The 54,985-nt window shown below is 62.5% G+C and carries 54 protein-coding genes, 2 tRNA genes, 3 rRNA genes and 1 other RNA gene (2 of these 60 running past the window's edge); 32 read left to right on the top strand and 28 right to left on the bottom strand.

Annotation, left to right across the window (positions count from 1 at the left end; genetic code table 11):
- The 3 genes from groL to ACVCMJ_RS08935 all read right to left on the bottom strand — a co-directional run.
- A protein-coding gene (gene groL, locus ACVCMJ_RS08945; protein ID WP_447081067.1) for a chaperonin GroEL crosses the window boundary here: on the bottom strand, positions 1-264 show its start. It extends 1,383 nt beyond the left edge of the window; the window shows 264 of its 1,647 coding nt (coding positions 1-264); it begins with the start codon at positions 262-264; its stop codon lies beyond the left edge, outside the window.
- 33 nt (positions 265-297) lie between these two features.
- Entirely contained in the window at positions 298-585 is a 288-nt protein-coding gene (locus ACVCMJ_RS08940; RefSeq protein ID WP_447081066.1) for a co-chaperone GroES, read from the bottom strand.
- A 170-nt stretch (positions 586-755) separates the two neighbouring features.
- The gene (locus ACVCMJ_RS08935; RefSeq protein WP_447081065.1) at positions 756-1,250 is read right to left on the bottom strand and encodes a nucleoside 2-deoxyribosyltransferase; all 495 of its coding nucleotides are present in this window, start codon (positions 1,248-1,250) and stop codon (positions 756-758) included.
- 261 nt (positions 1,251-1,511) lie between these two features.
- Between ACVCMJ_RS08935 and ACVCMJ_RS08930 the strand changes: the two genes are divergently transcribed.
- The 8 genes from ACVCMJ_RS08930 (at position 1,512) to ACVCMJ_RS08895 (ending at position 9,131) form a co-directional block, all read left to right on the top strand.
- Entirely contained in the window at positions 1,512-2,585 is a 1,074-nt protein-coding gene (locus ACVCMJ_RS08930; protein WP_447081064.1) for a TauD/TfdA family dioxygenase, read from the top strand.
- Between the two features lie 164 nt (positions 2,586-2,749).
- Positions 2,750-3,586 carry an ABC transporter substrate-binding protein gene (locus ACVCMJ_RS08925; RefSeq protein WP_447081063.1) on the top strand — a complete coding sequence of 279 codons (837 nt, stop codon included), beginning with the start codon at positions 2,750-2,752 and terminating at the stop codon, positions 3,584-3,586.
- 36 nt (positions 3,587-3,622) lie between these two features.
- Positions 3,623-4,714: an amino acid ABC transporter permease gene (locus tag ACVCMJ_RS08920; RefSeq protein WP_447081062.1), complete on the top strand. Its 1,092-nt coding sequence runs from the start codon at positions 3,623-3,625 to the stop codon at positions 4,712-4,714.
- A gap of 4 nt (positions 4,715-4,718) precedes the next feature.
- On the top strand, positions 4,719-5,468 hold the full coding sequence (locus ACVCMJ_RS08915) for an amino acid ABC transporter ATP-binding protein (RefSeq protein WP_447081061.1): 750 nt from the start codon (positions 4,719-4,721) through the stop codon (positions 5,466-5,468).
- Positions 5,469-5,595: 127 nt separating this feature from the next.
- The gene (gene ygiD, locus ACVCMJ_RS08910) at positions 5,596-6,447 is read left to right on the top strand and encodes a 4,5-DOPA-extradiol-dioxygenase (protein WP_447081060.1); all 852 of its coding nucleotides are present in this window, start codon (positions 5,596-5,598) and stop codon (positions 6,445-6,447) included.
- 45 nt (positions 6,448-6,492) lie between these two features.
- On the top strand, positions 6,493-7,761 hold the full coding sequence (locus tag ACVCMJ_RS08905; RefSeq protein ID WP_447081059.1) for a M20 family metallopeptidase: 1,269 nt from the start codon (positions 6,493-6,495) through the stop codon (positions 7,759-7,761).
- A gap of 72 nt (positions 7,762-7,833) precedes the next feature.
- Positions 7,834-8,463, top strand: coding sequence for a trimeric intracellular cation channel family protein (locus tag ACVCMJ_RS08900; protein WP_447082761.1), 630 nt, complete (start codon positions 7,834-7,836; stop codon positions 8,461-8,463).
- Positions 8,464-8,570: 107 nt separating this feature from the next.
- A complete protein-coding gene (locus ACVCMJ_RS08895; RefSeq protein ID WP_447081057.1) occupies positions 8,571-9,131 on the top strand; it encodes an NADPH-dependent FMN reductase in 561 nt (186 codons plus the stop codon).
- Positions 9,132-9,368: 237 nt separating this feature from the next.
- Here the strand turns inward: ACVCMJ_RS08895 and ACVCMJ_RS08890 are convergent, their stop codons facing one another.
- The 7 genes from ACVCMJ_RS08890 to ACVCMJ_RS08860 form a co-directional block, all read right to left on the bottom strand.
- A complete protein-coding gene (locus ACVCMJ_RS08890; protein ID WP_447081056.1) occupies positions 9,369-10,382 on the bottom strand; it encodes a BON domain-containing protein in 1,014 nt (337 codons plus the stop codon).
- Between the two features lie 172 nt (positions 10,383-10,554).
- The gene (locus tag ACVCMJ_RS08885; RefSeq protein WP_447081055.1) at positions 10,555-11,781 is read right to left on the bottom strand and encodes an MFS transporter; all 1,227 of its coding nucleotides are present in this window, start codon (positions 11,779-11,781) and stop codon (positions 10,555-10,557) included.
- A complete protein-coding gene (locus tag ACVCMJ_RS08880) occupies positions 11,778-12,248 on the bottom strand; it encodes a MarR family winged helix-turn-helix transcriptional regulator (RefSeq protein ID WP_447081054.1) in 471 nt (156 codons plus the stop codon). Before ACVCMJ_RS08880 ends, ACVCMJ_RS08885 begins: the two co-directional genes overlap by 4 nt.
- Positions 12,249-12,686: 438 nt before the next feature.
- A complete protein-coding gene (locus ACVCMJ_RS08875) occupies positions 12,687-13,712 on the bottom strand; it encodes an IS110 family transposase (RefSeq protein WP_447079836.1) in 1,026 nt (341 codons plus the stop codon).
- A gap of 125 nt (positions 13,713-13,837) precedes the next feature.
- Positions 13,838-15,541, bottom strand: coding sequence for a TRAP transporter large permease (locus ACVCMJ_RS08870; RefSeq protein ID WP_447081053.1), 1,704 nt, complete (start codon positions 15,539-15,541; stop codon positions 13,838-13,840).
- A gap of 4 nt (positions 15,542-15,545) precedes the next feature.
- Complete coding sequence (locus ACVCMJ_RS08865) at positions 15,546-16,157, bottom strand: TRAP transporter small permease subunit (protein ID WP_447081052.1); 612 nt, start codon at positions 16,155-16,157, stop codon at positions 15,546-15,548.
- Positions 16,158-16,300: 143 nt separating this feature from the next.
- Positions 16,301-17,389 carry a TRAP transporter substrate-binding protein gene (locus ACVCMJ_RS08860; RefSeq protein WP_447081051.1) on the bottom strand — a complete coding sequence of 363 codons (1,089 nt, stop codon included), beginning with the start codon at positions 17,387-17,389 and terminating at the stop codon, positions 16,301-16,303.
- A 348-nt stretch (positions 17,390-17,737) separates the two neighbouring features.
- Between ACVCMJ_RS08860 and ACVCMJ_RS08855 the strand changes: the two genes are divergently transcribed.
- Complete coding sequence (locus ACVCMJ_RS08855) at positions 17,738-18,025, top strand: ArsR/SmtB family transcription factor (RefSeq protein WP_447081050.1); 288 nt, start codon at positions 17,738-17,740, stop codon at positions 18,023-18,025.
- Positions 18,026-18,162: 137 nt separating this feature from the next.
- On the opposite strand, the gene ACVCMJ_RS08850 is transcribed toward ACVCMJ_RS08855, so the two are convergent.
- Genes ACVCMJ_RS08850 through ACVCMJ_RS08835 form a run of 4 tightly spaced genes read right to left on the bottom strand, consistent with a single transcriptional unit; the run spans position 18,163 to position 21,962 of the window.
- Positions 18,163-19,326: an ABC transporter substrate-binding protein gene (locus ACVCMJ_RS08850; RefSeq protein WP_447081049.1), complete on the bottom strand. Its 1,164-nt coding sequence runs from the start codon at positions 19,324-19,326 to the stop codon at positions 18,163-18,165.
- Between the two features lie 27 nt (positions 19,327-19,353).
- On the bottom strand, positions 19,354-20,526 hold the full coding sequence (gene pobA / locus ACVCMJ_RS08845; RefSeq protein ID WP_447081047.1) for a 4-hydroxybenzoate 3-monooxygenase: 1,173 nt from the start codon (positions 20,524-20,526) through the stop codon (positions 19,354-19,356).
- Positions 20,527-20,577: 51 nt separating this feature from the next.
- Positions 20,578-21,414 carry a class III extradiol dioxygenase family protein gene (locus tag ACVCMJ_RS08840; RefSeq protein WP_447081046.1) on the bottom strand — a complete coding sequence of 279 codons (837 nt, stop codon included), beginning with the start codon at positions 21,412-21,414 and terminating at the stop codon, positions 20,578-20,580.
- Between the two features lie 2 nt (positions 21,415-21,416).
- On the bottom strand, positions 21,417-21,962 hold the full coding sequence (locus ACVCMJ_RS08835) for a hypothetical protein (RefSeq protein ID WP_447081045.1): 546 nt from the start codon (positions 21,960-21,962) through the stop codon (positions 21,417-21,419).
- Positions 21,963-22,055: 93 nt separating this feature from the next.
- Between ACVCMJ_RS08835 and ahpC the strand changes: the two genes are divergently transcribed.
- The 7 genes from ahpC to ACVCMJ_RS08800 all read left to right on the top strand — a co-directional run bounded on the left by ahpC (position 22,056) and on the right by ACVCMJ_RS08800 (position 29,954).
- On the top strand, positions 22,056-22,619 hold the full coding sequence (ahpC, locus tag ACVCMJ_RS08830; RefSeq protein ID WP_447081044.1) for an alkyl hydroperoxide reductase subunit C: 564 nt from the start codon (positions 22,056-22,058) through the stop codon (positions 22,617-22,619).
- A gap of 143 nt (positions 22,620-22,762) precedes the next feature.
- Complete coding sequence (gene ahpF / locus ACVCMJ_RS08825) at positions 22,763-24,337, top strand: alkyl hydroperoxide reductase subunit F (protein ID WP_447081043.1); 1,575 nt, start codon at positions 22,763-22,765, stop codon at positions 24,335-24,337.
- A 54-nt stretch (positions 24,338-24,391) separates the two neighbouring features.
- Positions 24,392-25,054: a leucine efflux protein LeuE gene (leuE, locus tag ACVCMJ_RS08820; protein WP_447081042.1), complete on the top strand. Its 663-nt coding sequence runs from the start codon at positions 24,392-24,394 to the stop codon at positions 25,052-25,054.
- Positions 25,055-25,143: 89 nt separating this feature from the next.
- Entirely contained in the window at positions 25,144-26,739 is a 1,596-nt protein-coding gene (locus ACVCMJ_RS08815; RefSeq protein WP_447081041.1) for an ABC transporter ATP-binding protein, read from the top strand.
- A gap of 25 nt (positions 26,740-26,764) precedes the next feature.
- On the top strand, positions 26,765-27,811 hold the full coding sequence (locus ACVCMJ_RS08810) for an ABC transporter permease (protein ID WP_447082714.1): 1,047 nt from the start codon (positions 26,765-26,767) through the stop codon (positions 27,809-27,811).
- Between the two features lies 1 nt (position 27,812).
- The gene (locus tag ACVCMJ_RS08805; RefSeq protein WP_447081040.1) at positions 27,813-28,739 is read left to right on the top strand and encodes an ABC transporter permease; all 927 of its coding nucleotides are present in this window, start codon (positions 27,813-27,815) and stop codon (positions 28,737-28,739) included.
- Positions 28,740-28,850: 111 nt separating this feature from the next.
- Positions 28,851-29,954 carry a BMP family ABC transporter substrate-binding protein gene (locus tag ACVCMJ_RS08800; RefSeq protein WP_447081039.1) on the top strand — a complete coding sequence of 368 codons (1,104 nt, stop codon included), beginning with the start codon at positions 28,851-28,853 and terminating at the stop codon, positions 29,952-29,954.
- 22 nt (positions 29,955-29,976) lie between these two features.
- Here the strand turns inward: ACVCMJ_RS08800 and ACVCMJ_RS08795 are convergent, their stop codons facing one another.
- Positions 29,977-30,441: a PaaI family thioesterase gene (locus ACVCMJ_RS08795; RefSeq protein ID WP_447081038.1), complete on the bottom strand. Its 465-nt coding sequence runs from the start codon at positions 30,439-30,441 to the stop codon at positions 29,977-29,979.
- A gap of 95 nt (positions 30,442-30,536) precedes the next feature.
- On the opposite strand from ACVCMJ_RS08795, the gene ACVCMJ_RS08790 reads away from it, so the two are divergent.
- Positions 30,537-31,073, top strand: coding sequence for a copper chaperone PCu(A)C (locus ACVCMJ_RS08790; protein ID WP_447081037.1), 537 nt, complete (start codon positions 30,537-30,539; stop codon positions 31,071-31,073).
- Positions 31,074-31,102: 29 nt separating this feature from the next.
- Here ACVCMJ_RS08790 and ACVCMJ_RS08785 read toward each other — a convergent pair whose 3' ends face one another.
- The 9 genes from ACVCMJ_RS08785 to ACVCMJ_RS08745 all read right to left on the bottom strand — a co-directional run bounded on the left by ACVCMJ_RS08785 (position 31,103) and on the right by ACVCMJ_RS08745 (position 39,122).
- The gene (locus tag ACVCMJ_RS08785) at positions 31,103-31,936 is read right to left on the bottom strand and encodes an alpha/beta fold hydrolase (RefSeq protein WP_447081036.1); all 834 of its coding nucleotides are present in this window, start codon (positions 31,934-31,936) and stop codon (positions 31,103-31,105) included.
- The gene (ybgF, locus tag ACVCMJ_RS08780; protein ID WP_447081035.1) at positions 31,936-32,637 is read right to left on the bottom strand and encodes a tol-pal system protein YbgF; all 702 of its coding nucleotides are present in this window, start codon (positions 32,635-32,637) and stop codon (positions 31,936-31,938) included. The genes ACVCMJ_RS08785 and ybgF overlap by 1 nt, the downstream gene beginning before the upstream one ends.
- Positions 32,638-32,705: 68 nt before the next feature.
- Positions 32,706-33,200 (bottom strand): peptidoglycan-associated lipoprotein Pal, encoded by a 495-nt coding sequence (pal, locus tag ACVCMJ_RS08775; protein WP_447081034.1) that lies wholly within the window; start codon positions 33,198-33,200, stop codon positions 32,706-32,708.
- A 37-nt stretch (positions 33,201-33,237) separates the two neighbouring features.
- Complete coding sequence (gene tolB / locus ACVCMJ_RS08770) at positions 33,238-34,545, bottom strand: Tol-Pal system beta propeller repeat protein TolB (protein ID WP_447081032.1); 1,308 nt, start codon at positions 34,543-34,545, stop codon at positions 33,238-33,240.
- A 12-nt stretch (positions 34,546-34,557) separates the two neighbouring features.
- Complete coding sequence (gene tolA / locus ACVCMJ_RS08765) at positions 34,558-35,754, bottom strand: cell envelope integrity protein TolA (RefSeq protein WP_447081031.1); 1,197 nt, start codon at positions 35,752-35,754, stop codon at positions 34,558-34,560.
- Between the two features lie 27 nt (positions 35,755-35,781).
- On the bottom strand, positions 35,782-36,216 hold the full coding sequence (tolR, locus tag ACVCMJ_RS08760; protein ID WP_447081030.1) for a protein TolR: 435 nt from the start codon (positions 36,214-36,216) through the stop codon (positions 35,782-35,784).
- Position 36,217: 1 nt separating this feature from the next.
- Complete coding sequence (gene tolQ / locus ACVCMJ_RS08755) at positions 36,218-36,892, bottom strand: protein TolQ (protein ID WP_447081029.1); 675 nt, start codon at positions 36,890-36,892, stop codon at positions 36,218-36,220.
- A 2-nt stretch (positions 36,893-36,894) separates the two neighbouring features.
- On the bottom strand, positions 36,895-37,320 hold the full coding sequence (gene ybgC / locus ACVCMJ_RS08750; protein WP_447081028.1) for a tol-pal system-associated acyl-CoA thioesterase: 426 nt from the start codon (positions 37,318-37,320) through the stop codon (positions 36,895-36,897).
- 68 nt (positions 37,321-37,388) lie between these two features.
- The gene (locus tag ACVCMJ_RS08745) at positions 37,389-39,122 is read right to left on the bottom strand and encodes a proline--tRNA ligase (RefSeq protein ID WP_447081027.1); all 1,734 of its coding nucleotides are present in this window, start codon (positions 39,120-39,122) and stop codon (positions 37,389-37,391) included.
- A 66-nt stretch (positions 39,123-39,188) separates the two neighbouring features.
- Here ACVCMJ_RS08745 and ACVCMJ_RS08740 point away from each other — a divergent pair, with 66 nt between their 5' ends.
- The 5 genes from ACVCMJ_RS08740 (at position 39,189) to ACVCMJ_RS08720 (ending at position 41,604) form a co-directional block, all read left to right on the top strand.
- Positions 39,189-39,785 (top strand): RNA pyrophosphohydrolase, encoded by a 597-nt coding sequence (locus ACVCMJ_RS08740; RefSeq protein ID WP_447081026.1) that lies wholly within the window; start codon positions 39,189-39,191, stop codon positions 39,783-39,785.
- Positions 39,786-39,848: 63 nt separating this feature from the next.
- Entirely contained in the window at positions 39,849-40,250 is a 402-nt protein-coding gene (locus ACVCMJ_RS08735; RefSeq protein ID WP_447081025.1) for a hypothetical protein, read from the top strand.
- Positions 40,251-40,252: 2 nt separating this feature from the next.
- Positions 40,253-40,555, top strand: a complete 303-nt coding sequence (locus tag ACVCMJ_RS08730; protein ID WP_447081024.1) for a cell division protein ZapA — start codon at positions 40,253-40,255, stop codon at positions 40,553-40,555.
- A 34-nt stretch (positions 40,556-40,589) separates the two neighbouring features.
- Positions 40,590-40,769: non-coding RNA, 6S RNA (ssrS, locus tag ACVCMJ_RS08725), on the top strand.
- A 118-nt stretch (positions 40,770-40,887) separates the two neighbouring features.
- Complete coding sequence (locus tag ACVCMJ_RS08720; protein ID WP_447081023.1) at positions 40,888-41,604, top strand: SIMPL domain-containing protein; 717 nt, start codon at positions 40,888-40,890, stop codon at positions 41,602-41,604.
- On the opposite strand, the gene lgt is transcribed toward ACVCMJ_RS08720, so the two are convergent.
- The gene (lgt, locus tag ACVCMJ_RS08715) at positions 41,561-42,358 is read right to left on the bottom strand and encodes a prolipoprotein diacylglyceryl transferase (protein ID WP_447081022.1); all 798 of its coding nucleotides are present in this window, start codon (positions 42,356-42,358) and stop codon (positions 41,561-41,563) included. The two genes, ACVCMJ_RS08720 and lgt, sit on opposite strands and share 44 nt — an antisense overlap.
- 182 nt (positions 42,359-42,540) lie before the next feature.
- Between lgt and ACVCMJ_RS08710 the strand changes: the two genes are divergently transcribed.
- Positions 42,541-42,855: a c-type cytochrome gene (locus tag ACVCMJ_RS08710; protein WP_447082713.1), complete on the top strand. Its 315-nt coding sequence runs from the start codon at positions 42,541-42,543 to the stop codon at positions 42,853-42,855.
- A gap of 121 nt (positions 42,856-42,976) precedes the next feature.
- Entirely contained in the window at positions 42,977-43,507 is a 531-nt protein-coding gene (gene msrA / locus ACVCMJ_RS08705) for a peptide-methionine (S)-S-oxide reductase MsrA (protein WP_447081021.1), read from the top strand.
- 84 nt (positions 43,508-43,591) lie between these two features.
- On the opposite strand, the gene ACVCMJ_RS08700 is transcribed toward msrA, so the two are convergent.
- Positions 43,592-44,548 (bottom strand): nucleoside recognition domain-containing protein, encoded by a 957-nt coding sequence (locus tag ACVCMJ_RS08700; protein WP_447081020.1) that lies wholly within the window; start codon positions 44,546-44,548, stop codon positions 43,592-43,594.
- Positions 44,549-44,706: 158 nt separating this feature from the next.
- Here ACVCMJ_RS08700 and ACVCMJ_RS08695 point away from each other — a divergent pair, with 158 nt between their 5' ends.
- The 7 genes from ACVCMJ_RS08695 (at position 44,707) to ACVCMJ_RS08665 (ending at position 51,667) form a co-directional block, all read left to right on the top strand.
- Positions 44,707-45,207, top strand: a complete 501-nt coding sequence (locus tag ACVCMJ_RS08695; protein ID WP_447082712.1) for an Lrp/AsnC family transcriptional regulator — start codon at positions 44,707-44,709, stop codon at positions 45,205-45,207.
- A gap of 565 nt (positions 45,208-45,772) precedes the next feature.
- Positions 45,773-47,311 (top strand): 16S ribosomal RNA (locus tag ACVCMJ_RS08690).
- 125 nt (positions 47,312-47,436) lie between these two features.
- Positions 47,437-47,513, top strand: a tRNA-Ile gene (locus ACVCMJ_RS08685).
- Positions 47,514-47,604: 91 nt separating this feature from the next.
- Positions 47,605-47,680: transfer RNA gene (locus ACVCMJ_RS08680), tRNA-Ala, on the top strand.
- A 346-nt stretch (positions 47,681-48,026) separates the two neighbouring features.
- A 23S ribosomal RNA gene (locus tag ACVCMJ_RS08675) occupies positions 48,027-50,914 on the top strand.
- Between the two features lie 197 nt (positions 50,915-51,111).
- Positions 51,112-51,224: ribosomal RNA gene (gene rrf, locus ACVCMJ_RS08670) — 5S ribosomal RNA — on the top strand.
- The 16S, 23S and 5S rRNA genes sit together here with 2 tRNA genes alongside, the layout of an rRNA operon.
- A gap of 74 nt (positions 51,225-51,298) precedes the next feature.
- Entirely contained in the window at positions 51,299-51,667 is a 369-nt protein-coding gene (locus ACVCMJ_RS08665) for a DUF4870 family protein (RefSeq protein ID WP_447081019.1), read from the top strand.
- Between the two features lie 96 nt (positions 51,668-51,763).
- Here ACVCMJ_RS08665 and ACVCMJ_RS08660 read toward each other — a convergent pair whose 3' ends face one another.
- Positions 51,764-52,036, bottom strand: a complete 273-nt coding sequence (locus ACVCMJ_RS08660; protein WP_447081018.1) for an SWIB/MDM2 domain-containing protein — start codon at positions 52,034-52,036, stop codon at positions 51,764-51,766.
- Positions 52,037-52,182: 146 nt separating this feature from the next.
- On the opposite strand from ACVCMJ_RS08660, the gene pyrC reads away from it, so the two are divergent.
- A complete protein-coding gene (gene pyrC / locus ACVCMJ_RS08655; RefSeq protein ID WP_447082711.1) occupies positions 52,183-53,289 on the top strand; it encodes a dihydroorotase in 1,107 nt (368 codons plus the stop codon).
- 44 nt (positions 53,290-53,333) lie between these two features.
- On the opposite strand, the gene ACVCMJ_RS08650 is transcribed toward pyrC, so the two are convergent.
- Positions 53,334-54,985: the 3' portion of an ATP-binding cassette domain-containing protein gene (locus ACVCMJ_RS08650; protein ID WP_447081017.1), read on the bottom strand. It continues 181 nt past the right edge of the window; the window shows 1,652 of its 1,833 coding nt (coding positions 182-1,833); the start codon falls outside the window, past its right edge; the stop codon is at positions 53,334-53,336.

Raw genomic sequence — 54,985 nt, 5'->3', positions numbered from 1 at the left:
ACCGTCGCCGGCGTTATCGGAGGTCTTGGAGGCGACTTCCTTCACCAGTTGGGCACCGATGTTTTCGAACTTGTCTTTCAGTTCGATTTCCTTGGCGACGGATACACCGTCCTTGGTCACCGTCGGGGCGCCGAAGGAGCGGTCCAGCACCACGTTCCGACCCTTCGGGCCCATGGTGGTCTTGACGGCGTTCGCCAGGATGTTGACACCGCGCACGATGCGGGCGCGGGCGTCGTCACCAAAATAGACTTGCTTTGCAGCCATGTTGAAATTCCTTGGTTTAAGCGGTTCAGAGGATTACTGGATCACGGCGAAGACTTCTTCTTCGCGGATGACCAGGACTTCGTCGCCATCGACCTTCACGGACTGGCCGGCGTACTTGCCGAACAGAACCTTGTCGCCGACTTTCAGATCCATCGGGATCAGCTTGCCGTCTTCGGTCTTCTTGCCCGGGCCGACGGCCAGGACCTCGCCTTGATCGGGCTTCTCGGCCGCGCTGTCGGGGATCACGATACCCGAGGCGGTGGTGCGCTCGTTGTCCAGACGCTTGATGATCACGCGATCATGCAAAGGACGCAGTGCCATGGAGGAACTCCTGTACTTGAATAATGGGATGGACACGAGGGTTGAGCCGCTGTTAGCACTCAACCCTATCGAGTGCTAATTATAAGGATGATCCACGGGATTTCAAGGGGGGCCGGGGGGGCTTCCGCATTGCGGGGCGCCCCAGGCGGAAGGCTGGCTGTCGTTGGCCGTCAGTTGGCGCCCGATATCTCGGCCAGACACGCGTCCGGGCCGCCCGGCACGACCCGGATGCTGCAGGCGAGCATGAGATTCAGCGGAAGGCCGAAGTCCTCCACCTGGAGGCCTTGTTCGTCGACCAGCCGCCCGTCTGGATTCACCCGGTGGGTCACTCGATCGACGATTGCGCGGGCGTCCTCCAGGTAGCCCCACACGGGTTTGCCCAAGGCCGCAGCGTAGCCTACTTCGAATACCGTACCCGAATCCGGCTCCGCGCCGCGAAAGGGGTTGAGATTGGCCATGACAATATCCGCGCGGCGGATAAGCGCGAGGTTGGCCTGGCAGATCCAGGCGGCAGCTTGTGGCTTGGACAGCCCGGGAGGCAAGGCATTGTCCAGGGGATACAGGCCTTCGAGGCCAAACCGTCTGCAGGCGGCCTTGAGGGATTCGCCATAGGGAATAGCATCGGGACGGAAGACGTCCGGGCCGGCAAGATAGACGGATGTCATGATTTCTCCTCAGGGGGTACGACATGGCCCTGCGCTCGCTGGCGCGGACCGGCTGGCGGCTGCAGGGGCAGCAACAGGCGCTGATGGCCGTTCTTTTAGCACCCGTCAGGCCGCAAGCCCTATAAAATAAAGCGGTGCCGATCTCTTGGTCGCGCACCGCGGCCAAGTGGCCCCGCGCCTGGCCCAACGCAAGGGCGCAGCGTAGCTGTCGATGCGTCCTGGCATGGGCGCAATTCATGGATTCTCCCACTGGAGTGCAGTATGTCTGAAGTAGGTGCTCAATTGCTCAGCGGTCGTTGTGTCTGGGATGCGGCTGAGATCGTCCGGCGGACGAGCTGGCGGAAAGCCATGCCGGTGCAGCTTCTTGACCAGATCGACGCGGCGGTCAAGGCGTGGCGCCTGCCCGACTGGAGGCAGGTGAACCGCCAGAATTTCCCCCTGGAGGGCAGTGAGCCTTTCTTCAACGAGGTGCGGGAGGAGCTCGAGAATGGCACTGGCATGGTGCAGATCACGGGCCTGGACGTGTCCCGATACCGCATGGACCAGTTGCGGTGCATCTGGTATGCCTTGGGCTGCTACCTGGGCACACCCATGTATCAGAACCGGCGCGGCGAGGCCATGCGTGACATTGAGGACGAGGGCAAGGTCGGAGTCAGCCTCTATGGGGAGACAGTGGACACCAAGGGCCAGAAATTCCTGTCTTCCGGGGCGCGGACGCTGTCTCCGGGCAAGCTGAGATTCCATACCGACCGTTGCGACGTCGTCGGGCTGCTGTGCATCCGGCAAGCGGCGGAGGGCGGCGTCAGCAAGCTGGCCAGCAGCGCGACGGTCTATAACGACATCCTGGTCAACCACCCGGATCTCCACGCGTTGTTGTGCGAACCGATCCCTCGAAGCCGCTTCGGCGAGGAAGCGGGCGGGGAATTCATCAGCTACGATCTGCCCGTTTTCGGCGTCAGGGACGGGAAGCTGACGAGCCATTTTTCCTTGACCTATATCGAAAACGCACAGCTGATGGACGGCGTCCGCAAACTCAGCGCCCAGGAGTTCGACGCCATCCGGCTTCTCCTGGAAACCGCGGACAAGCACAGCTTCTCGATGACATTCAGGCCCGGTGACATCCAGCTGCTCAACAATCATGTGATCTATCACGCCAGGACCGAGTTCCGGGATGATGCGGAGGCGGGGAAGAAGAGGCTGCTGATGCGTCTTTGGCTGTCAATGCCGAATTCCCGGGCGCTGCCGGCCACCCACGCTGTCTTGTGGGGAAATGTCGAATCGGGCCAACCGCGCGGCGGAATTGCCCAGCCCTCGGTCGTGGCCTCGGTCGCCTGAACCCCGGTGGGGCGGAAGCCCGCCTGCTTGTGAAAGAACCTGCAGTGCAGTTACGATCGATGCTCGTGCCTCACTTGGCGGTCTGCCGGGTGAGTCCTTACGAGCCCGCCAGCAGGCCACGATACTGAACGGAGATAGGTATGGCGATGAAAAACCTCAGAACAATGACAACGGTGCTTTTGGCGGCCGGCATGCTGGCGTTGGGCAGCGGTCCCGCTACGGCGGCCGGCTTTGGAAACTGCGAGATCTCGGGGCCGGATCATGTGGCCACCTTGAAGACGCTCTCGCCTGACACGCTGACGGTACGTCCCTACCTGCCGTCGCCCGGTTTCTGGAATGGGAATTCGCCGGATTCGATCAAGGACGGATTCGAATACTGCCTGGCCGCCAACATTGCGCACCGGGCCGGCCTGCACAATCTCAAGCTGGTCTCGGTGTCCTTTGCCCAGGTCGTAGCCGGTCAAACAGACGCCTTTGACATTGCCTTGAGTCAGATCACCATTACGGACGAGCGCAAGAAGGTCGTCGATTTCACGATTCCATACTATGACGTGCTGACGGCCGCAATGGTGCGCAAGGGAACCAAGGTAACGGCTGATTCGATCAAGAACGACCTGCGCATCGGGGTCGAGCGCGGCACCACCATGTTCGATTTCGTCAGGGACACCATCAAGCCTCAGAAAGACATCAAAGTCTTCTCCGACACGGCGGGGATGTATTCCGCGCTGGCGGCGCGCCAGGTCGATGTGGCTCTGTTTGACGCTGCCACCCTCTTGAGCGTTGCTGCCGGTTCCGACGGCCGATTCACCGTGGCGGGGGTCTACCCGGATAGCGAAATGGGCATCGGTGGACTGGTCGGAAAAAAGTCCTCCAATCTGGGCGCTTTCGACAAAATACTTTCCAGCCTCAAATCGGACGGCACCCTCGCCCAGCTTGAAAAGAAGTATCTGTCCCCGGCGATGGGCGGCAAGCTGCCCTCCGAACTCCCCGTCATCAAGTGACGTGAGCGGCCTTCATAGACACGCGACAGGATCCGCATGAGGGAGGTAGTGCGGCTGGATTTTTCGATCCGGGGCGGAACCCCTGTCATGCTTCTGTCGGGGGCCTTTCTGCTTGCCGCGGCCGCTGCCGTCAGCAGCTGGTACGCCTTGCTGGAGATCGATCGCTGGGTGCGCGCAGCTTTTCCGGACAAGGCCTCGTGGGCTGACAGCATCTTGATCGCCTTGGCCGTCGGTAGTGGGGCCTTGTTCTGGCCCTGCCTGCGGGCGTTTGCCGGTTGTGTGGCAGCGCGCGGGGCCCGCTTGGCGGGGCAGCGGGTGGTTGCCAGAGAAAAGCTGGCCGACGTCCGGGTAAGTTGCTGGGTCACGATCGGTTATTCCGTGGCCGTACTTCTGATCGTGCTGGTGGTCCAGTTTTTCCTGCTCAATGACCATGCGGTTGCAAAGACCTTTCTCGATGTCCCGCTGATCGTCGAAACGTTCCCCCTCGTCGTGAGCGCCTTCTGGCTGAACGTGAAGCTCTTCGTGACCAGCGGCATTGTCTGCCTGATCTTTGGGCTGGTGCTCGCCATCGCGGAAATTGCACCCGGGCCGGCGGGGAAGCCGCTGCGCATTCTCGCGACTGCGTATGTCGACATATTCCGGGCGATCCCGGCGATTCTGGTATTGTTTCTCGTTGCCTTCGGCATCCCGCTGACCGGGGCGCCGCTTCTGAGCGACATGCCGCAGATGGTGCTGATGGTCATTGCGCTCTCGATCACCGTCAGCGCCTATATGGCCGAGATCTACCGCGCGGGTATCCTGAGCGTCCAGTGGAGCCAGGCCGCCGCGGCCCGCTCGCTGGGCATGACGTATTTCCAGAGCTTGAGATACGTCATCGTCCCGCAAGGTGTCAGGAACATCATTCCGCCGTTGTTGAATTCCCTGATTGCCCTCCAGAAAGACACGGCGCTCGTGACCGTGGTGGGGGCGATCGATGCCTTCAATCAATCCATGATCATTGCGGGCAACGTGTACAACCTGTCGGCCGTGACGAGCGTCGCGATCCTCTTCATCATCGTGTCCATTCCGCAGACACGCCTGGTCGAGCGGATGATGCGGCGGGACAGGATGCGGCGCGTGAGGACTTGAAGATATGGCGGCAAGCTTCATCGAGATTGACGGCATCTCCAAGCATTACGGCATGCAGAAAGTCATCGATCAATTATCCCTGTCCGTCGGTGAACACGAGGTGGTGACGTTGATCGGGCCTTCAGGGTCCGGGAAGTCGACGCTGCTGCGCTGCCTGAATGGGCTCGAAACCGTCGACGGCGGGCAGATCCGGGTGGGCGGCGAGTGCATCACCGACCGCGGCGTCGATCTCGACAAGGTTCGCCGCCATATCGGGATGGTGTTTCAGAGCTACAACCTCTTTCCGCACATGACTGTCCTGGAGAACGTCATGCTGGCGCCCTCCATCGTCCTGCGCCAGCCGAAGCGCGACATTGAAGAAACGGCCACCCGGCTGCTCAGGCGGGTGGGACTGCTGGACAAGGCCAAAGCGTACCCGGACCATTTGTCGGGCGGCCAGCAGCAGCGCGTTGCGATCGCACGGGCCATCGCCATGGACCCGATGGTGCTGCTGCTGGACGAGATCACGGCGGCGCTGGATCCCGAACTGGTGGCGGAAGTGCTGGATATCGTACGCGACCTGGCCGGCAACGGCATGACGATGATGCTCGCGACGCACGAAATGCGATTTGCCCGAGAGGTCTCGACCAAAGTCTGCTTCCTGTACGACGGGCAGGTCCACGAAGAAGGGTCTCCGGAGGAAATTTTCGGCGACCCGAAACGCAGCCGCACCCAGGAATTCCTGCGGACCATCACCAGCGCCAATCGGCTGTAGCGTATCGTACTACCCCACCTTGGCGCCCTTGCGATATCCTCAAGTATTGACGGGGTCAGTGCTCGATCGTTCACCCGACCTCCCCGGAAGCCTGGATCGAGCAAGCGCGCCATCAAAGGAAGACAGCATGAGCAAGATGCCAGCCCTCTTCATCGGGCACGGGAGCCCGATGAACACCCTCGAACGGAACGGCTACACCGATGCATGGCGAGCGTTCGGGCAGCACCTGCCGCGGCCCAAGGCCTTGCTTGTCATTTCTGCGCATTGGTATTTCGGCGCCACGGCGATTACGGCAATGCCGAATCCCAGGACCATCCATGACTTCTATGGCTTTCCGCGTGCGCTATTCGACTTCCAGTACCCCGCGCCGGGCGACCCCGACCTTGCCGGCGAGATCGCCGAGCGGATCAAGCCGCTATGGGTCGGCCTGGACCATGACCAATGGGGCCTCGACCATGGGACCTGGTCGGTATTGGCGCATATGTATCCAAATGCGGACATCCCCGTGCTGCAACTTTCCATCAATGCGCTCAAGCCCCTTGACTATCACGTGGATCTTGGCGCCCGCCTGGCACCGCTGAGAGAACAGGGAGTCATGATCGTCGCCAGCGGCGATGTCGTACACAATCTGCGGGAATTGCAATGGCGCGAACCCCAATTGGCGTATGACTGGGCGGAACGCTTCGATGACGCCGTGGCCGATCAGCTCGTCCGTGAGCCCGGCGATATCCTGCGCGTCGTGAACCATCCCGACTACGATCGGGCCGTCCCCACGCCCGATCACTTCATCCCGCTGCTCTATGTGGCTGGGCTGGCGACCGCGGAGGGCAGCACGCTCGAACCGTTGGTCCGGGGCCATGCCATGGGTTCCATCTCGATGAGCTGCTTCGGCGTCGGTGCGGAAATGGAGCTGCGGAAAAACGCAGACTGCGCGGCAAGGTTGCCTGAAGGCGTACCGCCGGATCAGACAAACATCTAGAGGCCGCCGTCTTCATGTCCGCGGTTGCTCAGGAGGAAATATGTCATGAGTACAACCGAATCTGATGTCCCTGTTTCGATTCTGCGAGGCCTGGCGCCGCTCGTGCCGGACATCGAGCGATTCTACAAAGACGTGCATGCGCATCCCGAACTCTCCATGCAGGAGACGCGCACCGCCGGGCTGGCGGCCGATCGGCTGCGCGCCGCGGGGTACGAGGTGGCGGCGGGCGTGGGACATACGGGCGTGGTGGGCTTGCTGCGTAACGGCGCAGGTCCGACCATCATGCTGCGCGCCGACATGGACGCGCTGCCTGTCGAGGAAGCCACAGGTGCGGACTACGCCAGCACCGTCAAGGCCACCGATCCAGAAGGAAAAACGGTGCCCGTCATGCACGCGTGTGGCCACGACATGCACGTCGCCTGGCTCGTGGGCGCTGCGGCGCTCATGGCGCAGGCTCGTGGCGACTGGCATGGTACCTTGATGATTGTGTTCCAGCCGGCTGAGGAAACCGCCGCAGGCGCCCGGGCCATGATCGATGATGGCCTGTTCGACCGTTTTCCCAAGCCGGACGCCATCCTTGGACAGCACGTGATGGTTGGGCCAGCGGGCGCTGTCGGGGGGCGGATCGGGCCCATCACGTCGTCCGCTGACAGTTTCCAGATACGCCTGTTCGGCCGAGGCGCCCATGGATCCATGCCCCAGGCCAGCATCGATCCGGTCGTGATGGCGGCGTCTGTCGTGCTGCGGCTGCAGACCATCGTGTCACGCGAAGTCGCCGCGTCGGAAGCAGCTGTGGTGACTGTGGGCGCTCTACAAGCAGGCACCAAGGAAAATGTGATTCCGGACGAGGCCATCATCAAGCTCAACGTGCGCACGTTCGACCCTGGCGTGCGCGAGCGCGTGCTCGCAGCCATTACCCGCATTGTCAACGCGGAGGCCGCGGCATCCGGAGCGCCCAAGCCGCCGGAGTTCACCCCGCTGGATCGATATCCCCTCGCGACCAACGATGCAGCAGCCACGGATCGCGTGGTTGCGGCGTTTCGTCGGCATTTCTCCGCCGAGCGGGTTCACGAAGTGGGCCCCGCCTCAGCGAGCGAGGACTTCGGGTCGTTTGGTGCCGAGTGGGGCGTGCCATCGGTGTTCTGGTTCGTCGGCGGGACGGATCCGGAGGTCTATGCGAAGGCCAAGTCGCAGAACGCGCTGAACGATCTTCCCACCAACCACAATCCGCATTTTCTGCCCGTCATCCATCCTACGCTGGAAGCAGGGGTGGAGGCCCTGGTGGTCGCCTCCTGCGCATGGCTGGCCGCGTGATGGCGGCGCGCCGATGATGATCGCTGCGCTCACCTGCTGGAACTGAAAATGGCTGCGGGAAACATCTTGCTGATGGATCATGTGCTTCTGACGGCACTGGATTTGGGTGGGACCTTCGTTTTTGCGATCAGCGGCGCTGTGGCGGCGGTCAAGTACCGTCTCGATATCTTCGGCATCATGGTGCTGGCCTTCGCGGCGGGCAATGTTGGCGGCATCACGCGCGATGTCCTGATCGGCGCCACGCCGCCCGCGGCGATTGACCATCTGAGTTATCTCGGTGTGTCGGTTCTTGCCGGGTTCATCGTGTTTTTCCGCGACTCTCTCGTGATGCGCTTGACCAACGCCGTGCTCTGGTTTGATGCGGTGGGCCTGGCATTCTTCGCGGTCGCCGGCGCCCAGAAAGCCCTGCTGTTTGGCCTCAATCCCGTGATGGCCGCGCTGCTGGGCATGCTCACGGGCATCGGCGGCGGGATGATGCGCGACGTACTTGTCATGCAGATCCCCACGGTGCTGCGCGCCGATCTCTATGCGCTGGCCGCACTGGCCGGCGCAGCGATTGTCGTCGGAGGCGATGCACTCCACATACAGCCGGTTGCGACCACGATTGCGGGCGGAGTGGCATGTTTCTTGCTGCGCTACATGGCGATCAGGCATGGGTGGCATCTTCCGTCCGCACGACCTTCCGAACGCGGCCAGCCATGAACGGCCACCACGATCCGCTGTGCGGACAAGCCACGTCGACGGCAATGGAGCGCGCGCTGCCACGGTAGTATTCTGCGTCGTAGGTACACACGTAAAGGACGAACATCATGGCCAGGAATGTGGATGTTGCTGTTATCGTTGGAAGTCTGCGCAAGGAATCGTTCAACCGGAAAGTCGCCCTGAATCTCGTGTCGCTCGCGCCCGAGCCGCTGGCGCTTACGATCGTTGAAATCGGTCAGCTTCCGCTTTACAACCAGGACTACGACACTGACAACCCGCCCGAATACGAGCCATTTCGTGCGCGCATCAAACGCGCAAACGCGGTGTTGTTCGTCACGCCGGAACACGATCGTTCGATGCCGGCGGCACTGAAGAACGCGCTGGACATTGGCGGACGGCCCTGGGGCAAAAACGTGTGGGCCGGGAAGCCGGCGGGTATTGTTTCAGCGTCGATCGCTGCAACCGGCGGCTTTGGCGCCAACCATCATCTCCGACAGTCCCTGACCTATCTTGATACGCCAACCATGCTGCAGCCTGAAGCCTACATTGGCAAGGTGGATACGCTGCTGGATGAAAAGGGCGGCATCAACAACGACGGCACCCGCGACTTTCTGCGCAAGTTCATCACTGCTTACGCGCAGTGGGTGGGGCGTTTCGTCACGGTATGATCGCGGCGGCGGGGCGGAAGAGGGCCTTCAGCGCCGCTGTCTCCGAGAGCACCGGCGTCCACGTTCAAGGGCTCCGGTTCGTCGACGGACGTAATTGCCGAGTCTTCCCATGACATCCCGCGCCGCCTCGGCCCGGCAACGGCGCCCACCGCCTCACCTCTGAACTGCTTCCGGACGTTCAGCCGGGCCGCGGCGCCCTCCAACGACGGTTGGGACGGCGCTCGCGGGCCCTTGGCGCTAAGTCCGTTTCTTTTCGCTGGCTGACGTGTCCGCCTGTCCGGACGAATGGCTGCCCATCGAGCTTTGCCCTTGGTGGTCTTGTTCGCCCTGATGGCTCCGCCCACCCTCCGGGTTCACCCGGATGCGGTTGTCCACTTCGCGAACCCCCATGCTGTCGTCGGCGCAATCTTCGATGGCGTGCTTGGTGTACCGGTCCTGGACAGTGCCTTCCAGCGTGACCTTCCCGCCGCTCACCTCGACCGAGACGTCTTTGATGTCGTAGCCACTGCGGCTCAGCTGCTCGCAGACATCATCGCGGATGCGCTCGTCCGAGCGCTGGTAGTTCTTGGGCATGCTTCGTGACGCGCTGGACCGCTCTCCGCGCCCGCTGCCGTACTCGCCCCCGCCATAAGTTCGTCCCCCGTATCCGCTGCCGTAGTCGCCTTCGCCGGATGTCCTTCCGCCGTATCCGCTGCCGTAGCCGCCGCCGTAGCTGCCGCCCGAGCTTCTGTCGCCGTAAGCGCTCCCGAACTCGCCGCCGCCGCTTCTGCTCCCGCCGCTATAGCTGCTGCCGTAGTTGCTGCCGCGGTACCCGGTCCGGCCGTAGCGGCTTCCGCCCTCGTTGCGTTCACCGTATTGGCTCCGACCGCCCCATCCTTCATTTTGTCCGAAACGGCCTTCGCCATAGCCATAAGGGCCACCCTCGTCACTCCGGCCGAAATCGTAGTTCCGGTCCCGGCCGCCTTGATTCCGGCTGCCGTAGCGCTCTCGCTCGTACTCGCCCCCGGAGCCATACGGACGGTCGCCGCGCTGTCCCCACTGCGACGTACGGCCGCCATAGCCGACGTTCTCCCTGAAGTCCTCGTCGGGTTCCGAGCCCCAGTGCTCGTTCAAACGGGAGCCGCCTCGGCCGCGCTCGCCGGAGTAGCCTTGTTGGCCATGCGCCCCGCGTGAGCCGTATCTGTCGTCGTTGCCTCTGTTGTCGTCCGATGGATCGTAGCCTTCCCGGATTCTTCGATAGTCGTCGCGCATATTGCTCTCCTTGAATGGGTCAGTGCATGTGTTCCAGCAATTGCCAGAACCGGAGGAGCAGCATCCTTCGTGCCTGACGGCGAAGGCCGCGACATGCCTGGGCTCGCGCCTCGATGTTCGGGGCTGGACCGGCTGAACGCGAGGCGGCCTCGTCCGAGAGGCGGGCGGGGCGTCAGGCGGGTTCTGAAACGGACGCCCTGGCGGGTACCGTATCCGCGCGTGTGTCAGACGCGGCACCATGGGTCTCCCGGTCAATGTGCGCCAGGTGACGCCGGGATCTGGCCAACACCATGGCGCCCATCAGTACGGCGGCGGCGCCGACCCAGTACGGTACGTGGTCGTTGATGGTCTCGCCCAGGTAGCCGGCCAGCCACGGTGCGACTGCACCGCCCGTGAATCGTACGAAGCTGTAGGCGGCGGAGGCCACGCCCCGCTCGACGGGCGCTGCGTGCATGACGGTCTCCGTGACCAGCGTGTTGTTGATGCCCAGGAATAGTCCCGCCACGACTACGCCGGCCACGAGCACCGCCCGGTGATCGGTCCAGACGGCCATGGCGATCAGCACCATTGCAAAGCCGGCGAGCGCGCCCAGCGCCGAGGGAATGGTGCCGAAGGCTGACTGCAGGCGCGGGGCCAGGATGACGGAGGCGAAGGCCAGGGCCATGCCCCAGCCGAAAAAGGTGAGCCCCACTCCTTGGGCGGTCATGTTCATCGGGAACGGGGTATAGGCCAGCAGCGTGAAGAAGCCGAAGTTGTAGAGCAGGGCGGTGATGGCTACACCCAGGAGCCCCCGATGCTTCAGCGCCCGAAACGGGTCGCGCAGAGAGCTGCGGTTCGGCCGGGACTGGGGCTTGGGCAGAAGAAATACCGTGACCAGCAGCGCAAACGCCATGAGCACCGAGACGCCGAAAAAAGGTCCGCGCCACGAGATGGACCCCAGGACGCCGCCGATCAATGGACCCGCGGCAATGCCCACGCCCAGTGCCGCCTCGTAGAAAATGATGGCGTCGCGCACAGATCCTTGGGATGCGCTGACGATGGCGGTCAGCGCCGTGGCGACGAATAGCGCGTTGCCCAGCCCCCAGACAGCGCGGTAGCCGACGATGGCTCCGATCGAATCGGACATGCCGGCGGCACCGGCGCCGACGATGATGATGAGCAGTCCCAGCAGCAGCGTGCGTTTGACGCCCAGGCGGCTGGATACGACGCTGGTGATCAGCATGGCGACCCCCATCACCAGCATGTAACTGGTAAACAGCAGCGATGTCTGCGAGGGCGTGGCGCCCAGCGAATCGGCGATGGGTTTCAGGATGGGATCCACCAGCCCGATGCCCATGAAGGCGATGACACACGCAAAGGCCACGGCCAGCACGGCCTTGGGTTGTTGCAGCAATTTCATGATCCGGATTGTTCCTGTTGAAGCGGTGTCTGGCGGTAGGCGGCGGCGAGCAACCCGGTAAGCGCGTCGAGCGCGCCCTGCAGGCGCTGCCGGTCGGCCGGGGCAAGTCGCCTGATCAGTGATTCGATGATGTCGGCACGAGCCCGACGAATCCCGGCCAGCGTCCGCCGGCCGTCATCCGTCAGCGAGATCCAGGCGGCCCGCGCGTCGTCAGGGTCGGGCGTACGGGCAATGAGGCCCTGGTCCTGCAGGCGCCGGACCTGACTGGTCATGGTGGGCTGGCTGCAGTGCTGGGCGCGGGCCAGGTCGCTGACGCGCGTGGTCCGCATCTCGTCGATCTGGGACAGCACGCGCGCCTGCGCAACCGGGAGTGGCCAGTCTGTGTGGCGCGTGACCCAGCGGTTGAGCCGGACGACGACATCCAGCAGTTCGGCGCCTACGAGATCGGGTCCTGAGGGTTCTGTCATGGGGGTATCAGGCGGAACAGCAGGTCCCCTCAATTGCATAGATTGACTATGTATTTTAACAGCGGATCCGAGCTTTTCAATCGGCGCCTCTGGTGAGGCGTCTGGCGGTCGCGTGGGTGTGGGGTTTGCCCCGGTGAGCCCCGGCGGCGCGGCCGGCCGATACAGCCATGAAAATCTATGGTCAGCCCGATTTTTGCAAGCGGGACGACGTTGACGTAAATTGGGCTTGCTTAAATCTATCCGGGGTCGTGGTGGAGGAATCCCCCCGCCCCATGATGAGAGCCGCGCCGGACAAACCTCAAAAAGCCCTCAGTGTCATGCACTGTTTTTTGTGCCAGGTTCGTTGTCCGGCCGTTGAGCCGTTTATGTCTTCACGTATCTCGCGTCGCAAAACCAGGAAGTGGGTACTGCTGAAGGTTGCTGTGTAAACGGTGTGCGTCAGGCTGCTGTCACAGCCTGCTCGCTACGGTAGTTCGTCCCTCTGGCGAGGATGGCCCAGGCTATCCTCGCCAATTTGTTGGCCAGCGCGCAGGCCACGACATTCGAGTGGCGTCGGGTTAATAGGCTGCGGACCCAGACGCCCAAAGTATCGGTGCGTTTGTCGACGCGCTGCATGATGGTCCGCGCGCCTTGCACTAGCAGCCGTCGCAGATTCTTGTCGCCGCGCTTGCTGATGCCCAACAGCGTAGGCTTGCCGCCGGTGCTGTACTGGCGTGGCACCAACCCCACCGAGGCGGCAAACTGTCTTGCCGAACCGAACTGTCGAGCGTCGCCCAGCTCGGTCGTCAGCACGCTGGCGGTGATCGGCCCGATGCCGGGTATCTCCAGCAGCCGCTGGCCGCGCTCGTCCTGGCGCAGTTGTGCCGACAGCTCTCGCTCTGTCTGGGCGATCTGCTCATCAAGGTATTTGAAGTGCGCCTGCAGCCGTTCGAGCAGCGCCACCAAACGCGGCGGCAGTTCATGCGCGACCAGTACCGCCGGTAATTTGCGGATGATCGCCGGCCCCTTGGGCAGGCCCACACCAAACTCCAGCAGGAAGGCGTGGATTTGGTTAATAGCGCCGGTTCTGTCGCGTACCAAAGCCTCGCGCACCCGGTGCAACATCGATACCGTCTGCTGAGCCTGATTGCGCGGGCTCACGAACCGCATACTCGGGCGACTGGCTGCCTCACAGATCGCTTGCGCGTCGGCGAAATCGTTCTTGTTGCCCTGCACGAAGGGCTTCACGAACTGGGGAGAGATCAGCTTGGCCTGGTGACCCAGATCTTGGACTCTACGGGCAACCCAGTGTGCCCCAGCACACGCCTCCATCACGACGGTACAGGCCGGCGTATTGCCTAGCAGCGTGAACATCTGGCTGCGCGTGAGCTTCTTGCGAAACACCATCCTGCCAGCCCTATCCTGACCGTGAAGGTGAAAACTATGCTTGCCCAGATCAATGCCAATCAGCGCGACGGTGCTCATGACGGTCTCCAAGAAAGAACAATCCCCACTCAGCGTACCGCTTCGTGGGGATCGGGCTGACCATCTCATTAAGCCCGGACGGCCCTTATGGGCCGCCCGGGCTTCAGGGGAAAGACCGGTCCCGGTTATTTGAACATCTTGTCGTAGTCCGGTTCGGACGACGTCCCCGTGGCGTCGGTTCCTGTGTCGCCGTAGCCGGCGGAGCCGTAACCCTGGAAGTTCCCCGTGTCTATCTGGATGTTTTCGATGTTGACCTGAGCCCTGTCGGCCTTGTAGTGGGTCACCATTCGCGGATAGGCCAGGACCAGCACCACCATCAGGATCTGGATGGCGATGAAGGGCAGCGACCCCCAGTAGATCTGTCCTGTGGTGACCTTCGCGATTTTGCGGCCGGTCACCTTGTCCATGTAATCATCTTTGGGTGCCACCGACCGCAGATAGAACAGCGCAAAGCCGAACGGGGGATGCATGAACGAAGTCTGCATGTTCACGGCCAGTACGATACCCAGCCAGACCAGGTCGATGCCCATCTTGTCGGCCACCGGCCCGATCAACGGCACGATGATGAAGGCGAGTTCGAAGAAGTCCAGGAAAAACGCCAGGAAGAAGGTCAGCATGCTGACGACGATCAGGAAGCCCATCTGGCCGCCCGGCAGGCCGGTCAGCAGATGCTCCACCCAGAGGTCCCCATTGACGCCACGGAAAGTGAGGCTGAACACCGAGGAGCCGATCAGGATGAACACCACGAAGCAGGTCAGCGTCGTGGTGGTGTCCATGGCCTGGCGCAGCAGCCCCAGCGTGAGGCGCCGCTTGATGAGGGCCATGATCAGGGCCCCGACGGCACCCATCGCGCCGCCTTCGGTGGGGGTGGCCACGCCGATGAATATGGTGCCCAACACCAGGAAGATCAGGGCCAGCGGGGGGATCATGACGAAGGTGACCCGCTCGGCGATCTTCGATAGCAGGCCTAGGTGCAGCAGCTTGTTGAGGCTGGCCATTGCGAAGGCCGCCGCGCCCCATATCAGGATGCTGGTGACGATGAGCTCGTCGACGTGCGCGTCGGCTCCCAGCAGCCGTTTGACACCGAAGACCGAGATCAGCGCGGCCAGGACCATCAGCACCAGCAGCGAGGGCAGACCATGGCTGCCGTTCGGTTCGACGAAGGTGCGAGCCTCCGGCGGGATGGCCGGAGCGGATTTGGGTCGGAACAGCGAAATGCCCACTACGTAGAGGATGTACAACCCCGTCAGAGCGAAGCCCGGCAGGAAGGCACCCTTGTACATATCGCCGATGGAACGGCCCAACTGGTCGGCCAGCACGATGAGCACGAGGGACGGCGGAATGATCTGCGATAGCGTGCCGGACGCGGCGATCACGCCCGCCGCGAGCCGCCGATCGTAGCCGTAGCGCAGCATGATGGGTAGCGAGATCAGGCCCATGGAGATCACTGAGGCCGACACCACGCCGGTGGTGGCCGCCAGCATGGCGCCCACCAGCACCACGGCAATGGCCAGCCCGCCCCGCAGGGGGCCGAACAACTGGCCGATGGTCTCGAGCAGGTCCTCGGCCATCCCGGAGCGTTCCAGGATCAAGCCCATGAACGTGAAGAACGGCACGGCGAGCAGCGATTCATTCGACATCACGCCAAATACGCGCTGCGGCAGGGCCTGGAAGAGCGACGGCGACAGCAGACCGAGGTCGATCCCGATCAATCCGAACAGAACGCCGTTGGCCGCGAGTGAAAAGGCAACCGGAAACCCCAGCAATAGCAGGATGACCAGCATGCCGAACATGATGGGTGCCATATTGGCCAGAAATAGAGCTTCCATGGCGTTACTTCCCCTCGTGCGAGCTGGCGCCGCGTTCCAGCGCTTCGCGCGCGATTTCTTCGGCCAGTTCTTCCTCGGCCGACTTGCCGGTGTGGGTGTCGCGTGGATCGGGACACAGGCCACGCAGGCAGCCGATGCACTTGATCAAATGTGAAACGCCCGCGGCGACCAACAGTGCAAAGCCGACGGGCAGTATCAATTTGGCCGGCCAGCGGATCAGACCTCCTGCGTTGGAGGACTGCTCGTTATTGATCAGCGAATCCATGAAATAGGGCCAGGACAGCCACATGATCAGACTGCAGGCGGGCAGCAGGAAAAAAAGCACGCCGAAGATTTCGATCCAGAGCTGGGTGCGGCGCGAAAAGCGGCTGGCCAGCACGTCGACTCGGACGTGCTCGTTCTTCAGCAGTGTGTAGCCTGAGGCGAGCATGAAGACCGCGCCGAACAGATACCATTGGAGTTCCAGCCAGGCATTGGAACTGACGTTGAACAGTTTTCGAACGGTGGCATTGGTGGCGCTGATCAGTACCGCGAGCAGGATCAGCCAGGTGACGGCCCGGCCGACGCGGCGATTCACGGAATCGATCGCTCGGGATAGGGCGAGAAGTGCGTTCATGGTGAAAATGGATCAAAGGGTAAGTAGGGCGGGAGCGACTCGGCTTCCGTGGAGTCGCTCCCGCCAGGACGCGCAAAAGCCCCCGAAGGCGCGGGGGCTTGGAACGGCCATGTTCGGTGGCCGGCGCGAGACGCAGGCGCGGCCTATTTGGCGACCGTCGCCAGATACTGGTCGAAGCTGCCTTCAGCGACGCGGAACCATGGGATTTCATGATCACGGAAGCCCATGTAGGCGTCGTGAATCTTCTTGAACCCTGGATCCTTCGCGCTGAGCTCGGCGTAGGTCGCCTGAGAGGCCTTGTAGCAGGCGTCCATCACGGGCTTTGGGAATGCGCGCAGCTTTGCGCCTTGGCCGATCAGCCGCTTGAGCGCCTTGGGGTTCTCGGCGTCGTAGGTGGCGATCATGGTGTTGGTCGCCAGTGCGGATGCCTGGGCGATCACTGCCTGGTAAGCCTTGGGGAGAGCTTCGTACTTGTTCTTGTTGACGTACAGGGAGACCTGCAGCGTGCCTTCCCACCAGCCCGGGAAGTAGTAATACGGCGCCACATGATGGAAGCCCAGCTTTTCGTCATCATAGGGGCCGATCCATTCGGCCGCATCGATGGTGCCCTTTTCCAGCGACGGGTAGATGTCGCCGCCGGCGATCTGTTGCGGCACGACGCCCAGTTTCATCAGGACGGCACCGGCAAATGCCGCCGTACGGAACTTTAGTCCCTTCAGGTCGTCTACTGTCTTGATCTCCTTGCGGAACCAGCCGCCCATCTGGGTGCCGGTGTAGCCGCACGGGAAGTTCACGATGTTGAATTTGGCGAACAGCTCGCGCATGAGTTCGCGCCCGCCGGCCTTGGTAACCCAGGCGTTGTGCTGGCGGGTATTCAGCCCGAAAGGCACCGCGCCATCGAAGCACAGCGCGGGATCCTTGCCGTAGTAGTAATACGAAGCCGTGTGGCCGCATTCCACCGTGCCGTTCTGCACGCCGTCGAGCACGCCAAGGGCGGGCAGCAGCTCGCCGCCCGGGAAGGCGCGGATCTGGAACTTGCCGCCTGTGGCTTCGGAGACGAATTTGGCGACGTTTTCGCCGCCGCTGTAGATCGCGTCCGCGCTGCGCGGGAAGCTCGAAGCCAGGCGCCATTGCAGGGTGGGAGCATCTTGAGCGAAGACCGGGGCGGCCAGCGTGGCACCGCCGGCGGCGGCTCCGAACGCTGCCTTTTTAAGGAAGGAACGACGTAGCATGAGAAAGTACCTTGTGGGTCTGTGAATAGGGAAGAGGTTCTGTAGAACGAGTCGCTATATGAACTTCTATATAGAATCGTCGATATATTGTTTTCGAAATTGTCGCGTATGATGCGTCAGCGATTCCCGTTTTAGCAATTGGTAATAACACTTATTTTTGGCGCGACGGGATTCCCAGGCGCGTTGCGATTGGAGCAATATCGTACCTGGGGGGCGGAAGCCGGCGGATCCGAAGGTCGCCGGTAGCTGTGTAGGCTTCTTGAGAGATGTTGTGTGATGTAAATATATCGTTCGTGGTATGGCCGTCGAAGGACAAATATGCACGATGTAGCCATTGATTTGCCGGTAATGCGGGAGACAGCCGCTGTGGTGGCGGGGCAACTGAAGATGATCGCCAATCCCGATCGTCTGCTGCTGCTATGCCAGCTTGCCGAGGGCGAGCAAAGCGTGGGAGAGCTGGAGGAGCGGCTGGATATCCGGCAGCCGACTCTGTCCCAGCAGCTCGCGGTGCTGCGTACGGAGGGAGCCGTGAATACGCGGCGCGAAGGCAAGCACGTGTTCTACTGCATCGCGGATGACAAGCTGCTGCACCTGCTCCGGGTGCTGTACGACTTGTACTGCAAGACAGGGCCTTGAAGGGCGATGGTCGGGGGGGCGGGCGCATCGCAATCCCGGACTGCTCCTGCAACGAGAAATGGCCACTGACCCCATGAGCGGTCCGTGGCCACGAACGGGACGAGCCGGCGCATCTGGCCGTGCCGGCGCCGCCAGGCCTACGCCTTGCCGGGATCCCGGACGGCTTCCACCTTGTCGAACTCCACGTTCCGGAGTTCACCGTCCACTTTTTCCACGCGGCGAATGTAAACGTTCTGGATGATGTCGCGGGTCTTCGGGTCAATCTGCACGGGGCCGCGCGGACTCATCCATTTCAGTCCTTTGACGGCGTCCATGAGTGCGTCGCCGTTGGCGTTGCCTCCGGTTTTCTCCAGGGCCTGATAGATCAGGTGCATGCCGTCATAGCCGCCCACCGACCAGAAGTTGGGGCGCTCGCCCGGATAGGCCTTTTTGTAGGCCTGTACGAACTGATGGTTTTCGGGTGAATCGTGGGCGTCCGAGTAGTGGAAGGACGTAATGAGCCCCAATGCGGCATCGCCGATCGCGTTGATGACGTCTTCACTGTCGATGTCACCGGTGGCGATGAGTTTGATGCCTGCCTTGTCCAGCCCGCGTTCCCGGTAGGCCTTGATAGCCGCCACGCCTTGCTCGCCCGCCGGGACGAACAGGAAGACGGCATCCGGGTGCAGATCCTTGGCCTTTTGCAGAAAGGGGGCAAAGTCCGGATTCTGTGTCGGTGTGCGTACGGTGCCGACCATTTTGCCGCCTGCCGCCGTGAAGGTTTTCACGAACTGCGATTCGGCATCGTGGCCCGGGCCGTAGTCGGCCGAGATGCTGTAGACCGTGCGGATGCCGTTTTTGGCCGCCCAGGCCGCAATCGGCGCAGTGACCTGCGGCAGCGTCATGGACGTGCGCACGATATAGGACGACTGGCTGGTGATGGCCGAGGTGGCCGCATTCATCACCACCATGGCGGTCTTGGTCTCCGTGGCCAGCGGCGCGACCGCGAACGCGGATGGTGTCATGCCGAACCCGGCCATGACGTCGACCTTGTCCTGGATCAGCAGATTCTGGGCCTGGCGTTTGCTCACGGCCGGTGCGATACCGGTGTCGTCCTTGATGATGAGTTTGATCTTGCGGCCGGCAACGGTGTCACCGTGCTGCTGCATGTACAGGCGTGCGCCGTTTTCGAGCTGCTGTCCGTGCCCGGCGAAGGGGCCGGACATGGGCAGGATCATGCCGATCTTCAGGTCCTGGGCAGCGGCTGTGCCGACGGCCGCCAGGCCGATGCATGCCGCAACGAGAGTCTTGGGGATGTTCATGTGTCTCCTCCGTGGAAATGGCGGCGGTCAGTGGTCCAGACCGCAGAAATTTTCAGCGATGGCCGTCTGTGCGGCCTTCGAACCTCGGGTGTATTCCAGCTCGGCGAGCTGGATCTGGCGCTCGAACGGTTCGCCCGTCAGCTTGTGCATCAGCGTGGTCATCCACCACGAGAAACGCACGGCCTTCCAGATGCGGCCAAGTGCGCGGTCCGAATACTGCTCGATGGCATCGGGGCGGGAGCCGCTGTAGTGGGCCTGCAGCGCATGCGCGAGTTCCTGCGCGTCGCCGATGGCGAGGTTCAGTCCCTTCGCCCCGGTAGGCGGAACGATGTGCGCGGCGTCGCCCACGAGGAACAGCCGGCCGAAGCGCATCGGGGTGCAGACATAGCTGTGCAGGGGCGTGATGCTCATCTCAAGCGCCGGGCCGGTCTGCAGGTTCGCGGCCAGGTCGCGCGGCAGCCGGCGCTCGTATTCCACCCAGAACCGGTCGGCGCTCCATTGGCCAATGTCTTCGTTCTTCGGCACCTGGAGGTAGTAGCGGCTGCGTGTGCGCGATCGCAGGCTGCACATCAGAAAACCTTCAGGGTGGTTGATCCAGGAGACTTCCTCGGAGACCGGCGTGACGTCGGCCAGTATGCCCAGCCAGCCAAAGGGAAAGGCCGTCTCGAATTCCTGTTTCCGTTCGGCAGGAATGGATGGTCGCGACACGCCGTGGAAGCCATCGCAGCCAGCGATGAAGTCGCAGTCGATCCGGTGCTCCTGTCCATTCTTGCGGTAGCTGACCCAGGGTCTTTCGCCGTCGAAATCGTGTGGCTGGACGTCTTCAGCCTCATAGTGGGTGGTCCCTCCTCCGGCTTCGCGCGCCTGCATCAGGTCGCGGGTCACGCGCGTCTGGCCGTAGACCAGGGCGTGCTTTCCGACCATTCCGAAGTCGATGTGACAGCGTTCTTCGCCCCAGCGGAGGTTGAAGCCGTGCATGTGCAGGCCTTCGCGTTCGGGCTTGTCGCCCACGCCCGCTTCCTTCAGAGCCTGGACCGTCGGAGTCTCCAGGACGCCCGCGCGGATTCGTCCCAGAACGTATTCGGCGTCGCGGCGCTCCAGGATGATGTTGTCGATACCGTTCTTTTGCAGCAGTTGACCCAGTACGAGGCCGGCGGGACCGGCGCCGATGATCACCACCTGGGTGCGTTCAGTAGGCATGTGATGTGTCTCCAATGTAGTCGTCTCGGAATGGCCGGTGCCTTCCGGCCGTCAGGGTTCTTCGAAGGTGATCAGGCCCATGCCTGTCGTCATGGGGGCGTAATAGTGCTTGTGGATGCGGCGCGGGTTGGGTGAAAGCGCCCCCCGCATGGTCAGCCACATGATGAGTTCGATGCCCTCGGCACCCGCCTGTTCCATGAGTTGCTGGTGGGTGAGCTGCGTCAGGCTCACCGGATCGTGTTCGATGCGTTCCAGGAAGTCGCGGTCGAAGTCGCGGTTCATGGCGCCGAACTGCGGCCCCTGGAGCTGGTGCGACATGCCGCCCGTGCCGATGACGACGACGCGGAGATCCCGGGGGTCCGATTCCACAGCCTTGCGGATCGCCTGCCCCAGCCGGTAGCAGCGTCGGGCGGTGGGCAACGGGTGCAGGAGTACGTTGACGGCCAGCGGGACCGCCGCTACCGGCCATTCCGGCTCGGGGTCGAAGCAAAGATGCATGGGGACCAGGAAGCCGTGCTCCACGGACATTTCCTGGCACATGGTGAGATCGAACTCGTCGTAGACCAGTGATTCACACAGATGCCGGGAGAAGTCGAAATCGCCGCGCAGCGGCGGCAGGGGACGCACTCCCATGCCTTCGTCGGCGATGGGGTAGGTGTCCGCGCATCCCATGGCAAAAGTGGGATATTTGTTGAAGAAGAAATCGGCGCCATGATCGTTGTAGACCATGACGACTACGTCCGGGCGCAGCGACCTGAGCCATTCGCGCACGGGGATGTAGGCGTCGAACAGCGGCTTCCAGGCCGGCTCGTTCTGCGCTTTGCGGTCGTAGGCGCCGCCGATGGAAGGGACATGCGAGGTGCCGATGCCGGCAATGATTCTGGCCATGGTCAGCGGGCTCCTTTGGCGGTGCGCGAGGTGAGGAACTCTTCGTAGCTTTCGCCCCGCATCTGGGCGCCCATGCGATACAGGCCCTGCCCCACGACGAAGCCGAGCTTCAGCAGAAAGTAGATATTGCCCCCGGCGGCGTTCAGACCAGCCCAATCGCGCTGTCGTACAAGCTGCTTCTCGGTTTCGTTCAGGCCGTAGTCTTCGAGGTAGGCTTCCTCGTCATCACGATAAGATTGCCGGTTGGCCTCCACGGTCAGGGAATTGCACATCCGGTTGATGCGGTATCCCCGATGGGATTCTTCGAGGTTGAACACCCGGATACCTGGAATCGGATGTTTCGGATCGAGCTGCTGCGCGGTCATGCCTTGCTCCTTCTGCGTTGCCTTTGCGCCGTCTCGAGAAAGGGGACGGATTACTGGCGCCTTGAACGATAGGTCATGACCATGATCGTAGGAGGGGGGACAATACGGAAGGGTTAAAAAGGACGATTGATTGCACTTTACGGACACGCTCGGCACCCGATAGCTGAAGACGATCAACTTCATTGAAACAATCAATTTTACTTATCCATGGGGTCCCACTACACTGGGTCCCGTGGGCACTTTCGCCACTCACCCATCAGACAAGGAGTTCTTCACATGTCTTTGATCAACACCAAGATCAAGCCTTTCAAGGCTACTGCCTACCACGACGGCAAGTTCGTCGAGGTCACCGAGCAGTCCGTGGCCGGAAAATGGTCCGTGTTCGTGTTCTATCCGGCCGACTTCACGTTCGTGTGCCCGACCGAACTGGAAGATCTGGCCGACCACTACGCCGAATTCAAGAAGCTGGGCGTGGAAGTCTATTCGGTGTCGACCGACACCCATTTCGCCCACAAAGCCTGGCATGACACGTCCGACGCGATCAGCAAGGTCAGCTACCCGATGCTTGGCGACCCGACCCAGGTGCTGGCCCGCAATTTCGATGTACTGATCGAGGAAGAAGGCGTGGCGCTGCGCGGGACGTTCGTGGTGAACCCGGCGGGCGAAATCAAAGTCCTGGAAATCCATGACAACGGAATCGGCCGTGACGCCACCGAGCTGCTGCGCAAGGTGAAGGCTGCGCAATACATTGCGGCGCACCCGGGCGAAGTCTGCCCCGCCAAATGGGAAGAAGGCGCCAAGACGCTGACCCCGTCGCTGGATCTGGTCGGCAAGATCTGACCGGCCCAATCCCTTCTGGCCTTAACCTGCCGCCGTCCGCCGGGCGGTGGCGGGCTCCTCCTCCCGCCGCACGTCGACTGCGCGCACTGGATCTTGAATCCTTGCGCGGGGAGGGCTACTGTTTTCTGAAAAAGGTGAATGAGATGCTGGATGCCACGCTGAAAGGACAATTGGGAACCTACCTCGAGCGGGTGACGCTGCCCGTCGAGCTGCGTGCCTCCCTGGACGGCGGCACCCAGTCGCAGGAGCTGCGCAGCTTTCTCGATGAGATTGCTGCGCTCTCGGACAAGCTGACCGTCGTGGACGAAACAGCGCCGGGCGTCCGCGTGCCTTCGTTCGCCATTGCGCGGGCGGGAACGGACATTGGCGTGCGCTTTGCCGGAATCCCGCTGGGCCACGAATTCACGTCGCTGGTGCTCGCGCTGCTTCAGGTGGGGGGCCATCCTCCGAAGATCGATGATGCCGTCCAGGAACAGATCCGCAACCTGCCCGGCGACTATCATTTCGAGACTTATTTTTCCTTGTCGTGCCAGAACTGCCCCGATGTGGTGCAGGCGTTGAATGCGATGGCGGTGATCAATCCGCGTATTCACCATGTCGCCATCGACGGGGCGCTGTTCCAGGACGAGGTCCGGGACCGTGAAGTCCTCTCGGTACCGGCAGTATTCCGGGATGGCGAACCCTTCCAGCAGGGGCGCGCCGGGGTCGAAGAGCTGCTCGCCAAGCTGGGCGCCGGCGACACTGAGGCGAAGGTCGAGGCCTTGAACGCCCGCGAGGTGTTCGATGTGCTCGTCGTGGGGGGGGGCCCGGCCGGTGCGGCGGCGGCTGTCTATGCGGCCCGCAAAGGCATTCGCACCGGGGTCGTGGCCGAGCGCTTCGGCGGCCAGGTGCTGGACACCATGGCCATCGAGAACTACATCTCGATCCTGGAAACCGAGGGCCCGAAGTTCGGCGTGGCGCTGGAGCAGCACGTCAAGGCCTATGAAGTCGACATCATGAACCTTCAGCGGGCGGCCAGGCTCGTGCCGGGTCAGCCTGTCGGGCTGGAACTGGCCAGCGGGGCGTCCTTGAAGGCGAAGACGGTCATTCTGTCCACGGGGGCACGCTGGCGCCACATCAACGTGCCGGGCGAAGACGAATACCGCAATCGGGGCGTGGCCTACTGCCCGCACTGCGACGGGCCGCTGTTCAAGGGCAAGCGTGTGGCTGTCATCGGAGGCGGCAATTCCGGCGTGGAAGCGGCGATCGATCTGGCCGGCATTGTGGGACACGTGACGCTCATCGAATTCGGCGATATGCTGCGCGCGGACGATATCCTGCAGCGCAAGCTGCGCAGCCTCCCGAACGTGGACATCCTGACCTCGGCACAGACGACCGAGATTCACGGTGACGGCAAGCGCGTCGTAGCCCTCAGCTACAAGGACCGCGCGACGGACGAGCTGCATCGCGTCGAACTGGAGGGGGTCTTCATCCAGATCGGGCTGGTTCCGAATACGGAATGGCTCAAGGGCGTGGTGGAGCTCAGCCCGCACGGCGAGATCGTGGTGGATGCGCGCGGGCAGACCTCTGTTCCGGGCGTGTTTGCGGCCGGCGATGCCACCACGGTGCCCTACAAGCAGATCATCATCGCGGCGGGCGAGGGTGCCAAGGCGGCGCTGTCCGCCTTCGATCACCTGATCCGCACGTCGGTGGACAGCACCGAAGCGATCGCTGGCTGATCACCGCTGCGGGGGCGGCCCGGACGGCCCCCGCAGTTCCGGCAAACCCCTAAAATGAGGCCTTCCACAGCCCGGGAAGGCCTCATGGCGCATTATGGCGTGATCAATCTGTGGACCTATGTGGCGGGGGTGATCTTCATCATCCTGCTCCCGGGTCCGAATTCCCTGTTCGTGCTGGCGACCGGCGCGAGCCGTGGCGTACGGGCCGGTTATCGCGCGGCGTTCGGGGTGTTTCTCGGGGATTCCATTCTCATGACGCTCACGGCCGCGGGGGCGGCCTCGGTGCTGCATCTGCTGCCGATGCTGTATCTGGCACTGAAGACTGTGGGCGTCTTGTACCTATGCTATCTGGGCATCCACCTGCTGCGCTCGGCCTGGCGCCCGGGGCCGGCGCACGCCCAGGTCGTGAGCGGGGGCACGGACGCGCGCTTTCGCAAGGCGCTGCTGCTCAGTCTGCTCAACCCCAAGGCGATCCTGTTCCTCCTGTCGTTTTTCGTCCAGTTCGTGGATCCGCATTATTCGCATCCTGCGCTGTCGTTCCTCATTCTGGCTGCGATTCTGCAGACCTGCAGCATTCTCTACCTGTCGGTGCTGATCTTCGGGGGGACGCAGCTCGCGGCGTTCTTTCGCCGGAGGCAGATGCTGGCGCGCGCCGGAAGCGGCCTGGTGGGACTGCTGTTCCTCGGGTTTGCGGGGATGATGGTGCTTGAAGAGTAGCCGTCCCGTTGTGTGTTGTGGCGGGCGCCACTTATACTGCGGGGCAAATCCTCGCGCGATGGCGCGCACGACAACCGGTGGAGGAGCACATGCGGGATCCGATGGATGGGGCGGCGAAAGCCGAACCGGCTGTGGCTCCTCTGCTGGAACTCCGGGGCATCACCAAGCGCTACCCCGGTACGCTCGCCAACGACGCCGTCGACCTCCGCATCCTGCCGGGTGAGCGGCATGCGCTGCTGGGCGAAAATGGTGCGGGCAAAAGCACCCTGGTGAAATGCATTTACGGCGTGATCCGGCCCGACGCGGGGTCCATCCTGTGGCAGGGTCGGCCGGTGCGCATCTCCAGCCCGTCGGAGGCCCAGCGGCTGGGCATCGGCATGGTGTTCCAGCACTTCTCGCTCTTCGAGACTCTGACGGTGGCGCAGAACATCGCCCTGAGCCTGCGGCATGCGGGCAGCCTGCGGCAACTCTCCGAACACATTACGGCCGTTTCGCAGGAGTATCGCCTGTCGGTACGGCCCGACCAGCCCGTGCACAGTCTGTCGGTAGGGGAGCGGCAGCGGGTGGAAATCGTGCGCTGCCTGCTGCAGGCTCCGCAACTGCTGATCATGGACGAGCCCACGTCGGTACTGACGCCGGGCGAAGTCGATTTGCTGTTCGAAACCTTGCAGCAATTCACCCAGGGCGGGCGCAGCATCCTTTACATCAGTCACAAGCTCGAAGAAGTCCGTGCCTTGTGCACTGGGGCCACTGTCCTGCGTACGGCGCGCCGGGTGGGGTGCTGCGATCCGCGTACCGAGAGTGCTCACAGTCTGGCACGCATGATGATGGGCAGCGAGCCGCCCGTCCTGAAAGCGCGCGAGAATCCCGTTGCGGGCCCCGGCCGGGTGTGCCTGCAGCTTGACGATCTGACCTGCCCATCGACGGATCCCTTCGGCACTGCGCTCGAACATGTCGACCTCTCGGTTCATGAGGGTGAAATCGTTGGTATTGCCGGCGTCGCCGGCAACGGCCAGCAGGAACTTCTGGCGGCCCTGTCGGGAGAGCGCTCCGGTTTGCCCGACGAGATGCTGCGGCTCGATGGCCGGGCGGTGGGCCGCCTGAACCCGGCCGGCCGCCGGGCTCTCGGCCTGGGTTTCGCTCCCGCCGAGCGTCTGGGCCGCGGTACCGTCCCCGAGATGTCCTTGGTCGACAATACGTGCCTGACGGCCTACCAGAAAGGTCTCGTGCGCCATGGGTTCGTGCGCGGCGCGGCGGTGCGCGAGATGGCCGAGGGGATCTGCCAGGCGTTTCGCGTCGTGGCGGGCAGCACGGACGCGGAGGCCCGCAGTCTTTCGGGCGGCAATCTGCAGAAATTCGTGATGGGGCGTGAGATCCGGCTCGCTCCGCGGGTCCTGATTGCGGCCAATCCGACCTGGGGGGTGGATGTCGGAGCGGCGACGGCGATCCGGCAGGCGCTGATGGATCTGGCGGGTACTCAACGCACGGGGGTGTTGCTCGTGTCCGAAGACCTCAATGAACTCTTCGAGGTCTGCGACCGGATCGCCGTGCTGTACGAGGGCCGCCTGTCGGCGGCCGTGGCCGTGCCGGACGCGGATCGGGATGAAATCGGCCGTTGGATGGCGGGCCTGTCGGCGATGTCGCACATCCGGGACGAGGGAGGACGTAGTGCGACTATTGCTTGAGCCGAGGCTGCGGCATTCGCGTGTCATGCGTTGGGTCTCGCCTTTGCTGGCGGGGGGGCTGACCTTGATTTTCGGCGCCATCCTGTTTGCTGCCCTGGGCCGGGATCCCCTGGAGTCGCTCTACGAATTTTTCATCAGCCCGATCAACAGCCTCTACGGGGTCAGCACTTGGTTGCTCAAGGTCGCGCCACTGCTGATGATCAGCATGGGGCTGGCCATCGGGTTCCGGGCTGGCGTCTGGAATATCGGGGCCGAGGGGCAGCTCACCCTGGGCGCCCTCTGCGGTGGCGGTGTGGCACTGCTGTTTCAGGGCCACGGCGGATGGTGGCTGCTGCCCCTGATGACGCTGGCGGGCGCCGTCGGCGGCGCACTCTGGGCAGCCATCCCCGCCTTCCTGAAAACCCGGCTCAATACCAATGAAATCCTGACCAGCCTGCTGCTGGTGTACGTGGCGGAACACCTGCTGCAATATCTGGTTCATGGTCCGTGGCGCGATCCGCAGGGCTACAACTTCCCGCAGACGGTGATGTTCGATGCGTCGTCGACCCTGGCGCCCATCGTGCAGGGCACCTTGCTCAATGTGGCGACGGTCGCCAGCATCCTGGTGGTGCCGTTGGGCTGGCTTCTGATGCATCGCATGTTCTTCGGTTTCCAGGTGCGGGTGTCCGGCCTCTCCGAGCAGGCGGCGGCCTACGCCGGGTACAGCCGCACGCGCATGGTCTGGATCACGATGCTGCTTGGGGGGGCGCTGTCGGGCCTGGCGGGCCTGTTCGAGGTCGCGGGAACCATCGGCAAGCTGCAGCCCGTCATCTCCCCGGGCTACGGCTTTACGGCGATCATCGTCGCTTTCCTGGGGCAGCTCGAACCGATCGGCGTGTTGCTCGCCAGCCTGCTGGTGGGCCTGTTGTATGTGGGCGGCGACCAGGTCCAGATTTCCTTGCATCTGCCCAGCGCGGTGGCGGGGGTGTTCCAGGGCATGCTGCTATTCCTGGTGCTGGCGACGGACGTGTTGATCCGTTATCGCATACGCATCGTGCGCACGGCGCCGGCGGATCAACCGGGGGAGGCCTGACATGGCGGATGGGATTCTGGTGTCGACGATCGTGTCCACCGTGCAGGCCGGTACGCCGCTGGCGCTGGCGGCCATGGGCGAACTGATCGTGGAGCGTTCGGGGGTTCTCAATCTCGGCGTGGAGGGCATGATGCTCGTGGGCGCCGTCGCCGGTTTCATCACGGCGGTGGTGACGGGCAGCCCCACGCTGGGCATGATGGCGGCGATTCTGGCTGGGGCGCTCATGTCGCTCCTCTTTGCCTTCATTACCCAGCATCTCATTGCCAACCAGGTGGCAACGGGTCTTGCACTCACTATTTTCGGGACCGGCCTGAGCGCTTTCATGGGCAAGAGCTACACGGGCATTTCCTTGCCCGGCGTCGCTGCATGGCACCTTCCGGTTTTGAGCGATCTGCCATTCGTCGGGAAGGTGCTGTTTTCGTACGATCCCCTGGTTTACGTGTCCTGGCTGTCGGCATTGGGCCTTTACATCTATTTGTACCGCAGCCGGTCGGGATTGAAGCTTCGGGCCGTGGGGGAATCTCCCGACGTGGCGCATGGCCTGGGATATCCGGTCGTGCGCATGCGTTATCTGGCGATTCTGTTTGGCGGCGGCCTGGCGGGCCTCGGAGGGGCCTACCTGTCGGTGGTGTACACCCCCTTGTGGCAAGAGGGCATGGTGGCCGGCCGCGGGTGGATTGCCCTGGCATTGGTGGTATTCGCCACTTGGCGCCCCGGCCTGGTGCTGGTGGGCGCCTACCTGTTCGGGTTCCTGACGGTCTTCCAGTACCAGGGTCAATCCATGGGGCTGGGCATACCCCCCGATTTCCTGGCCATGCTGCCCTATCTGATCACCATCGTCGCGCTCGTGTTCATTTCGATGGATCGCACCCGCGTGCTGCTGAACACGCCGGTGTCGTTGGGCAAGTCTTTCCATCCCACGACGTGAAACGCCGGGGAAGAAATGGGAGTAGATTGGAGCGGCCGTCGCGCGGGAGCGCGGCGGGCTGGGACGGATTCGTAACGCAACAGTGAACCGGCAGGGCACCGGGGAGGAAATATGGACAAGAAGCGTAGGGATTTACTGAAGACCGTGGCGGCGACTTCCGCCATCGTTGGGACGGCCGGTTGGCCCGGACTGGGCATGGCGGCCACGGACAAGCCGCTCAAGATCGGATTCGTCTACGTCGGCCCCACAGGGGATTTCGGCTGGACCTATCAGCACGACCTGGGGCGCAAGGCCATCGTCAAGGAACTGGGTGACGCGGTCAAGACCACCTATGTGGAAAACGTGGCCGAGGGTTCGGACTCCGAGCGCGTCATCCGCGAGCTGGCGGCCAAGGGTCACAAACTCATTTTCACGACGTCCTTCGGGTTCATGGATCCGACCATGCGGGTGGCCAAGCAGTTCCCCGACACCGTCTTCGAGATGTGCACCGGCTACAAGCTTGCCCCCAACGTCGGCACCTACATGCCCCGTTTCGTTCAGGCACGGTATCTGACCGGCCTGATCGCCGGACACATGACCAAGAGCAACGTCATCGGCTACGTCGCGCCATTCCCCATCCCCGAAGTGATTCGCGGGGTCAATGCCTTTACCATCGGCCTGCACCAGGTCAACCCCAAGGCCCGGGTCAAGGTCGTCTTCATCAATAGCTGGTTCGATCCGGGCAAAGAGCGCCTGGCCGCCGAAACGCTCATCAACCAGGGCGCGGACATCCTCAACAAGCACACCGATTCCCCCGCCGTGATCCAGGTGGCAGAATCCAAGGGCGTCTATTCATTCGGCTACGACTCGGACATGCGGCAATTCGGGCCGAAGAGCCAGCTCACGTCCATCATCCTGAACTGGGAGCCCTTCTACGTGGAAACAGCCAAGCAGGTTCTGGCCGGCACGTGGAAGTCCCGCGATGCCTGGTATGGATTTGCTCATGACTGGCTCCGACTGGGACCCATGCTGCCCGCCATTCCCAAGGACGTCGTGGACCTCGTCGAGAAGCAGAAGCAGGCCATCATTTCGGGCGGCTACGAAATCTTCAAGGGGCCACTGCGCAATCAGGAAGGCAAAGAGGTACTCGCCCAAGGCAAGACGCTCGGCGACAACGACATTCGCAACATGAATTACTTCCTGGAGGGCGTGGACGGCCAGCTTCCCAAGAGCTGATCGTTTCGCCGGGGCGGCGTGGTCAGTGCCTGGGCACTGACCAGGTGCTGATCACTTGCGCCACCGGGTCTCCGCCGGCCTCGGGGATGAGCAGGGCCTCGCCGGCGGCCAGCCGGCCGGTCTTGAGCAGCCTGGCCTGAGCCAGGACGCCGCCCGCCGGCGCTTTGCGCAGGAAGTTGATCGTCAGGCTGGCGGTGACGGCTTCGGGGTTGCCGGTGGCGCCGACGATGGCGGCGTAAAGCGCCAGATCGGCGAGCCCCATCAGCATGGGGCCGGCGATGATGCCGCCCAGCCTCTGATTGGCCGGGTTCGGGGGAAGGCGCAAGGTGGCCCGACCGTTGCCGATTTCCAGGATTTCGGCGCCCAGCACGGCAGCGAACGGATGCTGACGCCGCAGCAGGTCTTGAAACTCTTCCACGGTGATCTGTGGCTCGTGGGGAGCCGGGAGAGGGCTGGTCGCCCGAGGCGCGGCAGCGAGCGGTGACATGGCGGTGGCGACCTCGAAAAGGCCATGGAAAGAGCCATAGTACACTGGGCGCCACGAGCGGTACGCCTTTGAAAGGATGGTGGATCATGCAGGGAATGACGAGAAGTGCTCTGGGGTGGCTGGCTGCTGCTGCGCTGGCCGCTTCCGCATGGGGGCATGGAAATATGGATCATGGTGCGGCCGCCACGTCGACCGCGGCCGGCCCGGTGAGCGCTTCGCAGTGCTGGATCCGGCAGCTCCCGGCTCCTGCACCATCGGGCGGGTTCCTGGTCATTCACAACTCGGGCACTTCGGCTGAAGTCCTGGAGAGCGTGCGTTCGCCTGATTACGGCCAGGTCATGATGCATCAGACGACCGAGTCCGGAGGCATGAGCGCCATGTCTCCGGTGCACGATCTGAAGGTCCCTGCGGGTGGCGACGTGGCGTTCAAGCCGGGCAGCTACCACTTGATGCTGGAGCAGCCGCGCGTCGGATTGAAGGTCGGGGATACCGTGCAGATGCATTTCCGGCTCGCGGGCGGGGGCGAGTTCTCGGCCGCGTGCGAGGTCCGACCCGCCAATGCGATGCCTGACATGCAGAGCATGTCAGGCATGAAGGGTATGCACGGGATGTCGGGTCACGGCATGCACTGACGGGAGTGCGGCCGCGTGGCGCGCGGCCGTCAGGCGCGGGCGACTGGCGCCGCGCAGCTCTGCACGAATTCCAGCACGGCGCGGTTGAACGCCCTTGGGTTGGCGAGGTTCATGCCGTGGGCGGACAGCGCGATGCGCACCCGCTCGGCCTGGGGCAGTATCTGCTGCAACCTGTCCTGCCGGCTGCCGTACTTGGAGGGGCTCTGGCTGCCGCCGACGAGCAGCAGCGGACACCGGATGTCGGCCACGTCAGCCGGTGCGACCGCCACGTTGGCCTCGCGGATCTGCGACAGCAGTGTCATGGCGTTGTCGCGGACCATTTCCTTGAACCACGCCACCATCTTGCGCCAGGTGTTCGCACCGTTGACGGTGTCGACGAATTCTTCCAGCGCTTCATCGATTCGGCCAGCCTGGAGCTGTTGGACGGCACCCGTGTAGAAGGGTGCCGTTTCGAGCTCGTCATCGAAGCGGAATCCGGGATCCGCGAGCGTCAGCGAGCGGCATAGTTCGGGCGCCGACAGCGCGAAGGCCAGCGCAACCTGTGCGCCCCGAGAGTGACCCACCACGTGGATGCCATCCGAGATGCCCAATGCCCGCACCAGTTGCATCAGGCTCGCGGCGTGGGCATCGATGGCATAGGCGGCCTGCGGGTGGTGGCCGGTGTCGGGCCAGCAACCGTACAGGCTAGGCGCGATCACGCGGCATGTTTCGGCCATGGCGGGAATCTGCCAGCGCCAGTAGCGGTAGTCGCACAGCGACCCGTGGACCAGCAGGATGGTGGCCCCACGGCCGGCCTGCGTGTAGTGCAGGGTGCCCCCCGGCAGGCTGATCCGCTCGGGCGGGAGGTCGGGGTGCGACGGCATTACAGCAGCTTCAGGCGGCTCTTGGCGGTGTCGGCGGCCGAACTCTTGGGGTATTCCTTCGTGATCCGCTGGAGGCTGGCCTTGGCGCCTTTCATGTCGTTGAGTTCGATCTGGTCCGCAGCCACCACCAACAGGGCGTCTGGAGCCTTGGGCGAATCGGGATGAGCCTTCACCAGCGCCTGCATCGTCTGGATGGAGTTCTTGAAGTCCTTCGAGGCGTACTGGCTGCTGCCCAGGTAGAAACGGGCGTCGGTCGCCAGGTCGCTGCTGGGGTAGGACGAGACAAAGGTCGAAAAGGCGGAAGCCGCTTCCTTGTAGTGTCCGCCTCGGTACAGGTCGGCCGCGGCGCTGTATGCCGCCTGCTCCTGCGGGTCGCCCGCTGCTTGCTGCTGGTTGCCCGCTTGCTGAGCGTTGTCAGGTTGGGCCGAGCCGTTATGCTGTGCTGCGCTGGTGACTGCCTGGTTCAATTCCTCGACGCGGCCGCGCAGCGTGGCGATTTCCTGGCGCATCATCTCCACCTGGTCGGCCAGCTGCAATTGGCCTTGCTGGTTCTGGGTCTTGAGCTGATTGACCTGTGCCCGCAGCTCCAGGATCGCCTGTCGCGCTTCATCATCGGAAAATGCCTGCGCAGGGGCGGCGGCCGAAAGCGCAATCAGCGTCGCGGCGGAAATCAGGCTGAGTCGGTGCGTGAGTGCATGCATAGTGATTCGTCCCATAAAAAAACGCCGTAGCGTCAGCCGCTACGGCGCTGTTTGACGCCTTTCGGCGATCAACGCTGATAGTCGATATCAGCGCGACGGTTCTCAGCGTAGTCGGCGTCGGTTGTGCCCGTAGCCTTCGGACGTTCCTTACCATAGCTGATGGCTTCGATCTGGTTGGCGTTGACGCCCAGCAGAGTCATCGTGCGTGCCACGGCATCGGAACGGCGTTGGCCCAGTGCCAGATTGTATTCCGCACTGCCGCGAGCGTCGGTGTTGCCTTCGATACGGACCTTCTGGCTGGTATGGCTAGTCAGATAGTTCGCATGCATTTCGATCATCGGACGGTATTGGTCTTTGACCACATAGCTGTCGAAATCGAAGTAGACCGAGCGTTGTTGCGCGAGCGGGCTTTGAGGATTGAACGGATCCATGACTTGCCCTGCGGACGCCGAATTCGAACCGGCCGATCCGTTGCCGTTGTGATCCAGCGGCACGGAGCTGCATGCTGCCAGGGAGGCGGCAAAGGCGGCGACTGTCAGAGTCCTGGTGATGCGCGAGCTCATTTAATGTCCTTTAAGAAAAAAGAGTCACACGAAAAAATCAGTTTGTGAACGGGCCCCAGGCTGGTTCGCGGACCTTGCCGTTGAGTACCGAGAGAGTCTGCCGGACTCGGCCGTCGGTCGACGTGACCGCCAGTACGCTGCGTCCGTTCTGGACGGCGCTATACAGCACTTGCATGCCATTGGGCGCGTAGCTGGGAGACTCGTCGTCGGGACCGTCCGTCAGGGTCTGTGCAGAACCCGAGTTCAAGGCTTGGCTGGCAATCCTGAAAGCACCATTACTGCGTGTAACATACACCAGTTGCTGTCCATCCGGCGATACCCTAGGTGAGACATTGTAACCGCCCGAGAAGGTCAGGCGCTGCGCTTCGCCACCCGATACTGCAACCTTGTAGATTTGCGGGCTCCCGCCGCGGTCGCTCGTGAAAACCAGCGACTGTCCATCGGGCGTGTAGTACGGTTCGGTATCGATCAGTGGCGACCGCATGACGCGACGCAAATTGGAGCCGTCGGAGTTGATGGTATATATCTGCGAGATGCTGTCCATAGAGAGCACGATCGCCAGGTGGCTGCCATCTGGAGCCCATGCGGGGGCGCTGTTGTTGCCCTTGTAATTGGAAATGGGAACCCGCTGGCCCGTCGTCAGTGTTTGTACGTAGACCACCGATTTGCCGGATTCAAAGCTTACGTAGGCCAGTTTGCTGCCGTCCGGAGACCACGCGGGCGAGATGATCGAGTGCTTGGAGCGCAGCATGACCTGGGGATTTTGGCCGTCGGCGTCAGCAATTTGTAACTCATAGGTGTTGCCTGTCTGCAACACATACGCGATCCGGGTCGAGAAAACACCCCGCACGCCGGTGATCTTTTCGTAGATGCGGTCGGCAATGCGGTGGGCAATCCGGCGCATTTCCGCTGCGGTGCCGCTGAAGGTGGCTTCGTCGAGCTGCGCCTTGCGTACATTGTCGACAAGACGGTAGCTGACCGAGTATTGGCTGCCGTTCTGGCTGATCGATGCGTAGGCCAGGTAATTGGCTCCCCGCGATTGCCACGTCCCGTAGTCGATCTGGCTCTGGACGTTCAGGTTGGCGCCGGCGGCGCTGATCAGCTTGAATTGGCCGGAGCGGGTCAGGTCGGCGCGGATCACCTCCGGGGCCGAGGTGCCGCCGCTGGTGCCGGCAAAATCAGCGATCGCGATCGGGTATTGGGTGGCGCCGACACCGGAAATGTCGACGCGCAATTGGGCGTGAGCGCCGGAGGCGCCGGCGGCGACCAGGGCGAGGCCCAGCCCGGCAGCCGCCGTGCGCCGCCACAGGCGCCCGATAAAGCTGGAGGCGTTCAGTACGGTCATATGTCGATCTCCTTAGTCGTACATGTAGTAGTTCACATCAATATACGATGGGTATTTGCCGTTCGGGGGCGGAGGGAAGGGTGAGCAAGCCAGGATACCTCTGTGCACCGCTTCGTCAAAATTGGGGTTGCCCGACGAATGGGTCATGGTGGCGTCCTGAACCTTGCCGTTCGAATTCAGCTTCGTGCGGAATTGCACGGTCGGATTGGCGGAACCGGCGCGTGGCGGCACATTGAAAATCACGCCCGGCTGCACGCAGGCACGAACCTTCGCCGCGTAGCCGTCGTTGCCGCCACCGCCGCGCTGGTTGTGGTCGGCCGTGCCGTTGGGCATGCCGGCGGCTTCCATCGCCGCGCCCCGCATGGCGGCCTTCAGCGCGTTCCGCTTGGCGGCTGCGTCCTTCGCAGCCTTCTCTTTGGCTGCTTTGTCAGCGGCGGCCTTGGCTGCCGCCTCTTTGGCGGCCTTTTCCTTTGCGGCCTTCTCTTCCGCCGCCTTTTCCTTTGCGGCCTTCTCTTCTGCAGCCTTTTCCTTGGCCGCCTTCTCCGCGGCTTCCTTGGCGGCTTCTTCCTTGGCCGCCTTCTGGGCAGCAGCCTTTGCGGCCGCCTTTTGAGCGGCAGCCTTTTCAGCCGCTTCCTGCGCAGCCTTCTGCTGCTCCGCCTTTTGCGCCGCAGCCTTCTCTGCGGCTTCCTTGGCGGCTTTTTCCTTGGCGGCCTGTGCGGCTGCCGCTTCGGCCTTGGCCTTTTCAGCGGCTTCTTGCGCCTGACGCTCAGCGTCCTCCCGCGCCTTGCGCTCCTTGGCCAGCGCTATTTCGGCATCTGCCTGTGCCTTGGCGGCTGCCGCCGCTTGAGCCTGGGCCTGGGCCAGCGCCTGTGCCTGCTGGGCGGCCTGGGCTTGCGCGGCTTCTTGCGCCGCCTTTTGCGCGCTATCGTCCGGTTGGGGGGCCGGCTGCTTGGGCTCCGGTTGCGGTTCGGGCTCGGGCTTGGATTCCTCGGGTTGCTCTTCAGGGGGTGCCGCTTCTGCGACGGTGCCCTTGGCCCAGAGTTCGACCTGGACCGGCCCGGGGTTGTCGGGAGCCGAAGAAAACCCGAACACCATCAGCAGGATCAGCAGACCGTGCGCGGCCGCTGAAATCATGAGGCCCAGGCGGTCGTCCTGCTGGTCCGGTCGGGCGTCGGGATTCGATTCGCTGGAGTGATGAAACAATGTCATGAGACGAAAATCCACCCGGGTGCGTGGCTAGCGGCTGCCGGAAGCCGTTTGGTTGACCAGCAGGCCCAGCTTGCCCACGCCCCCGTTGCGCAATTCGTCCATGACGTGCATGACAGATTCATAAGGAACCTTTCCGTCCGCCGAAATCACGACAGGCGTCTGAGGTGTGGCAACCGCCTGGACCTCGGCCAGAAGGTTGGCTTTGTCGACCGGCCGGAAAGAGGCGCCTCCTTCGCGCACCCGCATCGATAGATTCCCCTCGGCGTCGATCTGGACTTCGATGGGTTGCGTCGTGACCTGCGAGGCCGTCCCTACGGACGGCAGCTCGATCTGGCCCGGAGTGATCATTGGCGCGGTCACCATGAAGATCACCAGCAGCACCAGCATGACATCGATGTATGGCACTACATTGATGTCGTTGTTCATCCGACGCTTGCGGTTGCGACCACTTGGAGTGCGCATGTCAGTGCACCTGCCGTTGGAGAATGTTCAGGAATTCTTCCACGAAGCTCTCGAAGCGGATGGACAGGCGGTCGATCTGGCTGGTGTAGCGGTTGTAGGCCAGCACGGCCGGGATGGCGGCGAACAGGCCGATGGCGGTCGCTATCAGCGCCTCGGCGATGCCGGGAGCGACGGCCGCCAGCGTGGCCTGCTGCATGGTCGACAGCCCCATGAAGGCGTGCATGATGCCCCAGACCGTCCCGAGCAGGCCCACGTACGGACTGACCGAGCCGGTCGACGCCAGGAAATTCAGATGCGATTCCAGGCCGTCCATTTCGCGTTGCAGCGCGGCGTTCATGGCCCGCCGGGGGGCGTCCAGCAGCGTATCGCCCCGGTTGGACGAGCGCCGCGCCTTGACGAACTCGGTCATGCCGGCATCGAAGATTCGCGCCAGAGCCCCATGTTCGTTGCGCCGGCTGGCGATGGCCTGCTGCAGGACCGTCAGATCGCCACCCGCCCAGAAATCGTCTTCGAACCGACGGGTCTGGTCGGCGGCACGCCGCAGCGCGGCGCGCTTGCTGAAGATGAAGGTCCAGGACAATACCGATGCCGTAAACAGCAGCAGCATGATGACCTGGACGGGGAAACTGGCATGGCCAATGAGGGATAGCAGCGACAGATCGCTAGAGGCTTGCATGGTTAGTGAAGGGCCTTTTGCAGAAGATCCCTGAGTGAGGGGGATAAACGGGTGGGTTTGAATGTGGCCGCGTGAACGGTGCAGACCTGAACGTCCGCCGTCACCAGCAGGGTGCCATTGCGCCGGGCCTGCTGGTGGAACTGGAGGGTTGATGCCCCCAGGTCGTCCACGGACGTGTGGATGTCGAGGCAGTCGTCCAGGCGCGCGGGCTGCCGATAGGCGAGTTCCGCGTGCCGGACGACGAACATGAGTTGTTCCCGTGCTGCCAGTTCACGTTGGTCGATCCCGAGCGCGCGCAGCCATTCGGTGCGGGCGCGCTCGAAAAACTTCAGGTAATTTGCGTAATAGACGACACCGCCGGTGTCGGTGTCCTCGTAATATACGCGAATCGACAGCACGCCGGCCGCCTGTGTAAGCGCAGAAGTCATTTTTTAGTGAGGCCGTGTGACAGATGCTGGGAGTCCGACCGACAACAGGCATGCTGCACCACAGCAGCCTACAAGGATTTTAGCGTTTCCAGAATGGTTGTGACAGCATCGCCGGGGGCCACCCGGTGAACCTGGCTCTCGCGCCGAGACTGGATTTCGACAATTCCTTCTTTCAGACCCCGGTCGCCCAGGGTGACGCGCAGCGGCACGCCGATCAGTTCCCAGTCCGCGAACATGATGCCCGGCCGCGCGTCCCTGTCGTCCAGGATGACGTCGACGCCCTGCGCCCTCAGATCCTGATACAACTCCTCGGCGGCGTTGCGTACTGTTTCACTTTTGCCCATGCCGATGGGGCAGAGCACGACCTCGAATGGCGCGATCGCCCGCGGCCAGATCATGCCGCGTTCGTCGTGGTTCTGCTCGATGGCGGCCGCGGAAATGCGGCTGATGCCGATGCCGTAGCAGCCCATCTGCAGCACGGCCGGCTTGCCGTCGGTTTCCAGGAAGGTGGCGCCCAGGGCGCGTGAATACTTGTCGCCCAGAAAGAATACGTGGCCGACCTCGATCCCGCGCTGGATGGCCAGGTGGCCGCCTTCGGGGGAGGGGTCGCCGTCGACGACATTGCGCAGATCGGCCACCAGACCAGCTTCAGGCAGGTCCCGTCCCCAGTTCACGCCGGTCAGGTGGTAGCCGGGCACGTTGGCGCCGCAGACGAAGTCGCCCATGTGGGCCACCGTGAGGTCGGCAATGATGGTAATGGCGTCCGCATCCAGGCCGACCGGCCCCAGGTATCCTGGCGCGCAATGGAAGACCGCGTCGATCTCGGCTTCAGAGGCCAGCCGGTAGCCCGCCTCGAAGCCAGGCAGCTTGCCGATCTTGATCTCGTTGGTTTCGTGGTCGCCGCGAATGAGCAGCAGCCAGATGCGCGCGGGTCCCTTGGCGGAATCGGTCGCCAGCACCACCGCTTTCACGGTTCGGGAAAGGTCGATGCCCAGATGCTGCGCCACGAGTTCGCATTTCGGGCAATCCGGTGTCTCCGCGCGGGTCAGGCTCTCGCGCGCCGGTTCGCGGCGTGGCAGCAGGTTGGGAGCGTCGGCGAGTTCGATGTTGGCGGCGTAGTCGGTGTCCGGGTTGTAGACGATCAGGTCTTCGCCGGTATCCGCAATCACCTGGAATTCGTGGCTGCGCGACCCGCCGATGGAGCCGGTATCAGCCGCCACGGCGCGGAAGGTCAGTCCCAGGCGGGTAAAGATGCGCTGGTAGGCCTCGTACATGATGTCGTAGCTGGCCAGCGCACCGGCCTCATCGCGATCGAAGGAGTATGCGTCCTTCATGGTGAATTCCCGGCCCCGCATCAGCCCGAAGCGCGGCCGGCGCTCGTCGCGGAACTTCGTCTGGATATGGTAGAAGTTCAGCGGCAACTGGCGCCAGCTATGGATCTCGTTGCGGGCGATGTCGGTGATGACTTCCTCGGAGGTCGGCTGCAGCACGAAGTCCCGTTGGTGGCGGTCCTTGATGCGCAGCAGTTCCGCACCGTACTTTTCCCACCGTCCCGATTCTTGCCAGAGTTCGGCGGGCTGGACCACCGGCATCAACAGTTCGATGGCGCCGGCACGGTTCATCTCGTCACGCACGACGGCTTCGATCTTCCGCAGAACCCTCAGTCCCATGGGCATGTAAGTGTAGATGCCGCCGGCAATTTTCCGGATCATGCCGGCCCGCGTCATCAACTGGTGGCTGACGACTTCCGCTTCCGCGGGGGCTTCCTTCAGGGTGTTCAAGTGGTACTTGCTGGCGTACATGGTAGGGATTCCGGTTGGTACGTATAATCGACGGTAATTGTATTGAATTCACAACCGAGGTGGCCCATGTTGGATCGCGAAGGCTACCGTCCCAACGTCGGCATCATTCTCGTCAACCAGAAAAACGAGGTTTTCTGGGGCAAACGGATCCGGGAACACGCCTGGCAGTTCCCCCAGGGCGGCATCAAGCACGGTGAAACGCCCGTGCAGGCGATGTATCGCGAGCTTCACGAGGAAGTCGGCTTGCGCCCCGAGCATGTGCGCATTGTGGGTCGGACGCGTGACTGGCTGCGCTATGACGTGCCGGAGCACTATGTGCGGCGCGAATTGCGCGGCCATTACAAAGGCCAGAAACAGATCTGGTTCCTGCTGCGCATGGTTGGCCATGACAGCGATGTGACATTGCGCGCGAGCGATTCGCCGGAATTCGACGCCTGGCGCTGGAACGCCTATTGGGTACCGCTGGAGGCTGTCATCGAATTCAAGCGCGAGGTCTATACCCTGGCGCTGAACGAGCTTTCGGCCCTTCTGTTTCGGCGTGGGCGTGAAAACCGCTATCTGCGGCATCGCAGCCCGCGCGGCGGCACGCGGCGTGACGATACCTCCGCCGGCCGGCGGGTCCCTCCCGACCCGGCTCATGCAACCAAGCCGGGTCCCGACTGAAAAGATTATGATGGACTCCTTTTTTGCGGCGCGCCGCGCCGGCACTCCGAAAGGTTTGATTGCATGCTCCAAGACCTAGATGCGTTATCCCAGCGGATCCAGCAAATCGTGCAGCTCGCCGGCGGCCTGCAATCCGAGCGTCGTGCGCTGCAGGCGCGCATTCGTCAGCTCGAGCAGGAATCCCAGGTCCTGAAGGACCAATACCAGCGGGAGCAAACAGAGTTCACGCGCATGTCCGAGCGGATCGCGCGGCATGACAAGGAAATCCAGGCCGCGCGCGACGAATCGCTGGAATTGCGCACGGCGCTGGAAGCCCAGGTGCGCGAGCAGCAGGCCCGGGCGGACGAGCTGGAACAACGCCTCGGCCGGGCCGAGGCCGATCGCGGGCGGCTGCGCCAGGCAGCGACAGGCGCGCGTCAGCAGATTCAATCCATACTCGAGCGCCTTCCCGGCGCGGAGGCCTGACCGTGGAACGTATTGATGTCTCCATCCTGGGGCGCGATTATTCGCTCGCCTGCCCCCCGGACGAAAAGGCGGCCCTGCTGACGGCCGTCCGGCATGTCGATCAGCGCATGCTGGCTATCAAGGGCAGTGGCAAGCTCGTCAGCAACGAACGCATTGCCGTGATGGCCGCCATCCAGATCGCCAATGAGCTGCTCACCATGCGCGCGCCCGACGGCCCCCTGAGCCATATTGCCCTGGGGGATTTCAAGGGTAAAATCGATGTCATGAACGGCATGCTGGACACTGTGTTGGGCGCTGCCGAATAGAACATTCCGGGCGCCTTGCGGTGTCCGGCCCGGTAAGTCCCTGCCGTGTTCGTGACCTGGCCATACATTCCTTGAACCAATGCTAAAGGCATAGGTTGCCGGATTGCCTGGTAGGAGTGCTACCTTAACTGGATAGCCCGAAGCCTCGCTGATGGCGACCACCGTGAACCTCAGGTTCCGGGATGCCGGCCTCGACGGCACAGGTGGGGCATGCTTGGAAGGCCCGTCGTGTTGATCGACGGGCCTTCGTTTTTCGGAGGCCTGCCGCAGGCAATGCGGCGGTCACGACCCCGGCCCCATTGGCGGGCAGCATTCACGTCGCCGGAGGCATCATGCAGGCAAACGCATCTTTCAGACATTTCTGGCTTGTGTCCTTCATGGGCCTGGCACTGCTGGCGGGGCCGGCTCGCGGTGCCGACGTCTCCGACGGTCCGGAGCCGCGGGCAACGCTGACGGCGCAGGCCACTTCCGAGGTCGCTCAGGACCAGGTGACGATCACGTTGGCCGCTGAAGTCTCCGGCGCATCCCAGGAAAAGGTGTCGCAGGCCCTGAACCAGCGCTTGCAGGATGCGCGCAAGCAGGCCGGCAGCCCCGCCGGTGTCACCCTGCAAAGTGGCGCGTACCGGATCTGGGCCATGAACGACCGCGATGGCAAGCTCTCGGAATGGCGCGGCCGTGCGGAGATGCTGCTGCGGTCTCGCGACTTTGCCGCGGCCTCCAGCCTGGCGGCGGATCTGAGCAATCGCATGCCGGTTGCGGGGTTGTCGTTCTCGGTTTCGGACGAGCGCCGTTCGGCAGAGGAGGAGAAGCTGCTGAGCCAGGCGGTAACCGCTTTCGGGACACGCGCGCAGGCCCTCACGCATGCCTTGGGTTTCGACCATTACCGCCTGAAGTCGGTGGATCTGGGGGATTCGGCGATGATCCCAGAATCGCCCGAGCCGCGCATGATGCGTGCGATGGCCGCCGATTCGGCGCCCGTCCCGCTCGAAGGCGGTCGCGAGCGTGTCACCGTGTCGGTTCGAGGCGTGATCTTTTTGCAGCCCAAATGAAGAGTGCCGCGCCGATGATGACCATGGGGATCGACAGGAGCTGCCCCATGGACATGCCTCCGATCAGCAACCCCAGGAAGACGTCGGGTTCGCGGGTGAATTCGACCAGGAATCGAAAAATCCCGTATCCCATCAGGAAGACCGCGCTGATTTGGCCGACGGGGCGCGGCTTGCGGGCGAACCACCAGATGATTCCGAAGAGCGCGAATCCTTCCAGCCCCATTTCGTAGAGTTGGGAGGGGTGGCGCGGGATGCCGTCCTGCGATCCGGGAAAGATCATGCCCCAGGGCAGATCCGTGGGGCGTCCCCACAGCTCGCCGTTGATGAAGTTGCCGAGGCGGCCCGTCGCCAGGCCCAGCGGGATGAGCGGAGCGATGAAGTCGCCGATCTCCAGCAGTGTGCGTCCCCGGCGGTGAGCGAAGAGCAACATGGCCAGCACCACGCCGATCAGGCCTCCGTGAAAGGACATGCCCCCTTCCCAGACCTGGAAGATCGCCAGCGGGTGAGCCAGGTAATCCTCGGGCTTGTAGAACAGCACATAACCCAGGCGTCCGCCCAGCACGACCCCCAGAACGCCGTAGAAGATAATGTCTTCCAGGTCATTCAGTGTCAGCCCACATGGGTGATGGCGAATGCGCCACCGCCCCAGCACCCACGCCAGCCCAAAACCGGCCAGATACATCAGGCCGTACCAGTGGATGGCCAGGGGGCCGATCTGCAGGGCGATGGGATCAATGTGGGGATAGGCGAGCATGGGCGAGTGCGGCTGAAAAAGTAATCAAGGATAATACCGTGATCAGGTTTGCGCGAGGACGAACTGTGCAGCATGAAGGTAAGGGTGGGCGACATCAGGCCGGATCCCAGCCGGTCCCGAGGCGCTGGGCACAGATCTTGCGCGCGTTGGCCTGGGTGGCGCTCGGCGGTCTGGTGTCGGGGCTGTCGACCGCGCGAGCCTCGGACAGGGCGGCGGCCGGGGCGCCGGTGCTCTCGGTAGCCGAGGGGCAGGCGCTGGCGGCGAAGAGTCGCTGCCTGGGTTGCCACCAAGTGGATAGCCGACGCGTGGGGCCTCCCTTTCGGGCGGTCGCGAAGCGGTTCCGGGGGCAGCCAGAGGCGGCACCTTATTTGGCCCGCGTCATGCGCCAAGGCAGCAGCGGTCAGTGGGGCGCCATTCCGATGCCGGCACAGACGCAGCTTTCGCCGGGGGACGCACTGGCTCTCGCGCAGTGGATTCTGTCGCTGGGGCAGCGCTGAGGCACGGCGAATCTCTTGACGTCGGGCCGGCGGGCGGTCGCGCCCGCAGTATGATTTTGCAACTGGCTTCGCGGCCACGATCGGGTACCGGGCGGGCCGTGCGGGGCACTGGATGGGTGTGATGGAGCAAGCCATTTTTGGCGGGGGTTGTTTCTGGTGCATGGAGCCCGTCTTTCGGGCGCTTCCCGGAGTCGAGACTGTCCAGGCCGGCTATTGTGGCGGGCACTTGGCGGCGCCCACGTATGAGCAGGTCTGCCGTCAGGACACTGGGCACGTGGAATGTGTGCGTATTGGTTTTGACGCCGGGCTGGTGTCGTACCGTACGTTGTGCGACGTTTTTTTTGGCACCCATGATCCCACCACCCTGGACCGCCAGGGGCACGACGTGGGGCCGCAGTATGCGTCGGTCATCTTTTATTTGGGCGAGGACCAGCACATCCGTGCCATGGACGCGCGGCGCGCTGCCCAGGCGGCTTTCGAGGCGCCCATCTGTACCCGGATCGAGCCGGCCGGCATTTTTTGGCCAGCGGAGGCCTACCACCAGGAATACTACCGGCACAATCCCGATCAGGGATACTGCCAGTTCGTCATCGCACCCAAAATGGCCAAGTTCCGCAAGCGTTTCGCGGCATTGCTGCGCGATGCCGGATAGCGTCTGAACGGCCGAGCGTCGCTCGGATCGATCTTTTGTTCGAAGCGGGGTGGCTTGGGGAGTACGCGCCGGAAGTTGAGGGGCTCAGTCCGTTTCGAGCCGTCTGCCCCAGCGCGTTCCCGGGCGGGTAAGCGCGGCCATGCCGGCCAGGATCGCCAGGGTCATCAGAACGCGGCCCAGCAGGATCACCCAAAGGCTTGCGCCCAACGCCACGATCAACAGCGTGTCCTCGATCAGCGCGTGGCACAGCGACAGCCAGGACAGGGCAAGCAGACGGGTTCTTCGGCTGTACTTCTCGCGCTCCGCCGCGTCGATGATGAGAGCGCCGCCGTAGGCAAGGCCCAGCAGAACCCCGACCGTGGTCAGTGGCGCGGCGCGTTCCTCCAGCCCCGACAGCTTGAGCACAGGCGTGAGCAGCCGCGTGATGACCGGTGTGATCTTCAGCCGTTCCAGCACGTCCAGCAGCACGACCAGGGCGATGATGATCAGCAGGATCAGCAGCATGGATTCGCCTGTGGACCAGAGCCAGCTTGCCAAGGTCTGAGGTCCCTGGCTCAATGAGGTGTCCTGCCGCATCCAGTTCAGCGATACTGGCGTCTGCATCCAGTCCATCGCTTCGGAGATTCGCGCGACCGCTGTGCCGCCCACCAGGGCGGCGGCCAACCGCAGTCCACCCGTGATCAGTGCACTGGCGCCTGCGCGCCTCGCGATGGATTGCTCCGTCGGCATATTGTGGGCGAACAGCATCATGAGCCCCAGCGCGCTGACCTGCGCCACCGTCATCTGCATGCCGTCCGCGAGGGCGGCCATGGACGCCATGCCGCCGTAGATGTTGGTGATGGCTGTCGTGACCCATATGATCCCCGCTTCCGGAGGCAGCCCCACCAGGGAGAGGGCCGGGGCCAGCGCTTCGCCGGCCGTCTGTACCCAGCCCAGCCGCTCAGCCACATAGACGACCGCCATCACGGGCAGCATGATGCGCGCGACCGTCAGGAACATATGGATGCTGCGTTGGCGGATGGTCTGGAGGTAGACAAACATGAAGGGACGAGCGCGGGGCCACAGGGTGAAGAGGCATTGTAGGCGGAGGCACACCCTCGACATTCTAGGGAAAACGGCAGGACGTCGAAGGGCGAACATGCAGTACCATTCCCGTGATGGCGCTATTGAGTCGTCAGCAAATGGCGGGAGACGATATGATGCCCACTGAGAGCCTGGATCAGACGGATTGCCTGATCCTGATGCATTTGCAGCGGGATGGCCGGATCAGCAATCAGGACCTGGCCCAAAAGGTCGCGCTGTCGCCCAGCCCCTGCTTGCGCCGGGTCCGGCGCCTCGAGGACCAGGGCTACATCCGGCGCTACGTGGCGCTGGTGGATCCAGAAAAGCTGGGCTTGGATCTGCTGGCTTACATCTTTGTCCGGCTGGACAAGTCACACCGGCCGGAACACGGGTCGATCCCCGACTTTGCCCGCGATGTCCAGGAATGGCCAGAAGTCGCCCAGTGCTATGCCATGTCCGGGGAAATGGACTATCTGCTCAGAGTACAGGTCCGGGATCTGCCGGCGTTCTCGCGCTTCGCGATGGACACGCTCATGCGCCACCCGGCCGTGGTGGATATCCGCAGCAGTTTCGCGCTCCAATCCATCAAGGAAACAACCGAACTGCCCACGCTCGCCGGCCCCGCTTGCGCGGGCTGAAACAAGCGTGCTATAGTTCGGTCTCTTCGCGGCACGGCCGCCCGGGTTAACCCGGACGACACAGGCGCAAGTCATTGATCTGCAGGCATTTTTGCCCGATCGACGATGGCGCCGCGGCGGGGAGCGCGGCGCGAGCCGCGGCGGTTTTCGGGTTTGACCTTGGGACGCGTTTCGTGTTTTAATCTCGGGCTCGACGGCAAGGTTTGAAGGTCTGGTTTTTCGGGTCTTTGGGCGCTTTCCGGGTGGTAGTGGGCAGGGCGTGGGGGGGTTGGTTTTTCCACGGTTTGCCGCCCCGGTGGCACTTGACAGGATCGGTTAAGTCCTTCATAATCTCGCTTCTCTGCTTGACCGCAGAATCGTTCTTTAACAACTTAACAGCCGATAAGTGTGGGCGCTTGACCGACCCTGGACCTGGTCACAGGCACAGCAAAGCAAGTGCTCACGCATACAGAAATGAAGAAGTAAGGTTGAGTTATCAATCTTTGTCTTTTTCTTTTTGAGTGATGCATAGCGAACGTATGACCCGTTCTACTTCGGTAGATGGGAAGTACACAAAACAGAGATTGAACTGAAGAGTTTGATCCTGGCTCAGATTGAACGCTAGCGGGATGCTTTACACATGCAAGTCGAACGGCAGCGCAGGGAGCTTGCTCCCGGGCGGCGAGTGGCGAACGGGTGAGTAATGTATCGGAACGTGCCCAGTAGCGGGGGATAACTACGCGAAAGCGTGGCTAATACCGCATACGCCCTACGGGGGAAAGGGGGGGATCGCAAGACCTCTCACTATTGGAGCGGCCGATATCGGATTAGCTGGTTGGTGGGGTAAAGGCCTACCAAGGCGACGATCCGTAGCTGGTTTGAGAGGACGACCAGCCACACTGGGACTGAGACACGGCCCAGACTCCTACGGGAGGCAGCAGTGGGGAATTTTGGACAATGGGGGCAACCCTGATCCAGCCATCCCGCGTGTGCGATGAAGGCCTTCGGGTTGTAAAGCACTTTTGGCAGGGAAGAAATGGGACGGGCGAATAACCCGGCTCGATGACGGTACCTGCAGAATAAGCACCGGCTAACTACGTGCCAGCAGCCGCGGTAATACGTAGGGTGCAAGCGTTAATCGGAATTACTGGGCGTAAAGCGTGCGCAGGCGGTTCGGAAAGAGAGGTGTGAAATCCCAGGGCTTAACCTTGGAACTGCACTTCTAACTACCGGGCTAGAGTACGTCAGAGGGGGGTAGAATTCCACGTGTAGCAGTGAAATGCGTAGAGATGTGGAGGAATACCGATGGCGAAGGCAGCCCCCTGGGATGATACTGACGCTCATGCACGAAAGCGTGGGGAGCAAACAGGATTAGATACCCTGGTAGTCCACGCCCTAAACGATGTCAACTAGCTGTTGGGGTTTATTAACCTCAGTAGCGCAGCCAACGCGTGAAGTTGACCGCCTGGGGAGTACGGTCGCAAGATTAAAACTCAAAGGAATTGACGGGGACCCGCACAAGCGGTGGATGATGTGGATTAATTCGATGCAACGCGAAAAACCTTACCTACCCTTGACATGTCCGGAATGCCGAAGAGATTTGGCAGTGCTCGCAAGAGAACTGGAACACAGGTGCTGCATGGCTGTCGTCAGCTCGTGTCGTGAGATGTTGGGTTAAGTCCCGCAACGAGCGCAACCCTTGCCATTAGTTGCCACATTGAGTTGGGCACTCTAATGGGACTGCCGGTGACAAACCGGAGGAAGGTGGGGATGACGTCAAGTCCTCATGGCCCTTATGGGTAGGGCTTCACACGTCATACAATGGTCGGGACAGAGGGTTGCCAAGCCGCGAGGCGGAGCCAATCTCAGAAACCCGATCGTAGTCCGGATCGCAGTCTGCAACTCGACTGCGTGAAGTCGGAATCGCTAGTAATCGCGGATCAGCATGTCGCGGTGAATACGTTCCCGGGTCTTGTACACACCGCCCGTCACACCATGGGAGTGGGTTTCACCAGAAGTAGGTAGCCTAACCGCAAGGAGGGCGCTTACCACGGTGAGATTCATGACTGGGGTGAAGTCGTAACAAGGTAGCCGTATCGGAAGGTGCGGCTGGATCACCTCCTTTAAGAACGTTGCCTCAAAGCCCGGCTCACGGGTTGGCGCAAGCGCTCACGCTTATCGGCTGTTGACAGTCACATGGTCTGCAAGTCCACGGCCCCGGGGCGCTGTCTGCCCGGAGACGAAGACGCGGGGTCAGTAGCTCAGTCGGTTAGAGCACCGTCTTGATAAGGCGGGGGTCGATGGTTCGAATCCATCTTGACCCACCACCGTTTCTCGCGGCAAGCGCACACGCACGGGGTCCTTCGCAAGGTGGCGGGGGGCGCGCGCGCCGGGTCGCGCTTGGCGGCGATGGGTTTCGGGGGATTAGCTCAGCTGGGAGAGCGCCTGCTTTGCATGCAGGAGGTCATCGGTTCGATCCCGTTATCCTCCACCAACGCCGCGCGTCGGCGAGGCGGACCATCCAAGCTCTAGTCACGAGCGCTTGTCTCTTGGGATGAGAAGGCGAGCGCTTCTGACTGGAAGGCGCACCCCTTGGCGGGGCGGCGTCCGACGGTGACCATGTTCTTTAACAATCTGGAAGAAGCACAACAATGTAGAAGCTGTGAGTTCACTTAAGTGTGAGCGCGCGGTGACTACGGGTTGTGATTGCAAAATCAATTGTTTAAGTTCTCAAGACAAATTGAGTCGTGCCCCTCCTTGGATGGACGCGACTTGACCTTGATGGAATTAGACGGCACAAACACGCGACACTCAAAATCCTAGCAACTGCAAAGTTATAGGATCAAGCGAATAAGTGCATATGGTGGATGCCTTGGCGATCACAGGCGATGAAGGACGTTGTAGCCTGCGAAAAGCTGCGGGGAGCTGGCAAACAAGCTTTGATCCGCAGATGTCCGAATGGGGAAACCCACAGCAGCGATGCTGTACCGTTGACTGAATACATAGGTCAACGGGGCGAACCGAGCGAACTGAAACATCTCAGTAGCTCGAGGAACAGAAATCAACCGAGATTCCGGCAGTAGCGGCGAGCGAAACCGGAGCAGCCTTGACGATTTAGCAGATTCGATAGTCGAACGGCCTGGAAAGGCCGGCCGTAGCATGGTGATAGCCCTGTAGACGAAATCGAGTCGGTGGAACTAGGCGTCAGACAAGTAGGGCGGGACACGTGAAATCCTGTCTGAACATGGGGGGACCATCCTCCAAGGCTAAATACTCGTGATCGACCGATAGTGAACCAGTACCGTGAGGGAAAGGCGAAAAGAACCCCGGAAGGGGAGTGAAATAGATCCTGAAACCGTATGCATACAAACAGTCGGAGCCTCCTTGTGGGGTGACGGCGTACCTTTTGTATAATGGGTCAGCGACTTACATTCAGTGGCAAGCTTAACCGAATAGGGAAGGCGTAGCGAAAGCGAGTCCGAACAGGGCGTCTCAGTCGCTGGGTGTAGACCCGAAACCAGGTGATCTATTCATGGCCAGGTTGAAGGCACGGTAACACGTGCTGGAGGACCGAACCCACTAACGTTGAAAAGTTAGGGGATGAGCTGTGGATAGGGGTGAAAGGCTAAACAAACCTGGAGATAGCTGGTTCTCTCCGAAAACTATTTAGGTAGTGCCTCACGTGATTACTGCTGGGGGTAGAGCACTGTTATAGCTAGGGGGTCATGATGACTTACCAACCTATGGCAAACTCCGAATACCGGCAAGTACAGCGTGGGAGACAGAGCACCGGGTGCTAACGTCCGGACTCAAGAGGGAAACAACCCAGACCGCCAGCTAAGGTCCCTAAAACGGGCTAAGTGGGAAACGAAGTGGGAAGGCACAGACAGTCAGGAGGTTGGCTTAGAAGCAGCCATCCTTTAAAGAAAGCGTAATAGCTCACTGATCGAGTCGTCCTGCGCGGAAGATGTAACGGGGCTCAAGCCAGTTACCGAAGCTGCGGATGCATGCGCAAGCGTGCGTGGTAGGAGAGCGTTCTGTAAGCCTGTGAAGGTGACTCGTAAGGGTTGCTGGAGGTATCAGAAGTGCGAATGCTGACATGAGTAGCGATAAAGGGGGTGAAAAGCCCCCTCGCCGTAAGTCCAAGGTTTCCTGCGCAACGTTCATCGGCGCAGGGTGAGTCGGCCCCTAAGGCGAGGCAGAGATGCGTAGCTGATGGGAAGCTGGTTAATATTCCAGCACCGTCGTGAGATGCGATGGGGGGACGGATGATGAAAGGTGATCGGGGTGTTGGATGTCCCCGTTGCTGCACCATAGAAGGCGCTTAGGTAAATCCGGGCGCGGGATTCAAGGGTGTGGCTGGACAGAGGTTTAGGCCTCTGGACTCATTGGCAGTTGTCCCAGGAAAAGCCTCTAAGCTTCAGTCTCACGAGACCGTACCGCAAACCGACACAGGTGGACGGGATGAATATTCCAAGGCGCTTGAGAGAACTCAGGAGAAGGAACTCGGCAAATTGATACCGTAACTTCGGGAGAAGGTATGCCCTGGTAGTGTGAGAGGCTCGCGCCTTGAGCACGAAGGGGCCGCAGTGAATCGGTGGCTGCGACTGTTTATTAAAAACACAGCACTCTGCCAAGACGAAAGTCGACGTATAGGGTGTGACGCCTGCCCGGTGCCGGAAGGTTAAGTGATGGGGTGCAAGCTCTTGATCGAAGCCCCGGTAAACGGCGGCCGTAACTATAACGGTCCTAAGGTAGCGAAATTCCTTGTCGGGTAAGTTCCGACCTGCACGAATGGCGTAACGATGGCCACACTGTCTCCTCCTGAGACTCAGCGAAGTTGAAATGTTTGTGATGATGCAATCTACCCGCGGCTAGACGGAAAGACCCCATGAACCTTTACTGTAGCTTTGCATTGAATTGTGAACCGGCCTGTGTAGGATAGGTGGGAGGCGTTGATACCGTGTCGCCAGATGCGGTGGAGCCACCCTTGAAATACCACCCTGGTCTGTTTGCGGTTCTAACCTTGGCCCGTTATCCGGGTTGGGGACAGTGCATGGTGGGCAGTTTGACTGGGGCGGTCTCCTCCTAAAGTGTAACGGAGGAGTACGAAGGTACGCTAGGTACGGTCGGAAATCGTGCTGATAGTGCAATGGCATAAGCGTGCTTGACTGTGAGACTGACAAGTCGAACAGGTGCGAAAGCAGGTCATAGTGATCCGGTGGTTCTGAATGGAAGGGCCATCGCTCAACGGATAAAAGGTACTCTGGGGATAACAGGCTGATTCCTCCCAAGAGTTCATATCGACGGGGGAGTTTGGCACCTCGATGTCGGCTCATCTCATCCTGGGGCTGTAGCCGGTCCCAAGGGTATGGCTGTTCGCCATTTAAAGAGGTACGTGAGCTGGGTTTAAAACGTCGTGAGACAGTTTGGTCCCTATCTGCCGTGGGCGTTGGATACTTGACGGAGCCTGCTCCTAGTACGAGAGGACCGGAGTGGACGCACCGCTGGTGTATCGGTTGTCATGCCAATGGCATTGCCGAGTAGCTATGTGCGGAAGAGATAAACGCTGAAGGCATCTAAGCGTGAAACTCGTCTGAAGATTAGGTATCCCGGGGGCTTGACCCCCCTGAAGGGTCGTCCGAGACCAGGACGTTGATAGGCTGGGTGTGGAAGCGCGGCAACGCGCGCAGCTAACCAGTACTAATGGCCCGTGCGGCTTGATCCTATAACCTTGCGGTTGATCCCCGCGCGCGCTCCCCCGTGGAGGTCGCGCGCACCGGACACCCGGGTTCATACGGATGCGCGTGTGTGTGCGTGTCGCTGCCCCAGGGACAGCGGCCGCTGATTTTGCAAACCTGTGTTGCGCTTCTTCCAATTGCGCGAGCCGGCCCCCGTCAGAGGGCCCGCCCGCAACCCGTTATGCTTGACGACCATAGCAAGGTGGACCCACTCCTTCCCTTCCCGAACAGGACCGTGAAACGCCTTTGCGCCGATGATAGTGGATGAACATCTGTGAAAGTAGGTCATCGTCAGGCTCTTATCGCCCAAAGCCCCTGCAGCGTATACTGCAGGGGCTTTGTCTTTTTTTGCGTACCGCTATGGAGATCCCATGATCCAGGATGACGACACTCCCGAGGCCGACAAGGGCCTGGCTCAGCGCCCCCTCATCCATCTGATCTACGGGCTGTTCGCGCTGGGCATCCTGTCGTTCGGACTGTTCGGCCCGGCCGTCATTGCGGCGGTGGTGCTGGCGTATCTGAAGCGTGCGGACATGGTGGGGACGGTCTATGCCGGCCACATCGACTGGGTCATCCGTACGTTCTGGTGGGGACTGCTGTGGATGGTGCTCAGCGCAATCGCCGCAATGGTGTTCGTGGGCTTTTTGACCGGCGTGGTGGCGATGATCTGGATCATCTATCGGCTGATCAAGGGCTGGCTGGCGCATTGCGCCGGGGAAACGCCGATGCCCGGATTCTGATGGACCGGTCAACGTCGGCGAAGAGCGAGCGGGCTTCGGCCGCGCTGCGGCCAGCGTCCCGTTTGATCAAAGCCGGCCAAACGGGATGCCAGGCACTTATTTCAGATGCTGACTGACCAGCTTGGTCAGCTCGAACATGGAAACCTGGTCCTTGCCGAACAGCGGCCGCAGCTTCGCGTCGGCGTTGATGTTGCGGCGGTTCGCGGGATCCTGAAGATTGTGCTTCTTGATGTAGTCCCAGATGCGCTTGGTGACTTCCGTACGGGGTACGGGCTCCTTGCCGATCACTGCAGCCAGCGTGTCGCTGGGGGTCAAGGGCTTCATGAATGCCGCATTGGGCTTGCGACCAGACTTTTCCGTGGTTGCCATGTAATCAGGCTCCTGTTAAATGAATTGCCCCCGCAGCATACCGCGCCTTTCCCCTAAAGACAAAGCGCTCCGCTGACTTTCGTCCGGACCGCTTCTCTCCGAACTCTTCTCTTGCGAGCAATCGAATGACTGCGCCTTCCTCCCTCATGCCGTCCACGTCCCGGTCCGCGAGACCGGCGAAGCCTTCAGCACACGCCGACGGACCGCTTGAAATCACGCTGATCCGGCCCGACGACTGGCACCTGCACTTGCGGGACGGCGACACCTTGTTGTCGGTGGTCGCGGATTCCGCGCGCCAGTTCGGCCGCGCCATCATCATGCCGAACCTCAAGCCGCCGGTCACCACGACTTCGGCCGCGGAGGCTTATCGAACCCGAATTCTGGACGCCCTGGAACAGGCGGGGGTCCCGGCGGGAGCCTTTGATCCGCTCATGACGCTGTATCTGACGGACAGGACACCGCCGGACGAGATCCGCCGGGCGCACGACAGCGGTTTCATTCATGGTGTGAAGCTCTACCCGGCGGGCGCCACCACCAATTCCGATTCCGGTGTGACCGATCTGCTGGGCAACTGTCGCCCCACCCTGGAAGCCATGCAGGAGGTCGGGATGCCGCTGCTCATGCATGGCGAGGTGACCGATCCGCAGGTGGATGTTTTCGATCGCGAGGCCGTCTTCATCGAACGCGTGATGCGGCCGCTGCGCCGAGATTTTCCCGCGCTGAAGGTGGTCTTCGAGCATCTGACCACCGCCGACGGGGTCGCTTATGTCCGCGAGGCCTCCGGGCCGGTGGCCGCGACGCTGACGGCGCATCATCTGCTCTATAACCGCAATGCACTTTTCCGGGGTGGCCTGCGGCCGCACTATTACTGTCTGCCCATCCTGAAGCGCGAGAGGCACCGGCAGGCGCTGCTGGAAGCCGCGACCAGCGGCGACCCACGTTTCTTCCTGGGAACGGACAGTGCGCCGCACCCGCGGGATGCCAAGGAGCAGGACTGCGGCTGCGCCGGCTGCTATACGGCCTTTCATGCGATGGCACTCTACGCGACTGCTTTCGACATGCAGGGCCGCCTCGATCGCCTGGAGGCGTTCGCGAGCCTCAATGGGCCACGCTTTTACGGTCTGGCGCCCAATTCTGGAACGATCACGCTCGAACGCTGCGAGACCGCCATTCCGCATTCGTTGGCGATGGCGGGCACCGAGGTGGTCCCGCTGGCAGCGGGCGAGACGCTGGGCTGGCGGTTGCGGCGATGAATCTTGATCGCCGCCAGCGGGCCGCCGGCGCGCCCATCGCCCGGTTACCGGCCCTGCTTGTCTTCGAGCGCGGTCCAGCGCTCGAAGAGGGCATCGAGCCGAGTCTGCAGCGATTGCAGCGACTGCTGGATCTGCTCCGCCTTGGCGGCGCCTTCCCGGTAGAGATCAGGATCGGACAGGGACTGCGCCAGACCGGTCTGCTCTGCCTCCAGCGCCGCGATTTGGGCTGGCAATGCCTCCAGCTCTTCGCGCTCCCAAGGTGCCAGGCGGCCCTTGCGGGGCTTGGCGGGGGATGCGGGTGACGCCGCCGTGCCTGGCTCGGCAGCCGCTGCGGCCGGACCCGTCCCGGGAGCCGCGCCTCCGTCTGGCACGCCCGCCGCTGCGCGCGGCCGCTGCTGCTCCCAGTCCTCAAATCCCCCCACATATTCCCGCCACAGGCCGTCACCCTCGGCCGCGATGGTCTGGGTGATGACATTGTCCAGGAAGGCCCGATCGTGGCTGACCAGCAGCACCGTTCCCTGGTAGTCCTGCAGCAGGTTCTCCAGCAGTTCCAGCGTGTCGATGTCGAGGTCGTTGGTGGGCTCGTCCAGAACCAGCACGTTGTGAGGCTGCGCGAACATGCGGGCCAGCGCCAGGCGCGCGCGCTCCCCGCCCGACAGCGTGGACACCGGAGAGCGGGCCCGGGCCGCCGGGAACAGGAAGTCCTCGAGGTAGCTCATGACGTGCTTGCGCTCGCCGCCGATCTCGACCCATTCGCTGCCCGGGCTGATGGTGTCGGCGAGAGTGGCCGACTCGTCCAGGTGGTCGCGCATCTGGTCGAAATAGCCGACCGACAGATTGGTGCCCAGGCGTGCCTGGCCCCGCAGCGGTTTGAGCTCTCCGAGCAGGATGCGCAGCAGCGTGGTCTTGCCGGCTCCGTTGGGGCCGATAAGGCCGATCCGGTCGCCGCGCTGGACCAGCGTGCTGAAGTCCCGGATGAGGGTACGATCGCCGAAGCCGTGCGTGATGTGCGACAGTTCGACCACGCGTTTGCCCGATCGCTGCCCGTCGGACAATCCGAAGCGCACCTGCCCCTGCTGGTCCCGCCGTGCCGCACGTTCGCGCCGGAGCGCTTCCAGCCGCCGCACGCGCCCCTCGTTGCGGGTCCGCCGGGCTTCGATGCCCTTGCGGATCCACACTTCTTCTTGCGACAGCAGCTTGTCGAACCGGGCGTTCGCCTGTTGTTCAGCCGCCAGCCACTGCGCCTTGCGGGCTTGCCAGGCGGAGAAGTTGCCCGGGAAGCTCAGGAGCTGGCCGCGGTCCAGCTCGATGATGCGGGTGGCCACGGCATCCAGGAAGCGCCGGTCGTGGGTGATCACGATGACTGTGGCCCGCGTTTTGCGCAGCGCTTCTTCCAGCCACGCGATCCCTTCGAAGTCCAGATGGTTGGTGGGCTCGTCCAGCAGCAGCAGATCAGGCTCGTCCACAAACGCATGGGCGAGGGCGACGCGCTTGCGCGTGCCTCCGGACAGCCGCTCGAGCCGCAGATCGGGTGAGAGGCCCAGTGCGTCGATGAGCGCCCCCGCCCGGGCCGGGCGCTGCCAGTCTTCGGAGACCAGCAGGTCGCCGCACAGATAATCCAGCAGCGTGATGCCCTCCGGAAGTTCCGGTTCCTGTTCGACGGTGGCCGTGCGCAGGCCGCTGCGCCGCTGGAGGT

It is taken from the genome of Castellaniella sp. UC4447_H14, from assembly GCF_052978285.1.
Note: the sequence above shows the minus strand (reverse complement) of the source record. Positions and strands in the feature narration are given on the sequence as shown.

What these genes read in the sequence shown, in the direction of transcription:
- ACVCMJ_RS08940 (WP_447081066.1), bottom strand. Translation starts at nt 585, where the DNA reads ATGGCACTGCGTCCTTTGCATGATCGCGTGATCATCAAGCGTCTGGAC.
- ACVCMJ_RS08935 (WP_447081065.1), bottom strand. Translation starts at nt 1,250, where the DNA reads ATGACATCCGTCTATCTTGCCGGCCCGGACGTCTTCCGTCCCGATGCT.
- ACVCMJ_RS08930 (WP_447081064.1), top strand. Translation starts at nt 1,512, where the DNA reads ATGTCTGAAGTAGGTGCTCAATTGCTCAGCGGTCGTTGTGTCTGGGAT.
- ACVCMJ_RS08925 (WP_447081063.1), top strand. Translation starts at nt 2,750, where the DNA reads ATGACAACGGTGCTTTTGGCGGCCGGCATGCTGGCGTTGGGCAGCGGT.
- ACVCMJ_RS08920 (WP_447081062.1), top strand. Translation starts at nt 3,623, where the DNA reads ATGAGGGAGGTAGTGCGGCTGGATTTTTCGATCCGGGGCGGAACCCCT.
- ACVCMJ_RS08915 (WP_447081061.1), top strand. Translation starts at nt 4,719, where the DNA reads ATGGCGGCAAGCTTCATCGAGATTGACGGCATCTCCAAGCATTACGGC.
- ygiD (WP_447081060.1), top strand. Translation starts at nt 5,596, where the DNA reads ATGAGCAAGATGCCAGCCCTCTTCATCGGGCACGGGAGCCCGATGAAC.
- ACVCMJ_RS08905 (WP_447081059.1), top strand. Translation starts at nt 6,493, where the DNA reads ATGAGTACAACCGAATCTGATGTCCCTGTTTCGATTCTGCGAGGCCTG.
- ACVCMJ_RS08900 (WP_447082761.1), top strand. Translation starts at nt 7,834, where the DNA reads ATGGATCATGTGCTTCTGACGGCACTGGATTTGGGTGGGACCTTCGTT.
- ACVCMJ_RS08895 (WP_447081057.1), top strand. Translation starts at nt 8,571, where the DNA reads ATGGCCAGGAATGTGGATGTTGCTGTTATCGTTGGAAGTCTGCGCAAG.
- ACVCMJ_RS08890 (WP_447081056.1), bottom strand. Translation starts at nt 10,382, where the DNA reads ATGCGCGACGACTATCGAAGAATCCGGGAAGGCTACGATCCATCGGAC.
- ACVCMJ_RS08885 (WP_447081055.1), bottom strand. Translation starts at nt 11,781, where the DNA reads ATGAAATTGCTGCAACAACCCAAGGCCGTGCTGGCCGTGGCCTTTGCG.
- ACVCMJ_RS08880 (WP_447081054.1), bottom strand. Translation starts at nt 12,248, where the DNA reads ATGACAGAACCCTCAGGACCCGATCTCGTAGGCGCCGAACTGCTGGAT.
- ACVCMJ_RS08875 (WP_447079836.1), bottom strand. Translation starts at nt 13,712, where the DNA reads ATGAGCACCGTCGCGCTGATTGGCATTGATCTGGGCAAGCATAGTTTT.
- ACVCMJ_RS08870 (WP_447081053.1), bottom strand. Translation starts at nt 15,541, where the DNA reads ATGGAAGCTCTATTTCTGGCCAATATGGCACCCATCATGTTCGGCATG.
- ACVCMJ_RS08865 (WP_447081052.1), bottom strand. Translation starts at nt 16,157, where the DNA reads ATGAACGCACTTCTCGCCCTATCCCGAGCGATCGATTCCGTGAATCGC.
- ACVCMJ_RS08860 (WP_447081051.1), bottom strand. Translation starts at nt 17,389, where the DNA reads ATGCTACGTCGTTCCTTCCTTAAAAAGGCAGCGTTCGGAGCCGCCGCC.
- ACVCMJ_RS08855 (WP_447081050.1), top strand. Translation starts at nt 17,738, where the DNA reads ATGCGGGAGACAGCCGCTGTGGTGGCGGGGCAACTGAAGATGATCGCC.
- ACVCMJ_RS08850 (WP_447081049.1), bottom strand. Translation starts at nt 19,326, where the DNA reads ATGAACATCCCCAAGACTCTCGTTGCGGCATGCATCGGCCTGGCGGCC.
- pobA (WP_447081047.1), bottom strand. Translation starts at nt 20,526, where the DNA reads ATGCCTACTGAACGCACCCAGGTGGTGATCATCGGCGCCGGTCCCGCC.
- ACVCMJ_RS08840 (WP_447081046.1), bottom strand. Translation starts at nt 21,414, where the DNA reads ATGGCCAGAATCATTGCCGGCATCGGCACCTCGCATGTCCCTTCCATC.
- ACVCMJ_RS08835 (WP_447081045.1), bottom strand. Translation starts at nt 21,962, where the DNA reads ATGAAGTTGATCGTCTTCAGCTATCGGGTGCCGAGCGTGTCCGTAAAG.
- ahpC (WP_447081044.1), top strand. Translation starts at nt 22,056, where the DNA reads ATGTCTTTGATCAACACCAAGATCAAGCCTTTCAAGGCTACTGCCTAC.
- ahpF (WP_447081043.1), top strand. Translation starts at nt 22,763, where the DNA reads ATGCTGGATGCCACGCTGAAAGGACAATTGGGAACCTACCTCGAGCGG.
- leuE (WP_447081042.1), top strand. Translation starts at nt 24,392, where the DNA reads ATGAGGCCTTCCACAGCCCGGGAAGGCCTCATGGCGCATTATGGCGTG.
- ACVCMJ_RS08815 (WP_447081041.1), top strand. Translation starts at nt 25,144, where the DNA reads ATGCGGGATCCGATGGATGGGGCGGCGAAAGCCGAACCGGCTGTGGCT.
- ACVCMJ_RS08810 (WP_447082714.1), top strand. Translation starts at nt 26,765, where the DNA reads ATGCGTTGGGTCTCGCCTTTGCTGGCGGGGGGGCTGACCTTGATTTTC.
- ACVCMJ_RS08805 (WP_447081040.1), top strand. Translation starts at nt 27,813, where the DNA reads ATGGCGGATGGGATTCTGGTGTCGACGATCGTGTCCACCGTGCAGGCC.
- ACVCMJ_RS08800 (WP_447081039.1), top strand. Translation starts at nt 28,851, where the DNA reads ATGGACAAGAAGCGTAGGGATTTACTGAAGACCGTGGCGGCGACTTCC.
- ACVCMJ_RS08795 (WP_447081038.1), bottom strand. Translation starts at nt 30,441, where the DNA reads ATGTCACCGCTCGCTGCCGCGCCTCGGGCGACCAGCCCTCTCCCGGCT.
- ACVCMJ_RS08790 (WP_447081037.1), top strand. Translation starts at nt 30,537, where the DNA reads ATGACGAGAAGTGCTCTGGGGTGGCTGGCTGCTGCTGCGCTGGCCGCT.
- ACVCMJ_RS08785 (WP_447081036.1), bottom strand. Translation starts at nt 31,936, where the DNA reads ATGCCGTCGCACCCCGACCTCCCGCCCGAGCGGATCAGCCTGCCGGGG.
- ybgF (WP_447081035.1), bottom strand. Translation starts at nt 32,637, where the DNA reads ATGCATGCACTCACGCACCGACTCAGCCTGATTTCCGCCGCGACGCTG.
- pal (WP_447081034.1), bottom strand. Translation starts at nt 33,200, where the DNA reads ATGAGCTCGCGCATCACCAGGACTCTGACAGTCGCCGCCTTTGCCGCC.
- tolB (WP_447081032.1), bottom strand. Translation starts at nt 34,545, where the DNA reads ATGACCGTACTGAACGCCTCCAGCTTTATCGGGCGCCTGTGGCGGCGC.
- tolA (WP_447081031.1), bottom strand. Translation starts at nt 35,754, where the DNA reads ATGACATTGTTTCATCACTCCAGCGAATCGAATCCCGACGCCCGACCG.
- tolR (WP_447081030.1), bottom strand. Translation starts at nt 36,216, where the DNA reads ATGCGCACTCCAAGTGGTCGCAACCGCAAGCGTCGGATGAACAACGAC.
- tolQ (WP_447081029.1), bottom strand. Translation starts at nt 36,892, where the DNA reads ATGCAAGCCTCTAGCGATCTGTCGCTGCTATCCCTCATTGGCCATGCC.
- ybgC (WP_447081028.1), bottom strand. Translation starts at nt 37,320, where the DNA reads ATGACTTCTGCGCTTACACAGGCGGCCGGCGTGCTGTCGATTCGCGTA.
- ACVCMJ_RS08745 (WP_447081027.1), bottom strand. Translation starts at nt 39,122, where the DNA reads ATGTACGCCAGCAAGTACCACTTGAACACCCTGAAGGAAGCCCCCGCG.
- ACVCMJ_RS08740 (WP_447081026.1), top strand. Translation starts at nt 39,189, where the DNA reads ATGTTGGATCGCGAAGGCTACCGTCCCAACGTCGGCATCATTCTCGTC.
- ACVCMJ_RS08735 (WP_447081025.1), top strand. Translation starts at nt 39,849, where the DNA reads ATGCTCCAAGACCTAGATGCGTTATCCCAGCGGATCCAGCAAATCGTG.
- ACVCMJ_RS08720 (WP_447081023.1), top strand. Translation starts at nt 40,888, where the DNA reads ATGCAGGCAAACGCATCTTTCAGACATTTCTGGCTTGTGTCCTTCATG.
- lgt (WP_447081022.1), bottom strand. Translation starts at nt 42,358, where the DNA reads ATGCTCGCCTATCCCCACATTGATCCCATCGCCCTGCAGATCGGCCCC.
- msrA (WP_447081021.1), top strand. Translation starts at nt 42,977, where the DNA reads ATGGAGCAAGCCATTTTTGGCGGGGGTTGTTTCTGGTGCATGGAGCCC.
- ACVCMJ_RS08700 (WP_447081020.1), bottom strand. Translation starts at nt 44,548, where the DNA reads ATGTTTGTCTACCTCCAGACCATCCGCCAACGCAGCATCCATATGTTC.
- ACVCMJ_RS08695 (WP_447082712.1), top strand. Translation starts at nt 44,707, where the DNA reads ATGCCCACTGAGAGCCTGGATCAGACGGATTGCCTGATCCTGATGCAT.
- ACVCMJ_RS08665 (WP_447081019.1), top strand. Translation starts at nt 51,299, where the DNA reads ATGATCCAGGATGACGACACTCCCGAGGCCGACAAGGGCCTGGCTCAG.
- ACVCMJ_RS08660 (WP_447081018.1), bottom strand. Translation starts at nt 52,036, where the DNA reads ATGGCAACCACGGAAAAGTCTGGTCGCAAGCCCAATGCGGCATTCATG.
- pyrC (WP_447082711.1), top strand. Translation starts at nt 52,183, where the DNA reads ATGCCGTCCACGTCCCGGTCCGCGAGACCGGCGAAGCCTTCAGCACAC.